Here is a 57,671-nt window from a genome sequence, read left to right as displayed (position 1 = left end):
CTTTTTTTCTTATATTTCTCGCTGAAACGGCTGCCGTCCTTGATGAAGGACGGCAATGTCGTTTCTACTTGATAGGAGGTAGAAACTTTATGCTGAGTGATACTATAGCTGCCATTGCAACGGCTGTCGGCGAGGGCGGCATTGCGGTTGTACGAGTCAGCGGTCCAGAAGCGGTCACAGAAGTGGAGGCTTTGTTCCGTAGTAAAACACCTCTAAGCAAGGCTCCAACTCACACAGTACATTATGGACATATTATAGATCCTCAAAGCCAGGAAAAGGTGGAGGAAGTTTTAGTTACAGTGATGCGGGCGCCACGCTCTTTTACGACAGAAGATGTCGTAGAAATCAGCACTCATGGCGGGGTCGTAGCCGTCAAACGGGTGATGGATTTACTATTGCTGCAAAATATACGTCTGGCTGAGCCAGGTGAATTTACGAAACGTGCTTTTCTGAATGGTCGTATTGATCTGAGTCAGGCGGAGGGTGTCATTGACTTAATCCGCTCCAAATCAGATAAAGCTTTTTCGGTGGCTTTGAAGCAGGTAGATGGACAACTGTCCCAGAATATTCGTCGTCTGCGTCATGTCTTGGTGGAGACACTTGCTCATATTGAAGTGAACATTGATTATCCTGAGCATGATGTTGAATCTTTTACATCTGACTTAATCAAGGATAAAAGCAGTCAGGTTATGACGGAAATTGATCGGCTGCTGCATACGGCGGAGCAGGGAAAGATTTTGCGCGAAGGGCTGACTACAGCGATTGTTGGAAGGCCAAATGTGGGCAAATCGTCACTGCTGAACACATTGGCTCAGGGCGAGCGGGCCATTGTGACCGATATTCCGGGCACAACTCGTGACGTTATTGAGGAATATGTGACGATTAATAGTATTCCGCTCAAGCTGCTGGACACAGCTGGGATTCGTGAAACGATGGATGTAGTGGAACGGATCGGAGTAGAACGTTCGAGAACGGCGGTTAGTGAAGCGGATCTGCTGCTCATCGTTATTAACGCCAACGAACCACTGCATGAGGATGAAATGGCATTAATGGAACAAATCCGCGGTAGACAAGCGATTGTCATTATGAATAAAATGGACTTACCGGCCCAAGTAGACCGGGATTTGTTGCTGCGTTATGTTCCCGAAGAGCTTATCGTACCGATGTCTGTGAAGGAAAATGAGGGAGCGGACCGACTGGAGCAGGCGATATCCAAGTTATTCTTTAGTGGCAAGCTGGAATCAGCGGATATGACATATGTCAGCAACGTACGGCATATTGCTTTGTTGAAGAAGGCGCGCCAATCGCTGGTAGATGCCTATGAAGCAGCTGATCAATTTGTACCGATCGACATGATCCAGATTGATGTAAGGCTGGCATGGGAGCATTTGGGCGAGATTGTAGGCGATACTGCGCATGATGCGTTGATAGATCAAATATTTTCACAATTTTGTCTGGGCAAATAGAACATTCAAGTATGGCTGGAATAAGCCTGCTATCGTTATAGATATACAAGAGCATATTCGGTGTGAAGACCGGAATGTATAAGGAGGTAAGAAAGGTATGGGTTACCAAGGAGGCGACTATGACGTAATTGTCGTAGGCGCGGGCCATGCGGGCGTAGAATCAGCCTTGGCAGCAGCACGGATGGGCTGTCGCACGTTGATGATTACAATTAACCTGGATATGGTCGCGTTCATGCCCTGCAACCCGTCTATTGGCGGTCCTGCAAAAGGGCATGTGGTGCGAGAAATTGATGCACTGGGCGGCGAAATGGGTCGGAATATCGATAAGACATTTATCCAAATGAGAATGTTAAATACTGGTAAAGGTCCGGCGGTTCATGCATTGCGTGCACAAGCAGACAAGTTTTCTTATCAGCATGCGATGAAGGAAACGATGGAAAAGGAACCGAATCTGACCTTACGCCAAGGTATGGTGGAAGAGCTGATTATGGAAAACGGCCATTGCGTAGGTGTAATTACGAAGACGGGCACAGAGTATCGAAGTAAAGCAGTTGTCCTGACCACAGGCACTTATCTGCGCGGAAAAATCATTATGGGCGAGCTGATGTATGAGAGTGGTCCGAACAATCAACAGCCTTCGTTGAGATTGTCTGAGCATTTGAGAGAACTGGGTTTTGATCTGGTTCGATTTAAGACAGGAACGCCACCACGTGTACACAAGGACACGATTGATTTTAGCAAAACGGAAATACAACCGGGTGATGATCAACCGAAGTTCTTTTCCTATGAAACGAAGTCTTCGGATAATGAACAGCTTCCTTGCTGGCTGACATATACTTCAGTAGAAACGCATCAGATTATTAATGATAACTTGCACCGTGCACCCATGTTCTCTGGTCTGATTGAAGGAACGGGACCACGTTATTGCCCATCTATTGAAGATAAAGTGGTACGTTTCAGTGATAAGCCTAAGCACCAAATCTTTTTGGAGCCTGAAGGTAAAAACACATCTGAATACTATGTTCAAGGCTTGTCGACCAGCTTACCAGAGGATGTGCAATTAGCTGTGCTGCGTTCGATTCCGGGGATGGAAAAGGTAGAGATGATGCGCAATGGCTATGCTATTGAATATGATGCGATGGTACCTACGCAGTTATGGCCTACTTTGGAAACGAAGAAAATTCCTGGCTTGTTCACAGCAGGTCAGATTAACGGTACCTCTGGTTATGAAGAAGCTGCGGGCCAAGGAATTATGGCAGGGATTAATGCAGCTCGTAAGGTGCAGGGCAAAGAGCCCGTCGTATTGGACCGTTCGCAAGGCTACATTGGGGTTCTGATCGATGATTTGGTGACGAAGGGGACGAATGAGCCTTATCGTCTGCTGACGTCGCGTGCAGAATACCGTCTGTTATTGCGTCATGATAACGCGGACCTGCGATTGACTCCGATCGGGCATGATATTGGCCTAATTACGGATGAACGATACGAGCGCTTTTTGGATAAAAAGCAAAAGGTAGAGCAAGAGATTGAACGTCTGCGCTTGGCGAAGGTTCGTCCGGTTGATATAAATGAGATGCTGGAGCAAGGCGGATCTGCACCTATACAGGATGGCAGTAATTTGTTAACGGTGCTACGTCGACCAGAGATCAGTTATGCGCAAGTAGCACAAATCTCACCTTCACCTATAGCTCTTACTGAGGAAGAACAGGAGCAGGTGGAAATCCAGATTAAGTATGCGGGCTACATTGAAAAGCAATTGATGCATGTGGAGCGTCTGCAAAAGATGGAGAAGAAGAAGCTCCCAGAGGATATTGTATACAATGAAGTTCAAGGACTGGCCATTGAAGCCAAGCAGAAGCTTGAAAAGATCCGTCCGATGTCGATTGGCCAAGCATCCCGTATTTCGGGTGTAACTCCTGCGGATATTTCCATTTTGCTGGTTTATCTGGAGCATTATAACCGCGTAACGGCAGCAAGGGGATCATAATGGACGCGATACAACAGCAATTTAAGCAGCGGCTGGCAGAGCATAGTATTGTGATTAATGACAGTCAGTTAGAGCAGTTTGAAACATATTACCGTGTGCTGGTTGAGTGGAATGAAAAAATGAACCTGACGGGTATTACTGAGCGCGATGCAGTGTACACCAAGCATTTTTATGATTCTCTTTCCCTGGCCTTTTATGTTCCGTTAAATGATGTGGGAAGCTTGGCTGATATTGGATCAGGTGCAGGTTTTCCAGGCATTCCTTTGAAAATATGCTTTCCGCAGATTCAGTTGACTATTGTAGATTCATTGAACAAACGTATACAATTCTTGGCCCATGTAGTAGAGCAGTTGGGTTTGGAAAATGTTGAACTGATTCATAGCAGGGCAGAGGAATTGGGGCGTAAACCAGGATACCGCGATAGTTATGATCTAGTGACAGCCAGAGCGGTTGCTCGTCTCGCCGTATTGAATGAATTTTGTTTGCCGTTTGTCCGTGAAGGGGGACACTTTGCCGCGATGAAGGGTAGTGATCCTACGGAGGAAATCAAGGAAGCTTCCTACAGTTTGAAAGAGCTAAAGGGAAAAATCAAACATGTTCAGGCTTTCCAGCTACCTGTTGAAGATGCAGCCAGACATATGATTATTATTGAGAAAAGAGCGGCTACACCACGGAAATATCCACGTAAGCCGGGTACTCCTTTGAAGACGCCGTTAGTGTAATTGTTTGAAAAAAAGTGAATGTTTCACGTGAAACATTCACTTTTTTTATGGCTGACAGACTCTTTACATAAAAGACACTTTGCTAACATGCGTTCTTGTTTACATGGGGGAAGAAGATGGATAGATAGTTGTCAAAGAGGATGCATAATTTATTATCTGATCCTTCCGAAAAGCTGATAGAGACGATAGGATTATGGCTGGAAAAGTGATAGAATAGAGATAATCGTTTTAATGTAAGTTGACTGCTCCCGTACCCATGAATTCAGATATACATATAGGGCAGTAGGACAACAAATGTCAGGGGTGTACGTGGAGTGTACCTGCTTACGGCGCTGTTTCATATAAAAGGGTCTACGATCCGCGTAAGGAACTGTTTTTCACGAAGCGCTGTTAGTATGGTGCTATTATGAAATTAGGTGGTATTATACGGAATGAAAGAACAATTTTCCAAGCTATTTGGTTTGACGGAGCGATCTACTGGGGACGAAATAAAACAAATTCCAGTTCGGGATATTGTCAGCAGTCCTTATCAGCCCCGTACCATATTTGACGACGAGAAGATTGATGAGCTATGCCAGACCATTAAGACGCATGGTGTAATTCAACCGATTGTCGTTCGTTTCCGTAATGGACAATATGAGATTATAGCAGGGGAACGTCGTTGGAGAGCTGTCACCAAGCTGGGTATGGAAACTATTCCAGCCATTGTTCGTGAGTTTAATGATTCACAAGCTGCATCCATCGCGTTGATTGAAAATCTTCAACGGGAAGGGTTAACTGCGATTGAAGAGGCTGTAGCTTACCAAAAGCTGATTGATCTACATCAGCTCACCCAGGAAAGCCTCGCTCAACGACTTGGCAAAAGTCAATCCACTATTGCTAACAAGATACGGCTGCTTCATCTGCCGGAGAGAGTGAAAGAGGCTCTAATGGAACGGAAGGTGTCCGAGCGTCATGCTCGTGCATTATTGTCATTAGAGACTGAAGAACTACAGTACAAGGTTTTAGATGAAGTCATTGCCAAGGAACTCAATGTGAAGCAGACAGAGGCACGAGTTGCCTTTTATAAACAAGTATCCACCAATAAGAAATCGAAGCGGATTTCCTTTACCAAGGATGTCCGGCTTGCGCTGAATACGATTCGTCAATCCATTGATATGGTGTCTGGCTCAGGCTTGGATATCAAGACCAAGGAATCTGATCATGAGGATCACTATGAGATTGTCATTCAAATTCCCAAACGTAAGTAAGGGATGAAGCGTACAGGCGGCAGCAATTGCCGCTTTTTCTGTCTAACGCCGAATAAAACCGCAGCATACTCAATTCTATTCTGAAATTGCCGTTATCCGTAAGTTAAGGACTAAGTAACGTCTCCATAGAGCGTTTTGTAGTTATGGAGTGTAGCAGGATTCCGATTAAATTATGAGGTGAATGAAGTGTCAAAAATAATAGCCGTAGCCAATCAAAAGGGCGGAGTAGGCAAAACAACTACTTCCGTTAATTTGGGCGCCGGACTTGCTTCCCTCGGCAAAAGGGTATTGCTCGTGGATATCGACCCGCAAGGTAATACAACCAGCGGTGTGGGTATCAATAAGGCGGACGTGGCAAATTGCATTTATGATGTACTCATTAACGAGGTTGATCCTAGCGAAGCTATTATGAGTACACAGGTTGAGGGATTAGATATTATTCCGGCAACCATTCAGTTAGCAGGCGCGGAAATTGAACTGGTGCCGACCATTTCTCGCGAATTGAGATTAAAAAGATCGCTTCAACTCGTTAAGCATAATTATGATTATATATTAATTGATTGCCCGCCATCGCTGGGTATTTTGACGCTTAATTCATTGACGGCTTCCGATTCAGTCATTATTCCAATCCAGTGTGAATATTACGCATTAGAAGGATTAAGTCAATTGTTGAATACCGTGCGATTAGTGCAAAAACATCTGAACACCTCACTGCAAATTGAAGGTGTGTTGTTAACCATGTTTGATGCCCGCACGAACTTGGGTATTCAGGTGATTGAAGAAGTGAAAAAGTATTTTCAAAGCAAGGTTTATCAGACGATTATTCCACGCAATGTGAGACTCAGCGAAGCACCATCACATGGCCAGTCCATTATTACGTATGATCCCCGTTCCCGTGGGGCAGAGGTATATATTGAGTTGGCAAAGGAAGTGGTATCTTATGAGTAAACGGTTGGGAAAAGGACTTGATGCACTCATTCCCTCCCTTATGGTCAATGAAGAAGATAAGGTTGTTGACATTCCACTCAGCCAGTTGCGTGCAAACCCGTACCAGCCTCGAAAAACGTTTGATGAAGAGTCCATTAAAGAATTAGCCGAATCCATTCGTCAACACGGTGTTATCCAACCTATTATTGCACGTAGTGTATTGCGAGGATATGAAATCATAGCCGGGGAAAGGCGGTTTAGGGCGTCTCAATTTTGTGGGAATCCGACTATACCTGTAGTTGTTCGCAATTTTACGGATCAGCAAGTGATGGAGATTGCCCTGATTGAGAATTTGCAGCGTGAGAATTTGAATGCAATGGAAGTGGCAGTGGCTTATCAGGGATTGATGGATCAATTTTCTTTAACTCAGGAAGAGTTGTCCATGAAAGTGGGAAAATCACGTTCTCATATTGCCAATTTCCTTCGTTTGCTCGCATTGCCTGAAGAAGTTAAAGATCATGTTTCACGTGGAACATTGTCTATGGGACACGCTAGAGCTATTGTTGGGCTCAAAGATCCAGACATGGTAAAACAGTTAGCACAGCAATGTATTGAACAGCAGTGGAGTGTTCGCGAACTGGAGGAAGCTGTACAGCAGTTGGATCATAAACCTGGTGAGGCGAAAGCCAAAGCAAAGGTACGAAAAAAGGACCCCTATATTGACCATATGGAAGAGTCCCTGCGTGAACGCTTTAAAACAACTGTAAAGATCAAGCACAATAAGGATAAAGGCAAAATTGAATTGAATTATTACAGCCAGCAGGATTTGGAAAGATTACTGGAGCTATTACAGTAGTTTGTTGAAATATGGACATGTCTCCTTGAGCAAAATGGAAAGTGAGATATGTCTTTGCTTTGTCTGGAATTGCAGGAATTAGAATGGTTTTGATGGATAAACTAATAGCCTTGTGTTATTTGTTTCGCTGTTCTCAAACGTATAAAATATAAGTATGCAGGTACATGATTTTTGAGGTAGAGGAGTAGAAGCAAGCATATGGCTGAATTGAATGGACTAATCATGGAACAGCTTGCCGGAATCGTTGCAGGGATCGTGCTTATTTTGCTCATCCTGTTGATTGTTATTATCGTGCAGGGTGCAAAGCTGAAGAAGATGCGGCGAAAGTATGAAACCATGATGGCAGGCAGCGGTGTCGAGAATTTGGAAACGCTGCTGATTGATTTGAAGGTACAGATGGATTCGATTGAGGATGAGCAGGAAACCCATCGTGCAAGTATGAAATCACTACGCAGCAAACTGACTGGCTTGAAGGGACATATAGGCATTAAACGCTATAATGCCTTTGGTGAGAGAGGAAGTGATTTAAGCTTCTCTCTGGCTATTGTAGACGACAATCAGGATGGTATGGTATTAACCGGCATTTATAACCGAGATGGTTCATATGTGTATGCCAAGCCTCTAGAAGCGGGACAATCCACCTATTCCTTATCACCTGAAGAAAAAGAAGCCGTTACTCTTGCGCAGCAAGCAGGACAGAACGGTAATGCCACTCCTTAATCGCGGAGTATAGGCTACCAGCAATGATATCTGATAATTTCATTACCAAATTTAGTCTTGTATTTTGTAGCACGAAGTATTCCATGAAGCCGCCGACGTTAACGATACCAGTCAAATGGATATCGCCGACCGGCGGTAATTCTTTATTTACACCTGCTCCCGGCTTGAGAGGGCCTTCTGAAACCTGAATGCATCCAACACTGGAGGTTTGTCCAAGACATGCATCTATACCAATGATATAAGGCTGTTCATACCGGTCTTGTATACTGTTTAGCGTCGTTTGCAGGTTCATGGCATGTACAGGCTCCTCTAATGTACCGTATAGGTTAAACAGAGGGCTTTTGTAGCGTGCTAAATGCGTACCTACGAGCGGACCCAGGCAATCTCCAGTGGAACGGTCGGTGCCGATGCAAATAATGACGATATTTTGCAGACTCGGCGCCTGGTGCAGATGAAACAGCAGACGATGGATGATGGCTGATTGGATCCCGGGGTCTGTGTGTGATATTTTTAAGCTTAGGGGTTCTTGCCCCGGAATGAAGTCAGATGGATGAGTCATGGAATCTTCCTTTCGCTCTGTAATGGAGTGTGTGGGTTACGCTCGCTGTACCTTGGAGAATAACAATTAGCCTGCGGGTAACATTTATGCTCAAGATAGTAGCTAGTATATGGATAAACTTGTGCTTTTATACTCGAAGAAAGTAGATTATTCATAGCCATATGTTTGAAGTCAGTAGATAAGCTTATATAGTAGGAAATAGAATTCGGGAAGCAGGAAGAGTAGTTCCCTTGTTTAAGGAGGAGTACAGCATGACCTTAATACATTGGTTGGCCGGTAATGTAGGTACGGATGACGTAGTGAAAGATGCGATTCAATGGAAGGATGCTGTATGGAAATGGCTCACTGATAGTACGATGTGGTCGACCCTTTTGTTTGTGATTTTGAAAATAGCGATTATTTTTATCATCACACGTATCTTTATTCGAGTTATTAATAAAATTATAGATAAGTCGATGCAACAAAAGGGAGATAACGGCAGGTTCCGATTGAATACAAGGCGCTTAACGACTGTTGGGGAACTGCTGAAAAATGTAACCAATATTGTATTTAATTTCATTTTGATTATGCTGGTGCTATCGCAAATGGGTATTAATCTCGGCCCTCTGATTGCTGGAGCTGGAGTGCTTGGATTGGCTGTTGGTTTTGGGGCACAGAGTTTGGTTAAGGATGTAATTACCGGATTCTTTATTATTTTTGAAGATCAATTTGCCGTAGGAGATGTCATTCAGACAGGTACTTTCAAGGGTACAGTAGAAATGATCGGGCTGCGTACAACCAGACTGGTGAGCTGGAAAGGTGAGGTGTACATTTTACCAAACGGCTCAATTACAACGGTAACGAACTTCTCCATGTCCAACGCGTTAGCGGTAGTGGATGTGCCAATGAAGGCCGAGCGTAGCCTAGAGGAAGCAGTTGGTTTGGTAAAACAGGCAATCCAAGGTATTGAAGAGTCCAATGTACAGATACTTAATATACCGGATGTGTTAGGGGTTCAGTCCATGACTACCTCAGAGTATATTGTGCGTGTTGTGGCAGAATGTATGCCGAATACAGGGGCCGTGGTAGAGCGTGATATTCAGAATAACATCAAGAAGGCCCTAGAGGATGAGGAACATCGTCAGGCCGCCTTGGAGACAGCGATAACCCTAGAAAAAGAAGATGAACAAGGAAGAAAAGGGGGAGAGAAGGGTGGAGCGTAAGTCATTTGAACTAGGGGACATTGTACAGATGAAGAAGCCTCATCCGTGTGGAACGAATGAAATGGAAATTATCCGCATGGGGATGGATATTCGAATCAAATGTGTCGGTTGCCAGCATAGTGTGCTGATTCCACGTGCCAAGTTCGAAAAGAATATGAAGAAAGTGCTGCGATCAAAGGCTAATGCCGACGAGCAAAACACAGAAGCAAATTGAGCTAAGAAAGATGAATGGCGATGAACCAGAATCAGCTTGCGTCACAGTTGCAATGATGATATAATTATCCTTGCTGCGGAAAGGTACCCAAGAGGTCTAAGGGGGCTGACTCGAAATCAGTTAGGCGTCGCAAGGCGTGCGTGGGTTCGACTCCCACTCTTTCCGCCACTAACTTCATTAAATAAACCAATCTCTTACGTCTGTGACGTAGGGGATTTTTTGTTTGTGGAATAAAAGGTCAACAGAGTGTGATAAAGTGAAAAGCACTAAGATAAACCATGAGGGTAAGATGGAAGAAACGATTACAAATCTATTGGGGAATGAATAAGGCGTTATAGCAAAAAAATGCTCCTGACAGCAGAGAAACATTGCCGTTAGGAGCACTTTTTTTGTTATAGCTGGTTAGGCGGGTAATGATAGCGTTTTGTTTTTTTTGAGCCAGAGATCATCAGAAGGATCGCTGCAATCAAATGGAGAGCCCAGCCTACAAAGGGTATCCAGGCCAGCAAAGAAGTGAGTACTCCCCATACGGAGCCGTAGATCGCTTCCTGATTGCGTAACGACAGGATAAGTGTTACTGCGTGTAGGACAAGCATAAATCCCAGAGCCGAGTAGCCGGTCCCCATGACAATAGCTCCCCCCACAATCGGTACGGCAAGCACCAATTCGAATATACCTGATATCCACTTTAATATTCGAGAATAGCTCATCTTTAAACCTCCGTAGATAGTAGGTCTTTGTACTTGGATATATTCTAGCAGAAGGAGCTGAATTAATCTGCATTTTACCAGGATATGCAAAAAGTCCGATAATGCAACAAAGGAGGACCACAAAGGTCCTCCATCGTAGGCGATACATTTTTAACAGGATACGATCTGTCCAATCACATCATGAAACTCGGTGTACTGACAAGCAATACCGTGTTGAAAAGACAGTGTCCTTTTACACAAACCTAACGCTTCTAATGCCCGGAATGGATCTCCTAACAGTTTGTCCGGCTACGTCGTCCAACGGAACCACACCTCTCTGTTGTATCGCCTAATCATAATATGGCCAGGATTCCGAGGAAATATACATTAGTGGACACGAGCTTTCGTTTTTTTCTTCCATTTGCGATTATGGTTGGCGGTCTCGGGAAAAGAATCGCCTCTTTCCAGCGTTACTTGCTGTGGGTTTTGGATTTCAGTATGGAAGCTCTTTTCTCCGACCTCCATGTATACGCCGTCGTTTGGGACCTTATCCCCTGGTTCGAACTCAGTCTTTTCACCCATACGGTGGTGCCTCCTTAGATAAATGAATTTGAACTGCAACGGTTATTGTGCGCTGTCTTGAACAGAAACATGCGAAATCGGGTATACAGATAGTGAGTGAATCAAATGATTTCCTTTATATATGCGAAATTTTTGATGTTCTATAAAATTGTATAAAGCTAATGATATACAGTGTATTTAGCCGTATTAGGCTTGTGTATTGAATTTGTAGGTTGCATTCAGTTGCTCGATTTGGTAAACTGTTTTAGTGCGAGCTTAGGCTCGTTCCTTGCTCTCAACTGAGATTGAGGGCCTTATGTCCATAAGGAGGTGTAAAGAATGCGCAAATATGAAGCGATGTATATTATTCGTCCTGACATTGAACAAGAAGCTGTTCAAGCGACAGTCGATAAATTCCAAGGTATCATCTCTAACGGCGGTGGCGAAATTACGAGTCACGATGTAACTAAACGCCGTCTTGCGTATGAGATCAAGAAATTCCGTGATGGTTCTTTCGTTCTGGTAAACTTCACAGCAGAACCTGCTGTTGTTACTGAGCTTGAGCGTATCATGAAAATTTCTGACGAAGTAATTCGTTATCTCATTACGAACGACGTAGCTTAATTATTGTACGTGATTATGTAATGAACAACGCTCAAAGGAGGGGATTGGATTGTTGAACCGTGTCATTCTGATCGGTCGTTTGACCAAAGATCCAGAGCTGCGCTATACACCGTCTGGTGTAGCAGTAACCCAGTTCACCCTGGCTGTAGACCGTCCGTTTACGAGTCAAGGCGGCGAACGGGAAGCGGATTTCTTACCGATCGTAACCTGGCGTCAGCTTGCTGAAACATGCGCTAACTATCTTCGCAAAGGTCGTTTAACGGCTGTTGAAGGCCGTGTTCAGGTGCGTAATTATGAGAACAATGAAGGAAAACGTGTATACGTGACTGAAATTGTAGCTGATAATGTGCGTTTCTTGGAATCTAACCGCGATGGCGGTAACGGTGGCGGCAATAGCGGTGGAGCTGCGCGTGAGGAGTCTCCTTTCGGAGGCGGTAACAGCAATAGTGGACGCGGGAATAATAACTCGCGAAACAATCAGGATCCTTTTTCCGATGACGGAAAACCGATCGATATTTCGGATGATGATTTACCATTTTAATTGGGAAAGGACTGACAAAGAATGGGCTTCAGACAAAGAGAAGGCGGAGACGATAACAAAAGACCAGCTCGTCGTGGTGGTCGCAACAAACGTCGTAAAGTATGTTTCTTCACTGTGAACAAAATTACTCACATTGACTATAAAGATACAGACCTGCTTAAAAAATTCATCAGCGAACGTGGAAAAATTCTTCCTCGTCGTGTGACTGGAACAAGCGCGAAATATCAACGTATGTTGACAATCGCTGTTAAACGTTCCCGTCAAATCGCATTGCTTCCTTACACTACTGAATAGTAGTGGGTGGAAAAAAGAGACGTTCCCGATCCCGGGAATGTCTTTTTTTGTGATCTTTTATATTGACAACAAGTGCCATCTATTGTAACTTACTAATAATACAATCCATGTTTACCCATAAACCATAGTATACCTTTTAATGGCTTGTGAAATTGCAAGCTCCTCGACTCGCCAGAGTAAACATTTCGGCCTTCCAGAATGTTATTTTATATTACATGTAATCTTATTTTTTGTCATTTTCCACAAGTAAAATTCATAAAGTTTACATAAATAGATATTTTGCATTTTTATATTACATAAAAAAAGATATTGACGTGATATTATTTTACACTTAAGATAAACCTTAATAAAAATGTAATGGTTGTTAACGCACAAAATTGACCAGAGGTCTAAAACACGTGTTTACGCTATTAAAGACAGTAAGGAGGATGTGCAAACTTCATTTTCAAACCTCAAGCTTTAACGAATCACCGCAGGAATGAGACAGGCTGTTAAATAAAGAACCGACTAAGGGGGATTAACAGGATGATGCAGACGAAGAAATGGGTTTCTTTGCTTATGATGCTTACGATCGTTGGTGTTCTGTTTGCAGGATGTAGCGGAGGTGCTAATGAGGCACAGCCACAGCAAGGCAATGCGGGCAATAAAACAGAGGGAAATGAAGCAAGTGCACCTGTTACGGAGGGCGTTATTAAAGCAACTGATCTGTCACAAAACCCTCCGGGAGCGACTAATCGGAAAGATAATATTGTAGTAGGTATGACATCACCAAAAGGGGTATTCAACCCGCTATTCTGGCAAACGACTTACGATTTATATGTAGTCAGAACAGTATTTGATTCCTTCTTACAGGTGAAGGCGGATGGTACATATGAAAATAGTTTGGCTGAAAAGGTTGATGTATCGCCGGATGGTCTAAAATACACATTCCATCTGAAACCAGGTGTGAAGTATAGTGACGGTACTCCAGTAACCGTGAAGGATTATGCTTTTGTTCTTAAGGTGCTGCATGATCCGAATTATGATGGAGAAACCGATGTATTGTCTTTTAAGATTAAAGGCGGTAAAGAATATCACGATGGCAAAGCAAATGATATCTCGGGGATCAAGGTCATTGATGATAATACAGTAGAGGTCACCGTTACAGAAGCAACAGCGTATACGAAGGATTTTCTGGGTGAGCAATACTTCATGCCAGAAGCTTATTACGGAAAAGGATTTAAAAAAGGTAGCCTGGACAGCATCAAGGCGCTTAATAATAAGCCGATCGGCTCTGGTCAGTATGTACTGAAGAGCTTCTCCCCAGGTCAACAAGTCGTATTGGATGCGAATCCAAACTACTTTAAAGGCGCACCTAAGGTGAAATCGGTTATTTTCAAAACAACAACAGAAGAAACGAACCTGTCTATGCTGCAAACAGGCGAAACGGACATGGACAACATCACAGTTACGGAAGACAATGTAGAGGAATTAAAGGCTCTAGGCTTCTTGGACGTGAATATTATGCCGACAAATGGCTATGGATATATAGCGTTTAATCACAAGGAAAAGAAATTTCAGGACCCTAAAGTACGTCAGGCTCTAACGATTGGCTTAAACCGCAAGGAGATTGTGCAGGGTGTATATGGTCCATATGCGAATGTTATTAACATTCCACAATCTACAGAATCTTGGTCTTATACGGATGAAGGTATCAACAAATATGAATTTGATACAGCTAAGGCGAAGGCTTTGCTGGATGAGGCAGGCTGGAAGGTTGGTACTGACGGAATCCGTGAAAAGGACGGCGAAAAGCTGACCATTAACTTCTCTGCGACTGCTGATAATCCAGTAGTAGAGGCCTTGCTACCGATCATGTCCAATAACTATAAGGAGCTAGGCATCAAGCTGACTTCCGAAACTTTAGATTTTAACGCCATTATGGATAAAAAGGACACAGGCAAGTTTGATATGTTCTTCGCGGCTTGGGGCTTAACTCCAGACCCGGATACAACGACTTTTATTACGAATGGTGCACAAAATGATATCGGCTATTCCAATAAGAAGGTCGATGAACTAACGCTTGCTGGTAAGCATGAGCTGGATCAAGAGAAACGCAAACAGATTTACAAACAGCTCTACCAGGAGCTAAACAAAGACCTGCCAACTATTTTTATGTACCAACGCAGAGATATGTGGCCAGTTAATGGACGTGTAACCGGCTTGGAAATTACACCATACAAAGATTTTGAGTTCACTCTGCATAACGCTCAGATCGCTCAATAAGGGTTGCCAATCGTATGCTCAGCTCTCACGAGCTGGGCATATCACTTTATTCGTCTGGAGGAATGAATATGAAGCAGTACATTATTCGAAGACTGCTGCAACTCATCCCCACACTTATTGGCATATCCATTATCGTATTTGCGATTTCAGCCATGGTGCCGGGTGATTATATTACAGCCAAGCAGAACCCGAATATGACGGCCGAAAAGGCGCAGCAGCTACGACATATCTACGGGCTGGATAAACCGGAATACCAACGCTATTTTATATGGGCCGGTAATATGTTAAAGGGGAATATGGGGGATTCATTACAGCATAAGCAGCCGGTAACGAAGGTCATTGGCAATTATGTATGGAACTCATTTATTATCGCTTTTTTTAGTCTTATTTTTAGCTGGTTGATTGCGGTTATTGCAGGGGTATTTTCAGCCAAGTTCCAATATTCGTTATTCGATAAGTTTGTCACATTATTCATTTTCTTATGTATGTCGCTGCCTTCATTTTTTATTGGTCTATTGGTCATCAAAATATTTGCCCTGGAGTGGGGGATTCTCCCGGTTGGGGGCATGACCACAGCAGGGATGGAGCCAGGCTCATGGGCTTATATGGTGGATGTTCTCAAGCATATGTTCCTGCCGACACTCGTACTTACGATGCTGAGCACAGGAAGTCTGACCCGGTATTTCCGTACAGGCATGTTGGAGGTCATTCGTCAGGATTACATTCGTACCGCACGCGCCAAAGGCCTGAAGGAACGTACGGTTATTTTCAAGCACGCACTGCGCAATGCACTGATTCCAGCCATCACACTACTCGGCTTCGAGCTTCCGGCCTTATTTGGTGGAGCGATGATTCTGGAGAAGGTATTTGTGTGGCCGGGTGTGGGTCAGGTCTATCTGGAGTCGATCAGTATGCGGGATTATCCGTTTATGTTGGGCTTCACGATTTTCCTAGCGGTACTTACGCTTATCGGTAATTTGCTCTCTGATGTATTGTATGGCATGGCAGATCCAAGAATTCGCTTGAAGTAGGAGGGATACTATTGTCCGCAGAAACAGTCACGATTGAAACGAATCAAAAGGCGGCGATCCGTCCTGAAGCGTCTCCATGGAGAATCGCCGTTCGCCGTTTTAACCAAAACCGTCTGGCTTTGGCTGGTCTCGTTATATTAATTCTGATGGTTACCATTTGTAGTTTTGGACCGATGATTTCACCTTATCATTTAGATGATTACAAGCTAGCTGACAAAAATTTATCGCCTAATGCTAAGTACTGGCTTGGTACGGATAAGTTTGGTAGAGATATTTTGCTGCGTACGATGCTGGCCGGCCGTATTTCCTTGACGGTGGGGCTAGTTGCCACGTTTATTTCGGTCATGATCGGAGCGACGTTGGGTGCGTTGGCAGGATTTTATCGTAAAGGCGTGGATACGGTTATTATGCGGATTGCCGATATTTTCATGGCACTCCCTACATTACCGCTGCTTATTATTTTAGGTGCTGTTCTGTCGGATTTGAAGGTCGATCCGTCGAATCGCATTTATTTTCTGATGCTCATTATCGGGATTCTGAGCTGGACGAGCTTGTCCCGTCTGGTCAGGGGGCAGATTCTTACGCTGCGTGAACAGGAGTTCATGCAGGCGACGGAAGCGCTAGGTTTGAGAGACCGCCGCAAAATATTCCGACATTTGCTGCCGAACACGATTCCCACCATTATTGTTACGGCTACGCTTGGAGTAGCGGGTGCGATTATTACAGAATCTGCGCTCAGTTACTTGGGGATTGGCGTTGTGCCGCCCACACCTTCGTGGGGAAACATGATATCAGCTGCGAATAACCTGATTGACTTCCGCAAACGGCCCTGGATATGGGTCCCACCGGGAATGTGTATTCTCATTACAGTTGTAGCGATTAACCTGATTGGCGACGGTTTGCGTGACGCGCTGGACCCTAAAATGAAGAAGTAGGAGACGAACGTTTATGGAGAATGCTTTGATTGAATTTCGTAACCTGAAAACCCACTTTCATACCTCTAACGGAACTGTCAAAGCGGTCAATGACGTCAGTTTTAAAATTCGTGAGGGTGAAACGCTCTGTGTGGTAGGAGAATCAGGCTGCGGTAAGAGTGTAACAGCGATGACGATGATGCGGTTGATTGATTCTCCCCACACCTCAGACGGACAAATCTGGTTTGAGGGCAAGGACCTCCTAAAACTCAATAAAGGTCAAATGCAGCAGATTCGCGGCAATGACATCTCGATTATTTTTCAGGAGCCCATGTCTTCTCTGAATCCCGTGCTTACGATTGGGGAACAGATCACGGAGCCATTGCTGATGCACACATTAATGAGTAAAAAAGAAGCACATGCTCGGGCAATTGAGCTGATTAATTTGGTGGGGATTTCACGTTCAGAGGAAATATTTCATTCCTATCCTCATGAATTGAGTGGCGGTATGCGCCAGCGGATTATGATTGCCATCGCATTAAGCTGTAATCCGAAGCTATTGATTGCGGATGAACCAACAACGGCACTGGATGTTACGATTCAGGCACAGATTCTGGATTTAATGCGGGATTTGAAGGATAAGCTTAAAACGTCCATTATGCTCATCACGCACGACTTGGGCGTCGTGGCAGAAATGGCTGATTATGTGGTTGTTATGTATGCTGGAAACGTCATTGAAGAGGCGCCTGTCATTGAGCTGTTTAAAAATCCGCAACATCCATATACTCAAGGCTTATTAAAGGCGAAGCCCGTCATTAATCAGAAAATGGATCGACTCTATTCCATCCCAGGACAGGTTCCAAACCCGATTGAGCTGGGGGAAAATTGCCATTTTCATGATCGGTGCGCCCATTGTATGCAAATTTGCAAGGATCAGGCTCCTCCCTTGAATGAAAAGGAGAATGGTCATAAGGTTGCCTGCTGGCTATATGAGAAAGAAGGAGGGCAACGGATATGAGCGAGCCTTTGATTCAAGTGGAAGGGCTGAAAAAGTATTTCCCGATCACAGGCGGAATTTTTCAGCGTACTGTCGGACATGTGAAAGCAGTCGATGACGTATCCTTTAACATTCATAAGGGTGAATCCTTCGGTCTGGTAGGAGAATCGGGTTGCGGCAAAAGTACGATTGGACGTACGATTCTCAGATTGATGGATAAGACAGAGGGATCGGTACGATATAAAGGCGAAGACTTGCACGCGTTAAACAAAGAGCAGATCCGTGCGCTTCGTCCGAAGTTGCAAATCGTCTTTCAGGACCCTTTTAGCTCACTGAATCCGAGAATTAAGGTCGGTGAAGCCATTGGAGAGGCATTGCTGGATCACGGGTTGATTGATCGTAGTGAGCTGCGGAAGAAGGTCAATGAAACGCTGAACATTTGCGGGCTGTCCTCGTATCATTATGATCGGTATCCGCATGAGTTCTCTGGCGGTCAGCGCCAGCGGATCGGGATTGCACGGGCTTTGATTTTGAATCCTGATTTTATTGTGGCTGACGAGCCGGTATCTGCTCTGGATGTGTCTATTCAGGCCCAGATCATTAACTTGTTAAGTGATTTGCAGCAGGAACGCCAATTGACCTATCTGTTCATCTCGCATGATCTAAGTGTAGTCGAGCATCTGTGTAGCCGGATAGGTGTGATGTATCTGGGTTCAATGGTAGAGCTTTCCTCCAAGGAGGAACTGTTCAGTAATCCGCTTCATCCGTACACGAAGGCGCTGCTATCGGCAGTACCGATTCCCGATCCCACGATCAAGAGACAACGAATTGTGTTGAAAGGAGACATCCCATCTCCGGCCAATCCGCCTTCAGGATGCAAGTTTCATACACGTTGTCCTATGGCAGAAGCACGTTGTAAAACAGAGACTCCGGTATACCGCGATGCGGGCGATCAGCATTTTGTAGCCTGTCACTTTGCCTAAAATATAATAATTAGGAAGCAAAATATCCGTCATTCTGAAAGGAGCATTGACGGATATTTTGGCGTGGAATAAAAAAGGTAAAAAAATTGTATCTTTTTTTCGAAAAATTGCAGACAAAATGGATTTTTCATCGTCTAATAAAGTATGGAGGTTATTACGATGATGAAAAAACATTGGTTACGTTGGGCTATTGTCGTCCCGGTACTTATTATATTGATTTTTATTACGCTTGGGCCCCGCCTGTTGATCGGAAAGCCGAATGTGGATGCAGAGGCTGCGGTGCTGATGGACATGCATACTGGGGAATTGCTGATGGATGTGAATGGTGATACGCCTATGCCTTCCGCAAATATGTCCAAGCTCATGACTGAGCTATTGGTGCTGGAGGATATACGGGCCGGACGGTTAGGCTGGAATGATGAAGTGCGAATTAGCCGTTACGCCAGTACAGTAGGCGGTGTGAATTTGTCCCTCCGGTATGGTGAAAGGATGACCGTATCCGAATTGTTCCAGAGTATGGTTGTGTATTCAGCGAATGATGCCGCTGTCGCGTTAGCGGAGCGTTCGGCAGGGAACGAATCAGCTTTTGTGAAGCGTATGAATGGGAAAGCTGCCCAAATCGGGTTGTCATCCGATAGTCGCTTTAGCAATGCGTCTGGGGCAGGTCAGAGTGAACTGGGACCGAATCACCCTGAGGATATTCAGGGTGAAACGAAAATGACAGCAAGCGACACGGCAAAGTTGGCCTCCTATTTGATTACGTCACACCCGGAGATTTTGAGAACGTCCAGTCGTACGCAGATGGAGTTGAAGGATAAAGGCATCTACATTAGTAATACGAACTGGATGCTGCCTTCCTTGGCTGGACCGTACTCTTACGCGGGAACAGACGGACTGAAAGCAGGGTACACAAGCGATGCTGGATACTGCTTCACGGGCACAGCTGAGCAGCATGGAAGACGGCTAGTTGCTGTGGTGCTGGGTGCACCGAGCAAGGAAGAGCGTTTTGAGCAGACACGGAAGTTGTTCGATTATGGTTTTTCCCTGTCGACTTCTTTCCCGGTGAGACTGCAAAATTTGGTGAAACTGGCTCCACATTAAGGCAAAAAGTGACTTTGAAAGCTACATAGGATACGGATATAAACATGAATTGGGGCTTTGACCGTGAGGTCGAAGCCTTTTTTGGTATGAATTCGAGGAGCTGACCACGCCATGACACTTTTGACAACAAGGTAGTAGACCTTTTATGCTTTGAGGGGAAGTTTCAGCTTCATGTGGGACCAATTTGGTTTAATGAAGAGATGGGATTTGTGACGGAAAGAAGGAAGGTACCTGTTATGGAGAGAAGACATAAGAGAAGGACCAGTGGAAAGCCCAAAAAGAAAAAGAGGTTTACCGCTCTATATATTTCATGTATTGTTTTATTTTTGATTGCAGTGGGAGGCTACCTGTTCCGCAAACAGCTGACACTGGTGGCTTTTGATTGGTTTGTATCACCGACGTTGGAAAGCAAGCTGGAGAAATCCTATCAGCCGCGACAATCCGGGGAACAGCAGCAAGAGACAGTAGCTTACCGTAAGGAACCCTTTTCGGTGCTGTTACTGGGTACGGATCAAAGGCCAAATGAAAAGGCGCGTGGTCGCTCGGATACGGTTATGTATGCGGTAGTACGGCCCGCAGAATCGCGTGTGCTTTTAGTTTCCATTCCAAGGGATACGTACGTACAGATTGCCGGACATGATCCGAATCGCGATGGCGAGGATGATTTTGATAAGTTGGGGCATGCTTATGCGTTCGGAGGCGAAGATATGTCCATGGCTACAGTAGAGAAGTTGATGGAGCATAAGGCCGATTATTATGCTACGATTAATTTCCAGGGTATTCAGGAGGCGGTGAATGCAGTGGGTGGAGTTGTGCTTCCAATCGACAAGCCCATTGAGAATAAGAACCCGCTGCATATCAAGTTCCGTATTGAGGCGGGCAAGCCGCTTTATAATGGTGAAGAAGCCATGTATTATGTTAGATATCGGGAAGATAGTGACTTCAACCGTACAAAACGGCAGCAAATATTTTTGAACGCTATGGCGGATAAGCTGCTGAATATCAACGGAATTACCAAGATCCCGGAGCTGCTCGATATTATGGGAGCCAATTTTAAAACCGATATGGAACCTACTTTTATTACTGGGCTTGGCAAGCAAGCTATTTCGCAGGGGAATCCACAAATTTCAAGTTTTACGATTACGGGGGAAGGGTTCAAGAAGAAGGGCCTGTATTATGACCGGGCTAATGAACAGGAACTTGAATATGCCAGACTCATGATTGCCAACTGGCTAGATTCCGATACAACCCCGCAGACGCTGAGGCTTCCCGACAAGCAGGACATTCAGTGAATAATCAATGGATTTATATTTGATTTTGAGGGGGATTCGTTTCTCATGAATATCGCTTTTTTCTTGCTTCCCAAACAGGAAGTTGCTTGTGTAACGGCGGATGCTACTTTACGGCAAACGTTGGAACGGATGGAATATCACCGTTTTACAGCGGTTCCTATTTTGGATAAAGAAGGTAGATATACAGGTACGGTTACAGAAGGTGATCTGTTGTGGCATATGAAAGAGTCCGAGGGGAAAATCACCTTTGAAAACGCTTCTAAGTTCATGCTTAAGGACGTTCCGTTGCGGGTTACGATGAAGCCCGTATCCATTGACGCGAACATGGAGGATTTAATTAATTTGGCGAAGGTACAGAATTTTGTACCCGTCGTAGATGATATGGAACGGTTTATTGGCATTGTACGTCGCAGCCAGATTATTGAGTATTGTGAAAAATTTGTGTCCAGGGAATCGCTCAATACTTCAAGCTAAAATAAGCAGCAAAGCTGGTCCGAAAATAACGATTTATCCTATGGGGTAACAGTTATTTTCAGAATAGGATATGCTATAATGGAGAATAAAGCTTTTTCAGAGGGGTGTGACTCTTCATCATATGCCTAAAGAAATGGATGTAGTTAAACGAGCCAAGGTTATTGAATGGCTTAAAACAGAGGTGCTTGACCAAGTCTCCCGTCTGTTTAAGGCGATGTGGGAAGGCAGTACAGCCCGCATCGGTGATTGTTTGGCGAGTTTGGTGATGAGCAGTTATATTTTGGGGAGGCGCCTTGGAGTGTCTTACCGTGAATTGGATGATCTACTCATCGACAAGCTAAGAAAGCACAGAAAAGAAGGACACCAGCTGGAGGATTGGTATCAGGACATTTCCGCACTGGAAGAACATATGCGTAAGAGGTGAAAACGTTGAAATTCCGCTTGGCAACTGTAGCATGGAGCGTCATTTATTTGCTTCTGCTGCTGACTCTATTGACACCATTAAGAATCATTACCGTATTTTTGCTGATTGTGCCTGGCGCTGTATTGTTTTCATCGCTGCCTTTCAAAGGATTTCTGGTCCACGTCATACCGGTGCTGTTAATTATAGCGCTACTCGATGTGTATTCGCTGCTCCCCGCGATTTATTTTCTGATTCCTTCAATAATGATGGGACGGATTTATAAAAAGGGAGGACCTGCTTTTCAAGCGTTGATGACCGGGATGGGCGTTATTTTAGCCGAGTTGTTGGTTGTTCTGTTTATCGCTACGTATTCCTTTGGATTTGATCTTTCGCAGTACCTTCGTGATCAGGCTGCGATATCGGCAAGTATTGTACAGCAGGTTTTGAGTGCTAATCCGATGTTTTCAAACATGAATTGGACGGCAGAGGATACGCAGAAACTCGGCACAATGCTGATTGGAAAAATTCCGTATGTGCTGATCGTGACCTCGTTCATATTGGCGGTGATTACGCATGCTTTGGCACGTCCGGCATTGAGCAGTCTCGATGTACCGGTACGCAAAATGAAGCCTGCCCGCGAGTGGAGGCTACCGCGCGCGCTGATCTGGTATTATCTGCTGGCAATTGTAATTGAATGGATAGCAGGGTCTTCCGATAGCAGCTGGATTCAAATGGTTTCCATTAGTATGCTACCGCTGATTCATGCATGTTTTATTATCCAGACGATTGGTTTTGTATACTTCTGGACGCATAGCCGTAAAATGAGCCCGGTGATTGCGTTGCTGCTGTCGCTCGTCGTTCTGGTGTTCCAGCCGCTCCGCATTATAGGTATTATTGATTTGGCCTTTCCGCTGCGTGAAGCTATTACAAGATCAAAGAAATAGGGTGAACAGTCATGCCTAAATTTCTACAAAAACGCTGGCACGGCTATCAGACGGTCTGGGCGTTTTTACTGCTGCTGGTGCTTGTCATATGTATTTCCATGTACAACTGGGAACTGGGTGTGATAGGACTGCTGCTGTCATTCTTGCTCGGCGGGCTGATGCTGAAGACGGAATTGGATTTTCGTCGGGAACTGAATCAATATATCAGCGGTCTTTCCTTCCGGATCAAGCGGGTGGAAGGGGAAGCGATTAGTGCATTGCCGTTCGGCATCATTTTATACAGTGAAAATCGAACGGTAGAATGGCACAATCGGTTTGCCGGGGAGATGTTCGAAGAGCAATCACTGATTGGTGAGTCTCTTCAGGATTTGTTTCCTCAACTCGCAGGTGCTCTAAGCACCAAGAAGGAAACAAAGGAGCCTGCTCGTGAGCTGAAGGTGGAGCAACAGCATGATGAGCGTCATTATCAGTTTCTGATCGTGCCTGATGAGCGTCTGATATATTTGTATGAAGTCACGGAGTTGGCGGTGCTACGCAAGCAGTATGAAAACGAGCGGTTGGCGCTCGGTATCGTCATGCTCGATAATATGGACGAGGCTGCTCAGGGGATGGACGATCAGCAGCGCACCGCGCTTATTGCGAAGGTGTCAAGCGAGATTACATCCTGGGCTAATCAGTACAATATTTATTTGCGTCGATTATCTTCTGAGCGTTATCTCATTATGCTAAATCATAAAGCGCTTCAGGAGCTGGAGCAAAGTCGATTCGTCATTCTGGATACCGTAAGGGAAATGACGGCGGATTTGAAAGTACCGATGACACTGAGTATTGGCTTGTCCTTCGGTGCAGAGAGCATCAAGGAGCTAGGCGAGCTGGCCCAGTCCAGTCTGGATATGGCACTTGGACGTGGAGGCGATCAGGCAGCAGTGAAGGCGGGACAACGCCTGTCCTTTTACGGAGGCAAGTCCAATGCTGTCGAGAAGCGGACCAGGGTACGTGCCCGAGTCATTGCACATGCATTGCGTGATCTGATGCAGGAGAGCGACCGCGTGCTGATCATGGGACATAAAATACCGGACATGGATGCAGTGGGAGCGGCCATCGGTGTGTGGAAGGCTGCGGCGCTTTACAATGTAGAGGCACATATCGTGCTGGATAAATCCAATCCGTCTATCGACCGAATGATGGAGCAGGTAAACAAGGATGAGAAGTTATCGCAAGCGCTCCTGACGCCAGAGCAGTCGCTCCAGCTGATGACTGAGCACAGTCTGCTGGTCGTGGTGGACACGCACAAGGCCTCCATGACGATTGAGCCGCGTCTAGTGCAGACGGCCAGTCGGGTGGTGGTTGTCGACCATCATCGTCGGGGCGAGGAATTTATTAACGATTCGGTTCTGATCTACTTGGAGCCCTATGCGTCATCGGCCTGTGAGCTGGTGACCGAGCTGCTGCAATATATCCATGAGAAGGTCCAACTGACACCGCTGGAGGCAACATCACTGCTGGCAGGGATTACGGTAGATACCAAGCATTTTTCCCTGCATACAGGCTCGCGTACATTCGAGGCAGCCGGCTTTTTACGACGTAGCGGGGCAGATACAGTTATGATCCAGCGCATGTTAAAAGAGGACCTGGATGAATATATTGCTAAGGCGGAAATTATTAAGCATGCTAAAATGATATATGGGCATATCGCAATTGCGGTAACTGAGCCCGGACAGAAAATACCGCAGCTCCTGATTGCTCAGGTGGCGGATTCATTACTCAATATGACGGATGTACTGGCCTCCTTTGTGGTCAGTGAACGTCCTGACGGCCTGGTGGGGATCAGTGCCCGTTCACTCGGACGCATGAACGTACAGGTCGTCATGGAACGGCTAGGCGGCGGAGGACATCTGACGAATGCGGCGGTTCAGCTGGATTGCCCGCTGGAGGAAGCTAAGCGCAGAGTGGTCGACGTGCTGGCCGAAATTGATGGGGAAGAGGGGTTATTTGAATGAAAGTGATATTCATTAAAGATATGAAGGGCCAAGGCAAGAAGGGGCAAATTAAGGAAGTTTCGGACGGTTATGCAGCGAATTTCCTGTTGCCGCGTGGTGTTGCCCGTCCAGCGACAGAAGGAAATATGAAGACGCTGGAAAATCAGAATGCTGCGGAGGAAAAGCGTAAGCAAGAGGAAAAGGAAGAGGCGCAAGCACTCGGCAAAAAGCTGGAAGAGACAACGGTTCAGCTCAAGGCGAAGGCTGGTGAAGGTGGACGGCTGTTCGGCGCGATTACAAGCAAGCAAATCGCGGAGGCAGTAGCTAAAACTGGCATCAAGCTGGACAAACGCAAAATTGAGCTGGAAGAACCGATTCGTACGTTGGGCGTGACTCAAATGACCGTTAAGCTTCATCCTGAGGTCAAAGCTACGCTGAAAGTACAGGTGACTGAAGAATAATTATGGGCGGCGAATTTTTTGATCGGATTCCTCCGCAAAATCTGGAGGCTGAACAGGCGGTTATCGGGTCTATTTTGCTCCAGTCTGAAGCACTGATTACCGCAATGGAGCGGGTGCAGACCGAGGACTTTTATGATAAGGCTCATCAGATGATTTACGAAGCAATGATTGAGCTGGGTGAATCCGGACAGCCGATTGACTTGGTTACGCTGACCTCGAAAATTCAGGACAAGGGACAGCTAGAGGATATCGGCGGTGTCAGTTATCTGGCGAAGCTGGCTCACGGGGTGCCAACAGCGGCTAACGTGGATTACTATGCCCAGATCATTGAAGAAAAAGCGATGCTTCGTCGCTTGATTCGTGCAGCTACGCAGATTGTGAGCGAAGGCTATAGCAGTGGCGAGGATGTCGCTGGTATGCTGAGCGATGCTGAGCGCAAGATTATGGAGATATCCAACGGGCGCTCAGGTAGTGGCTTTATTGCCATCCGCGATGTCGTGATGGAAGTGTTTGACCGCGTTGAATTGCTGCATCAGAATAAGGGCAATACGACCGGAATTCCGTCTGGATTTGTTGATTTGGACAAGATGACGGCGGGTTTCCAGCGCAATGACTTGATCATTGTGGCCGCCCGTCCATCCGTAGGTAAAACAGCGTTCGCTCTGAATATTGCGCAAAACGTTGCAGTTCGGGCAAAAGAGACGGTAGCCATCTTCAGTCTGGAGATGTCGGCCGCTCAGCTCGTGCAGCGGATGATTTGCGCCGAGGCCAATCTGGACGCGAACGTCATGCGGACAGGTGAATTTAAAGGCGACGACGATTGGGCGAAGCTGACGATGGGCATTGCAGCCTTGTCAGAGGCGGAAATCTATATCGATGATACGCCCGGCATCACTGTGGCTGATATCCGTGCCAAATGCCGCCGTCTTAAGGCGGAAAAGGGACTGGGTATGATCGTAATCGACTACTTGCAGCTTATTCACGGACGAGGCAAAGCAGGCGAGAACCGGCAGCAGGAGGTATCGGAAATTTCACGGACATTGAAACAAATTGCTCGTGAGCTTGAAGTGCCTGTAATTGCCCTCTCCCAGCTGAGTCGGGGTGTGGAGCAGCGTCAAGACAAGCGGCCGATGATGAGTGACTTGCGGGAATCGGGTTCTATCGAGCAGGATGCTGATATCGTGGCGTTTCTGTACCGGGATGATTACTATAATCAGGAAACAGAAAAGAAGAATATTATTGAGATTATCATTGCCAAGCAGCGTAACGGCCCGGTCGGTACGGTAGAGTTGGTCTTTCTCAAAAATTATAATAAATTCGCTAATTACGAGCGTGCCCATTCGGATGCGTTCGCCGGATAACATATTAGTATCATTAGAAAAGGCTCTTTCGACGCGGATTTCGCGATCTCGAAAGGGTCTTTTTTATAGAATTCACGTATTTTCATATAAGGAATGAAACTCTCAATTACGAACAATACTATTTTCATGTAATATAATGTTCGCTTTTTATTTGACTTTAAAAAATGGTGCTGTTACACTTATAGTGCTGCTTCAACGCAGTGGGGAGATCATTACGCCCGGGGCTTTCCGAACCTACGGAATGTCTGCGACGGACGTTTTTTCCTGCTGTCCGAGAACGCTCCATATCTGCTCGCTCAGGCGGTTGAAGTCGGATATGCGTAGTGTGTCAGCTCAAAATCAGAGTGTCTGTGGGCACTCCACGGAGGAATGAAACATGTCAACTGTAGTCGTTGTGGGAACACAATGGGGAGACGAAGGCAAAGGTAAAATCACGGACTATCTGGCGGAAAGCGCTGAAGTGGTGGCCCGTTACCAAGGCGGAAACAATGCTGGTCATACGATTCTCATTGACGGTAAAAAGTACAAGCTGAGCCTGATTCCATCCGGCGTTTTTTATGAAGATAAAAAGTGTGTTATTGGCAACGGCATGGTAGTCAATCCAGCCGCTCTTATTGAAGAAATTACTTACATTCATGATAATGGATTTTCCACGAAAAATCTGGTCATTAGTGACCGTGCACATGTGATTATGCCGTACCATATGACGCTGGATGTGCTGGAAGAAGACCGCAAAGGTCCTAACAAAATTGGTACTACCCGTAAAGGGATTGGCCCTGCTTATATGGATAAGGCTGCACGTAACGGTATTCGTATTGCTGATTTGCTGGATGCAGAGGAATTCGAAAAGAAGCTGCGGCACCAAACGAAAGAGAAAAATCAAGTGATTGAACAAGTATATGGCGGCGAGCCATTGGATGTAGAAGCAATACTGAAACAGTATCTGGAATATGCTGAATTTATCCGTCCTTATGTAGGCGATACGTCTGTCGTGTTGAATGATGCGATTGACGCAAATCAAAAGGTACTGTTTGAAGGTGCGCAAGGCGTTATGCTCGATATCGACCAAGGTACGTATCCATACGTTACGTCCTCTAACCCGTCGGCTGGCGGCGTATGTATTGGTTCCGGTGTGGGACCATCCAAGATTCAACAAGTCATCGGTGTAGCTAAATCGTACACAACTCGTGTAGGTGATGGCCCCTTCCCAACTGAGCTGAACGATGAAGTCGGCGATTACATTCGTGAAACAGGTCATGAGTACGGTACGGTTACAGGTCGTGCTCGTCGTGTGGGCTGGTTTGACAGCGTCGTTGTGCGTCATGCCCGTCGTGTCAGTGGGTTAACGGGTCTTTCCCTGAACTCGCTGGACGTATTGACTGGCCTGAAAACGGTGAAAATTTGCACAGGTTACAAGTACCGCGGCGAGGTGATTACGCATTATCCGGCTAGCCTGAAAATGCTGGCGGAATGCGAAGCGGTATATGAAGAAATGCCAGGTTGGAGCGAAGACATCACTGGTGTGAAAACGCTGGAGGAACTGCCTGAGACTACACGCAATTACGTACAACGTGTGTCTGATCTGACAGGTATCCCAATCGCTATTTTCTCGGTTGGGCGTAATCGCGATCAAACGAATCAGGTGCTTCCGATTTATTTGTAGGACAAGAATGATATAGCTATTGATACACATTCAAAGAGAGAGGCTGTTAGCAGCCTCTCTCTTTTTTTATTCTGTGAAGTGTTAAATGGTATCTTCCCCTTTACATAATCTTATCTTCCTTGTCGATTTGTGATAACAAACCCTCTCTATAATCCAAATAGAAAAGAGATTCGGACGTCTAGACGTCTTGAGAGGGATGAATTATGAACTGGTATCTTCGCTCACTCGGCACACGCAAAATTGTAGAATTCATCGTGCTTATCATTTTCGTCATTTTTTTCCTGGGGCCTCTGACCAATCTTCTCCTTTTGGCGGTTTCGGGAAAATGGCAGTATCCTGCACCGCTCCCGCAGAGCTTGTCACTGGAATGGTGGAAGTTTGTACTTACCCAGGATGATGTTCTCAGCTCGATTTCTCTATCCTTCCTGATTGCGATTACCGTTACGGTCTGCTCCATTATCGTATGTATTCCTGCTGCTTATGCCTTTGCACGAATTTCTTTCCCGTTCAGTAAGTGGTTCCTTTTCTCATTCCTACTTACGCATGCTTTTCCGAAAATGGGTTTGTATGTGTCTATTGCCGTACTATTCTACCAATTCGGGTTGATGAACACCTTTGCAGGCATTGTGCTTATCCATATGGTAAACACGCTCATGTATATGACCTGGATTCCATCCTCTGCCTTCCGCAGCGTACATCGTGCACAGGAGGAGTCAGCGCGGGATGCTGGAGCCGGACCATTTCGGGTGTTTTGGAAAATCACCTTTCCTATGGCGCTGCCCGGCATTGTGGTCGCCTCCATTTTTACCTTTCTTGCTTCACTAGATGAAGCACAGGGGACACTCCTTGTCGGAACGCCAGACTATAAAACAATGCCGGTCATTATGTATTCCATCATTGCTGATTATCCAAGCACAACGGGCGCTGTTTTCTCGGTCATTCTTACCCTACCAACGATCATTCTGCTATTGGCAGCCAAGCGTTTTGTAAGTGCGGATGTACTGGCAGGCGGATTTCAGGTGAAATAACGTAATTGGTCAAAAGAGGAGTTTGTAAAATCCTGAAAAAGGAGCCTAAGCTAATGCCCATTCAATTATCCATTCAAGAGTTAACCAAGCGCTTCAAGACAGGAGACGGAGTCAAAGGCATTTCACTTGACGTGATGAAGGGAGAGCTGGTGACACTGCTGGGACCTTCCGGCTGTGGTAAAACAACCGTGCTTCGCTCCATTGGCGGTTTTTTGGACCCGGACAGTGGCGACATTCAGATGCAGGGTAAAAGCGTACTCAAGCTGCCGCCCGAAAAGCGTCCGACAGCTATGGTGTTCCAAAGCTATAATTTGTGGCCGCATATGACCGTGTATGACAACCTGGCTTTCGGGTTGAAGATTCGAAAGGTGAAGAAGACAGAGATTGACCTTCAGGTGAAGGAAGCGCTAGCGCTGGTTCGGCTAGAGAGCGCAGAGCGTAAAACGCCGGGACAGCTCTCGGGCGGTCAGCAGCAGCGGGTAGCACTCGCTCGGGCTCTGCTGCTAAAGCCTGATGTATTGCTGCTGGACGAGCCCTTTTCCGCGCTTGATGCCAAATTGCGTATGGAGATGAGAGAGGAGCTGCGCGATATCCAGACCCAGACGGGGATGACGATGGTGTTCGTCACCCATGATCAGGAGGAGGCGTTGTCCATTTCCGACCGCATCGTCGTTATGAATGCGGGCCGGATTGAGCAGCTCTCTTCACCGCAGGAGATCTATGACAAGCCACAGTCACTTTTTGTAGCAGGTTTTATTGGCCGGATCAATTTATTAAAGGGGGTGAGTACAGGTCGCAGTGTCTCTGTGAGCGGAATACCGTTTGCACAAGAGCATGAATACACGGGTGAATCCATGGTTGGTGTAAGGCCAGAGGATATTGTTCTGACGACGGAAGAAAAAGGTTCTCTAGCCGGAACGATCAGACAAGTGATGATTCTCGGGCATTATGCGGAAGTTTCGCTGGATAGCGGTACCCATCATCTGAAAATGTTTGTGCCACGTGAACGAGCGACCGAGCTGCGCAGTGGAGAGCATATCAGATTCAGCTTCAGTAAAATTGTTACTTTTCCAGCAGCACAGTGAAGATTCACGATCAACCTCTATATCGCATCAATGTCCATCACGAACGCATCATCTGGTGATGCTGCGAACTTGTGCAACTATCTAAAGGAGGCAACAACGTGTTTGGGAAAAAGAATATGGGTCTGGTTTTGGCAGGGGTACTTAGTTTATCGTTGTTGGCTGGCTGTGGAAACGGCGGTAATGCCGCCACGGCTACAGGGGAAGCCAAGTCTACAAAAGCGGGAGCCGCTACCGGAACGACGGAAATCTCCCTGTACACTGGAGGGTCTCTGAACGTCAAAGAGCTGTGGGAAACGTTAATCAAGGACTTTGAAGCTAAAAATGATCATGTTAAGGTCAAACTGGTGTATTTGCCAGCAGGAACCGGAGGTGCATCTACACTGGACCGTCTGATCGCAGCCAAGAAAAGCGGACAAACCGATACAGATATCGACCTGTACGAAGGCAGTCTGGATGACATCACTAAAGGGGTAGGCGAAAAACTGTGGGAAACGGTGGACGCTGCCAAGGTTCCAAATTTGAAGAATGTGGATGAAACGTATCTCAAGCAAGTCAACAATCAGGCCATTCCATACCGTGCCTCTTCGGTTGTCCTTGCCTATAATAGTGCAAAAGTAGCGACACCTCCGAAAACAGCCGACGAGCTGTACACGTGGATTCGCCAGCATCCGGGCAAGTTTGCCTATAATGATCCGTCCACAGGTGGGTCAGGCAGTTCATTTGTGAACACGGTTATCTATAATTTCCTTCCGCCAGAGGCGATGAACAGTGATGATCCGGCAAATATGAAGAAATGGGATCAAGGTTTCTCACTGCTCAAGGAACTGGGCCCTTCAATGTACCAAAAAGGAGTCTATCCTAAGAAGAACCAAGGTACGCTTGATATTTTAGCAAGTGGAGAGGTAGACATGGTTCCAGCCTGGTCTGATATGGCGCTCGAACAACTGGCTAAAGGGCTGCTTCCAGACACGGTGAAGCTGACACAGATCGACCCTGCTTTTACAGGTGGCCCCTCTTATCTGATGGTTCCTTCACTTTCCTCCAAAAAAGAAGCAACCCAGGAATTCTTGAATTATATACTGACGCCTGAAGCGCAAACGGTGGTTATTAATAAAATGTACGGCTATCCGGGGATTAAGTGGAATCTGATGCCAACAGAACTGCAAGAGAAATTCAACAGTGTATCTTCTGGATACCGCAGCTTTAACAGCGGAGAGCTTCAGCAGGAAATCTACAAACGCTGGCAAAGTGAAGTAGCGGGCGGTTGAGCATGAGTTCATTGTCCAAAAGGGGGATGCTGGGGCTTGCTCTGGTCATCCCGTCTTTTCTCATTTTGCTGGTCGTCGTTATTATTCCGATTCTTTATGCAGTGAAGGAAAGCTTGATTGATCAATATGGAACGGGCTACGGTCTGGCCAATTATATTCGGCTGTTCACGGAACCTGCCATGCGTAGAAATATCATGTATACGATTAATGTCACGTTAGTCTCGACGGCCCTTACTCTGGTCATCAGCTATGCTTTGGCGATTTATCTGAGATTCGGCAAAGGAGTTGTCGTGAAGTGGATAGGCCGCTTGTATTTTATTCCGATGTTTGTTCCCGGTGTAATTGCAACGTATGCGATCATTACCATGTATGGCAATCACGGTTGGGCTGCACGTCTTTTGCTGCCGCTCGGCATTGAGACGATTCCGAGGATTATTTATGACTACAAAGGGCTGGTGCTGGCTAATTTGTGGTTCAACATTCCGTTCGCAACCATGCTGCTCAGCTCGGCACTTGCCAGCATTCCAAACGCCGTCGTCGAAAGCGCCAGAGATGCCGGAGCCAGCACGATGCAGCTGTTTGGGCGCTTTATTTTACCCCTTTCCTACAAAACGATGTGGGTTGCGGTGACCTTCATTTTTATGGGAATCATGGGCAGCTTTACGGCTCCCTTCCTGATTGGTGCCAACTCGCCGCAGGTGCTGGGTGTTGCGATGCAGCAGGTGTTTTCCAGCTATCAGGAGACGCATACGGCCAGCGCAATGGCAGTGTTTATGTTTTTACTGTGTTCTTTTATGGGCTACTTTTATATTCGGACAATGGTGAAGGATGCGGATGCTAGCTAGACCGCCGTTATAACTAAGGAGGTTACAGGGATGAACAGCCAAGCAGAGGTGCAAATTACCGGGTTTAGTGGGCGAGTGTGGGAAAAGGATCTGCTGGATTGCGGTTATCGGATTGCCTTACACAAGGCGGAGGTTGAGCTCAGCCCGGGAAACGGGTTCCGGTTTAGGTTCTCCATGCCAGAAGACGGATACGCGGAGCTTGATCTGTTCGCCAGATCAGACAGTGACTGGGCTGCGACAGATCGAGAATCTGCCTTCGTACGCCTCTACCTGAATGAAGCCTATAATCAAGATGTCATTTTGTACTATGGCAGCAGTCAGGGAGTGTATACCCGTTTGTTGGGACATCTAAAAGAAGGCGATTATGAGGTCTATGCTGAATTTCGCGAACTGGAATCGGCTCCGCTTGTATCTCGAGCATGGATCGATGGGGTTGAACTGCGCTGCGTGGCTGATTCCTCTCCAAGATCGCTGATTTATCGCCATACCCCGCTTTTATATGGCCGCAATCTCTCACATCCCTATGAGAATCGCTTTACGGATACACCGCTTGTTTTGTTCTATTCCGTGGAAGGGAATGAGGAGAAGACAGTCATCGAATATCAGATGATGTTCAGCCATGAAGATGAGGGAACGCCCGCGCCGCTGCTTATGAGCAAATGGGGAAGAACGACCGATATCGAATGGATGTACCGCGTCGAGCTGGATGCGGAAGGCAATGTTCTGGAAGCTGTTTTCCAGGGGGCACATCATATTACGACTGCGTTTAATGGCAATTATGATCTGGGTGGGCATCCTGTTCTCCAATCCGCAACAACTAACGGAAACTTTAAGGATGACATCACATCGGACTATCGTTTTATGCTGCCGCCTGCTTTCCAGTGGAAACCAGAGGAAGAGCCACGTGAGGCGGTCATGAGCCGTTTTCCTTTTGCCTATCAGGTCACTGGGTGGGAGATGGAACGTCAGCAGGAGCTGGAAATACCGTCACAAGCGTCTTCCATTGCACTTGCACACCAGCGTAGCTATGTGTTTATCCAGACTTCCAAACGCCCCTTACGGGGTTCAGACAGAGAATCGACTCCAGGGTCCAAGCCGGGCTTCAATCGGCGTGAGGAAGATGCCTGTGTCGATGTCCAGCTTCGTCTTCACGGCTCGGAGCAGTGGTATTCATCGTGCCATTATGATCTGAGACTCGGGGATTTTAGAGCCGCTTATGAGGGGGCAGAGTCACATTTTTCCACCACGATCAAGCTGTCTGGAGAGGCTGTGCTTGAGGATATAGCTGAAATCAGAGCCGTATTGCTGGAAGGCGGTGCGGACAGCATGGAAGTAGCCGGACTGTGTGCCTTTACGTTAAACGAGGATAATCTCCCGCAGTTTCCAGGTATTCGTACAGACCGGGTAATTGAGCTGACGCGGCTTCAACCCGTGGGTGTTTTATGGGCGGCAGACAAAGACATGTCGGGTGATGAAGAACATCCTGTGAATGATATGGTAAAGCATGTTGTGGATGAACTGTCTAGCCAGGATGGGGAGTCATGAGCAGACTACTGTATGTGGAAGGAACGGTTGACAGAACCTGCACTCAGAGCCATATTACGTACTCTTTTCATATTCCACAGCCGACTGAAACGATCCGTATTCACTTCTCTTACACGCCCAAGTTATTGGAGGATCAAGAGCAAGCACGAGGAATCATTGAGGAAAGCATGAGCAAATACGGATACGACGAGCCGGGGCATTCATCCGATCTATGGAAGAAGTATGTCCCGCTGCAAAATTTATTAACGCTGTCTGTCGATGATCCTCTCCGTCACCGTGGAAATGCGCACCGTCCCGAGATGCAGCAGGAGCATTGGCTCGGTTCGCCTGCGGCTTCGCCGGGATTCCTCGCAGGAGATAATCCGGCGGGCATGTGGCGGATTACGGTCAGTCTGCATGCCGTTGTAACCGAGACGCTTGCCTACCAAATTCATGTATTGGGGGAGGAAGCAGCATATGCTTAAATGGATTCCAGCTGAGCTTCACACCCATACGCTTCACAGCGACGGAAAGCAAACGCTGGAGGAGCTTGTTCAAAGCGCAGTGGATCTGGGACTTGAGTGCATCGCTATGACGGATCACAACACGCAATCGGCACTCACGGATCAGGAACAGGTTCAGCGGCAGTTTGGTCTCCCGATCATTTCAGGGATGGAGTGGACGACCTTTTACGGGCATATGCTGACGCTTGGGGTTGACCGCTTTATCGATTGGCGTGTGCTGGGACCAGATGACATCCATGAGGGGATTCGGCAGGTGCATGAGCAGGGAGGCATTGCAGGGATTGCCCATCCGTTCAGGATCGGAAGTCCGATCTGTACGGGGTGCTTTTGGGAATACACGATTCAGGATTGGCATGAGGTGGATTATATAGAAGTCTGGTCAACGCTTATGCCATCTATTAAGCGGGATAGCCAGCGGGCGTTTGCCATGTGGACCGATTTGTTGAATCAGGGGTATCGCATCACTGCGGTAAGCGGTCGGGACTGGCATGTATCTAAACCGGATGATGCGCTTCCGGCTGTTACGTATCTGGGGGTTTATGATGAAGCAGAAGAGCGAGAAGGCTTAGCAGACCGGGCAGTTGAGGCGATTCGCCACGGTTCAGTGTCAGTTACGATGGGACCGTTACTGACGATGTGGGCACAGATTAAGGGCAGAGAACATCGTTATCACATCGGCGAATGCATAGAGCTGACTGTAGAAGATTCACTATCTGTGACGGTTCAATTGGATGTGGAAGCAAGAGCAGCCCATTACAACCTCAAGCCTCAGAATCTTCGTCTTCTGCTGACAAGTAGTCACGGAATATGCTCCGAGATTCAGATCCCTGCTCACACAGGTGAATATACGCTATCATTGCAAGATCCGCTAGGTAAGGGCTGGATACGAGCGGAGCTTTACGGCTGCATGGAAGACTGCGTGATGATGATTGCTTTTACGAATCCGATTTATATGGCTTAACACAATAGAAAGGCTGGGCTTCGGACGGTGTCAACAAAACAAGAGAACATAAAGCAGCGTATAGAAGAATATATGAAGGCTAATCAAATGGGTCCGGGGGATCGGCTGCCGTCGGAAACTGCACTTTCCCAAACGTTTCGTGTCTCGCGTACAACGCTACGGGGAGCTATTCGCCAACTGGAATCAGAAGGTAAGCTGCTTGTAAAACACGGGAGTGGCACGTTTGCGACTTGCCCGCTGCCGAGTATTCCAAGCTCCCTCGACCGCCTGTACAGCATCGGGGACATGATTCGTTCGGCAGGGTTACGGGAAGACGAGCAGCTGGAATCCATTCAGAGAATCTCGGTTTGTCCTCCTGATATTGCCGAACAGATGAGATTTTCCGAGAATGAGCCCATGATTGCTCTAGAGCGTACACGCACTGCCAACGGAGAGGCTGTAGCCCACTCTATCAACTGGATGCCAGAGAAATTAGCCGGACCCATTCTAGAAGGTGACTCTTTTTCAGGCTCGCTTTTTCAGAGTCTTGAGTTCAAGGCGGGGGTGCGAATCGTCGGAGCGTATTCCGAGCTTACCGTTCCCAACTATGACGATGCACATATGACGCGTCTGTTGAAGCATCCACAGGCCACGGTATTACTATTAAAGCAGCTTCACTATGATGAAATGAACAGGCAGGTGCTGTATTCTCTGGATTATGTCCGCAGTGACATTTTCCGTTTCTGGGTGCGTCGTACACGCTAATTCAATCAGAAGGTGGCATCTCCTATTGAATTGTGCTAGTTTTACATATTCCATGGGTTAAAAATCGTCATATCTCGTCAATACTGATCTATATGCACTTCATGATGATACACACATGGCAGGATGCGTATAAGGAGGTAACGGGATATGAGGTGGCTTGGATGGCTGCTCAAAAAAGGAATGACAGTCGTGTTGGTTAGCGCACTAACGCTGGCAGTGACAGGTGTAGTCGTTAATGCTTATGTTCAATCGCTGCTGCGGCAGTTTAACATTCAGCTTGATCATCAGCCCATATGGGGATTGGGTTGGCTAAAAGGCAGTGCGGGTACGGACCAAAGCACAGACACGGGGAAGAACAAGACGACGGGAAGTGACTCGGGAAGTGTAACACCGCCTGATGATGCGTTGCCTGTCATGGGACAGGGCTTAGAAGAAAGCGGAAGTGAGGCTGGTGGCGCAGCCAATGGCAAGGTATCTCAGGAGGGAGCCACGTCGGCGGGAACATCAGGCAATGAGTCTCAGAAGCAGGCAGAAGGTACAACAGCTACACCTGAAACAAGTATTGAAGGCCATGATTTGGTTATTACGCCCGACCATTTGACGGAGAAGAAGAACAATTTACCGGCGGCACAGAAGCAGGAGATTTTTGCGATTCTGATGAATAAGCTACCGCCGGAGGAGATGCAGAAAATTTCAGCTGCGATGGAAGGCGGTCTCACCGAGCAGGAGCTTCAGGATATTCAGCAGGTGCTAGCGAAGTATTTGACCAAAGAGGAATACAACAAGCTGATGGATTTGCTTAAATGAGTATTTTGCAAAATCCTGAATAAATAACGATGAATTCAGGGGCAATGTGTATGCTCAAAATAGGACTGTAGAATCCGCGCCATGCGCGGATTTTTTTGCGTGCCAGGAAGGAATTGGAGTGTAGTTGAATTCTTTGTAAAGGCTATGTTAAAGTAAACAGTGTTGTGAAAAGGTTAAATTTTTGAAACCTTTTACGCAACTATGCAATGGTAGATAGCGACTAATATCATAGATGCTTGTGAATACAGGCTAAATTCATAGTGTGAAAGACCAATAACGAACGCATTTATATAGAGATAAGATATGCTGAAAAGGAGAGAGTCATGAAGGTTTTGAAGGAGCAGGATTCACCAGACAGCAGGAATGCAGATTCAAACGTTGCAGACAAGCCTGCTGTGGAAGCGGGGAAAATAGCAAAGTGGTGGAGCGGTCGGAGAAAATGGTTGAGCTGGACGGCAGGCGGTGTGGTGATTGCAGGCAGTCTTATTTTTGCGAGTAATCAGTATGTCGGAGCTAACACAGTTCCTTATTATAAAGTGTATGTAAAAGGCGTCGAGGTCGGAAATATCTTGAATGAGCAACAACTTAAACAGCTGTACGCAACGAAGAGCAAACAGTATAAGGATAAGTATCCCGGCGTCAATATGGTGCTCAATACGAGCGCGGTAACGACAGACATTGAGAAGGCATATAAAGCGGATATCGACAGCGCAGCCACGCTGAAGAAGCTGGATGGTATGCTGACAGCGTATGCCAAAGGGGTAGAAGTGAAGGTCAACGGACAGACGGTTGGCATTGTAAAGGATAAAGCGACTGCACAGGCGGCTTTAAAGCAAGTACAGAAGAAGTATACACCTGTGGGTGAGGGTACATCTACAGGCATCAAGGGGCTGGTTCGCAAAACATCTGTGGGCAGTAGTCATGCGAGTGCTAGTACTAAAACCCCTAAGGCATGGCTGGAGTCTGCCAGTATCCGTGAGAAAGTCGCGTACGAGCCTGTGAAAGCAGACCCGAACAAGGTACTGACGGAGGCTGAAGCAGTCAAAGTGTTGACTGAGGGGCGTGAGGCTCCTATCACGTATACAGTGCAAGAAGGCGATTCTTTGTCGTCGATTGCAACTAAATTTAATATGACCGCTTGGGAGATTAAGCAGAACAATCCCGGCTCGCGTGAGCTGTATTTGCAAATTGGAGATGAATTGAAGCTTACTGCTCCAAAGGCTCCGGTTACGGTGCGAACAGTAGAGAAGGTCGTCGAACAGATTGCCATCGAGCCTGAGGTTGAGATTCGCCAGAGCGATGAACTGAAGGCAGGGGTTACCAAAGTAGTCAGACCAGGACAAGTAGGTCTTAAAGAGATGGACTATCGTTTGACCAAGGAGAACGGTGAGGTCGTGCAAGAGGAATGGCTCGGTCAAAAGGTGCTGCAGCCGTCTGTTACTGAGGTGGTTCTTAGAGGAACGAAGGTCGTGGGAGAAGGCTCAGGACAGTTCGCTTGGCCGGTGTCCGGCGCATCGATGTCAAGTAGCTTTGGCGCACGCTGGGGACGTATGCATGAGGGTGTCGATTTGGTCGGTAGTGCTGACATTCGCGCATCAGATGAAGGCGTGGTAACATTTGCAGGTCAGCAGAATGGATACGGCAATGTCATTATGATCGATCATCGCAACGGCTACCAAACCGTGTACGGGCATTTGAGCAGCATTGGCGTTCATGTAGGACAGGTGGTTCAGCAAGGCGAGTCGATCGGGGTCATGGGGAACACAGGACGCTCCACAGGAACGCATCTGCATTTTGAAATTCGTAAAGATAATACGCCACGCAATCCAATGACGTATTTAAGATAGAATGGATGTTTATATCGAAAGTTACATGATCTATGAGGATCAAGGGGAAAGGCCATGTTTTTCTGCATGCTTAACAGTAGGTGCAGGCATGGTTTTTTTCTGCGTAAAGAAAAGGGTCTGGAGAAGTAAGGGAATGGCGCACGGGTATGATAGAATAGAATAAACATCTTATAGGTACTGACAAACGAAAGTTAATTATAGATTATGATCCGTGAAAAGAGGTGAACGCTGTATGCAGGGAACGATTCTAGTAGTGGATGATGAACAGCCCATCGCTGATATTTTGAAATTTAATTTGGAAAAAGAGGGCTACCAGGTGATTTGCGCCTTCGATGGAATCAGCGCAGTGGATATCGCGGTCAAGCAGCAGCCTGACCTGATTCTGCTGGATCTGATGCTGCCGGGCATGGATGGCATGGACGTATGCCGCGAGGTGCGCGGGCATCAGCTCCAGACGCCGATTATTATGCTGACCGCCAAGGACGGCGAAATCGACAAAGTGCTGGGGCTGGAGCTGGGTGCGGACGATTATGTGACAAAGCCGTTCAGCACACGGGAATTGCTGGCACGAGTGAAGGCACAGATGCGCAGACAGCAACGTGGCGGGGCAGGCACGTCGGAAAGCCGACCGCAGGAGGATAAGCAGGGGCTGCGCGTGGGCGACCTCTTTTTTGATACAGATATGTATACAGCTTACAAAAACGGAACACCGCTTGACCTGACGCACCGCGAATATGAGCTATTGCACTATATGGCGAAGAATGCTGGAAAAGTCATGACGCGGGAGCATTTGCTCCAGGCAGTATGGGGCTTCGAATACTACGGGGATGTACGGACAGTAGATGTGACCATTCGGAGGTTGCGCGAGAAGATTGAGGAGAACCCGAGCAAGCCGGAGACCATCCTGACGCGCCGTGGTCTTGGATATATCGTGAGCGGGGGCAAAGGTGGCCTGCGGGCATGAGATGGCTGTCTTTCTTTCGTACCATTCATGCAAAGCTGATTATTATCTATGTGTTGCTTATCTTGGTGGCTATGCAGCTGATTGGGGTCTATTTTGTCAGCTCGATGAAGAACTCTCTCACGAGTAATTTTACGCAGGATTTGCAAGCACGGGCGGAGATGCTGTCCGTGCTGGCGGAGCAGGATCTGAGTGGCAGTGACGGCAAAATGGAAGAAGACAGCGTGGAAAGCCTGCGTGCACGCGTAAATAATTTGTTTGATTTCAGCGGCGCGGAAATTCAGGTGCTGGATGCCAGCGGCAAAGTGTTAATTACTTCCCAAGGTTCACACGCCGATTATGTTGGACGCAAAAATACGCAGACAGTGGTCAGCCGCGCACTCCAAGGTATCCGTGATAACGAGGAATACATGGTGGACGAGGATAATGTCCGCAAGAAGGTCGTCGCCAAGCCCGTCATCAGCCAAGGCAAGATTGTCGGCGCGGTGTACATCGCCGCTTCGATGACCGAGCTCTACGATACGATGAAACGCATTAACAATGTGTTTCTCTCAGGTATGCTCATTGCGCTGGCGCTAACGGCTGTGCTGGGCGTGGTATTGGCCCACACGATTACGCATCCGATTAAGGTGATGACACGTCATGCAACAGAGGTTGCCGAAGGAAAATTTGACCAGCAGATGCCTGTATTTGGGGATGATGAGATCGGCAGGCTCAGCGTGGCCTTTAACTATATGACAGGCCGTCTGCGTGAGGCACTGTCTCAAAATGAAGAGGAGAAGGAGAAGCTCTCCTCCATCTTGACCAATATGAGCGACGGTGTGGTCGCTACTGATGACAACGGCCGGGTCATTCTGGTCAACCGTCGGGCCAGCGCCATGCTGGGCGTGAACGAAAACGAAATGACCGGCAGGCATATCGCGGTACTGCTGGGGATCGACCCGGAGGAAACCGAGGCCCTGTATAGCGGATCTTCGGCCTCCACGCTCTTGCAGCTGGAGCCAGCCGGTCAGGATGAACCTATCGTCATCCGTGTGACATTCACGCCGATTCATCGGCGGGAAATTGGCATTACGGGGACGATTGCCGTGCTCCAGGACGTGACGGAGCAGGAGGAAATGGAGACGACACGGCGGGAATTCGTAGCGAATGTATCACATGAGCTGCGCACTCCGTTGACGACCATCCGCAGCTATGCTGAGGCGCTGGATGACGGCGCGATGGCTGAACCGCAGCTCGCGGAGCGTTTTGTAGGCGTGATCCGCAATGAGACAGAGCGTATGATCCGGTTGGTTACGGATTTGCTGCATCTGTCACGGCTTGATTCCAATGAGGCGCCTTTGCGGATGCAGCCTGCGGATGTGATGGAGATGCTGGACGAAGTCGCAGATCGGTTTTCTTTTCAAATGAAGCAAAAGCACATTCGCTCAGGGATGTTCGTAGAGCAGGGAATCGGTAAGGTCGTGATCGACCGGGACCAAATTGAGCAGGTGTTGGACAACTTGATGTCCAATGCGTTGAAATATACGCCAGATGGCGGGAGTATTCGGATTGAAGCTCGCCGCAACAGTGAGGGAATGCTGTCCATTTCGGTACAAGACACCGGAATTGGTATTCCCAAAAAAGATCTGGACCGGATTTTTGAACGGTTTTATCGTGTAGACAAGGCGAGATCGCGCAATATGGGTGGTACGGGACTGGGACTGTCGATTGCCCGGGAAATTGTAAAGGCGCATGGGGGCCAGATTTTTCTGGAATCGGAATACGGTCAGGGAACCTGTACGACCTTTACGCTACCCATGTCGAGTGAAGGGAGGGAAGCACAGTGAAGGAACGTTTGAAGTCCTGGACGCTTATTTTGCTGGTTGCTTCCAGCCTGGTACAGACTTATTTTTTGATTTACCGCCTTCCAGGCAGTGATTCTGTACTCACTTCAGAAACGAACTATGTCAAAACCGAAAGCATGGGACAGGAGAAAAAGATTGAGAACCTCGTGTTTCCTGATAAAATGCTCATTCACCAAGGCGAGAAGAAGCATACCATTTTTTATCCGGGTGTTACTTTTTACGATTTAATTTATACACGGCTGGAAAGCCGGAGCTTTAACAACTTTCAACGTCGAAGTATTCAATCAGCGGACTGGGCCCAGATTCGCAGCGAAAACGAAGGCATCGAATTATCCTTTTCAGGCGGAGTCCCGGTTTCATTACTGGAGCGGGTCATGCGTCTGACGCCGGATTCGGTGTTTCAGGGAGAGACGATTAACCGCATTTGGATCTATATAGACGAAAGGAATGCCAAGCCGCATGCGCTCTTTTTCAGTGCCAGAGGCGATGTGGTGTATGAGGCAAACCAGTTCGACATGACGGTAGAGGACATTCGGCAGCATGTGAATTTCGGTGAAAATGCCCCGTTGTACGAGCTGGTGGATAATCAGTACTACATTCCCGTGAATGACCTGGAAACTGTGCAGCCTGTGGTGTATGCCGGGTTGTTTACGACGGAGCAAATGCAGCGGAACTTGTTCTTCGATCCAGGGATTACGCGCAATATTCAGGAGAAGGACGGCTCCCAAATTTACACGGACAGCAAGCGCAGTCTGCAAATTAAGCAGGAGCAACGATGGATGAGCTATACCGATCCCAGTGCCCCAGGGGCAAGTGGAAGCAGTCCAATTAGGGATGTACTGGCCGCAGTTGATTTTGTGAATCAGCATGGCGGTTGGGATGCTTCGTACCAAATGAAATTAAGAAGCAGCGATGAAAATCGTACGACTGTGATGTTTCAGCAGTATTATGGTGCTTATCCGGTGCTGGACACACCATCATTCCGCTTTGGTACGATTTCGCTGCAAATCCAGCAAGAAACGGCATCTGTCTATGAACGTTCGCTGCTGTACCTCAAGGGAGGAGAGCAATCCTCGAAGAAGGTTATGCTGCCGGGTGGCGAGCCCTTGAAGAAGCAACTGGAGTCTGTAGCAAAAGGGAAGACAATTCGTGAGCTGACTCCTGTATATCAGCCGGAGCTGACCAATGATGGATTGAAGCTTGCTCCTGAGTGGCACGTTACGCTCAGTGACGGTTCTGTTGCAGAAATTCATGCTGTTCCTGTAACGACAGCATCCAACACAACACAAACGAAGCCAGACCGGGAGACAAAGAGGTGACAGGAAGGGGGAACGGGAATGGATTGGAGCCGCGCCAAAAACGTATTGATCTGTACATTTTTGCTGCTCAATGTGGTATTGGGTTACCAATTGTGGCATGATGCGCAGGAAACGGCAGGGCCGAATCTGGATTTTACTTCATTGGATGAAAATACGCAGCGTTTAATGGAAGAGAAAAGCATTCAGGTGCTGGCTCCGATTCCCGGGGATACCCCGCAGCTGCCTAAACTTTCTTACACATACGTTCATAGTGGAGAAAAGGATGATCGTGTGCAGCTGGTGAAGCCGGTGGACAGCAAACTGGTATTTACCCATGACGCGCTCGTTGAGGCATTGGAGCCACAAATCAAGGATATCGATAACTTTCAGTATGATCCGCTGGATGTTCAGGAGGAATTGGCATCCGGACAAGCAGATGCTTTTGTACTTCATCCGCTGGTTCAGGGCAAATGGCCGCTATTTAATGTGAAGCTGGCTCTGTTTTACAGCAATCAGAAGATTACAGGGTATCGCAAAATTAAGGTCGATCTCCAGCCTTCGGATGAGGCAAAGAAAATGCTGCCTGCGTCCAAAGCACTGGCAAGGCTGATCGATGGCTATTTGCCGCGTGATACGATTGTGAAGGATATTCGGCTCGGTTATTACGGACAGACCTTTAACTCCGATAGCCAGGTGGCTGCCCCCGTGTGGCGGTTTATGCTGGACAACGGGAAAGGTGTGTATTATGTGCAGATGAACGGAGATGTCATTAGTCCAAAGACAGAACATACAGAAGGGTCTTGAACAGATATGGGGATTTCATTTACCGTGCTGTCGAGCGGTTCGACCGGCAACGCTACCGTTGTGCGGAACGAAGACACGACATTGCTCATCGACGCAGGTCTCAGCGCGAAGCGTATTGACGAATTGCTGAAAGAACGCGATCTGAGCGGAGAAGAGTTGGATGGTATTTTGGTCACGCATGAGCATTCTGATCATGTTAAAGGACTAGGCGCCATGGCGCGTAAATATAATTTACCTATATATGCTAACGAGAAGACATGGTTTGCCATCAGCAATGCTGTTGGGCAAATCGCAGACGATAACCGCAGAATATTGGAGACAGGCGCAACGCGGGAATTTGAGTCATTACGCGTGGAGTCTTTTGGCATATCCCATGATGCGGCTGAGCCTGTAGGGTATAGCTTTTATGATGGGGCAGAGAAGCTCAGTGTAGCGACCGATCTCGGCTATGTCAGCGACAAAGTGAAACAGGCGATATCAGACGCGGACGTATTGGTACTGGAGTCTAATCATGATGTGGAAATGCTGCGTATGGGGCGTTATCCGTGGAACATCAAGCGCCGTATTCTCAGTGATATCGGTCATTTATCCAATGAGATGGCGGGTGCGATTCTTAGCGAGCTGCTGACAGGTCGTACGAAGCGAACGTATTTGGCACATTTGAGCCGCGACCACAATATGATGGAACTTGCGAAGTTGACTGTACGTGGGGCGATGGAAGACCGCGGCTGTTTTTACAAGGACAGTGAATTTCGATTGTGCGATACGTACTATGATCGTCCTACACCTTGGGATAAGGTAAGTGAGCCATAAAGCTGTTCAGCTCGGCGGCTTTGCGTTCTACCTCTTCACGGGTCACTACGCCTTTGTCCACCAGTAGTTCAATCAATGTACTTAGCGCCAGTGTATTGCGGTAATGCTCGTCTTTCAAATCCGCAAGCTTGGCAGCCATACGAACTTCATCCATAGCCGAACGATGTGAATTCATCATATATTCCTCCTGTAAAAATATTTTAGAAATGGCGTGCAATGAGCTTGGTTCTGCCTGTGGTTTTGCTGGGTGCTGTGATACAATAAAGCTAACAACGGAAAGCTTTCTGAAGGAAGGCTCTCATCGAAAGTATAGGCAGCTTTAAGCGGACGGGAACAGGCCAGAACGTCTCTATGAGACGATCATTTTGTAATAGAATAGAAGACTTGTTACTATTGTAGTCCATTGGTTTGGAAATCATTCCTCTTTTTTCCTCTATTCGGAGTCAGATTCGGCGTGTATGCTAATTTATGAGATTCGGTTGCTTAGGAAGGCACCATTTGTGGTGATTAATAAGTAGGCCGGAACGATTGGTTGCTGGATTCCGATGATAAGGGATATTCAATCCATTTGAGATGTTCAACGGAGCAGGTTCTCTGTAGCATAGGTTGGCGCAAGCCCGAATAGCCCTAATTTTTTAGTGAGTGTCGGTGCATGACAACGAAGGGGAGAGGATTAGCATGGGCTTGTTTGAGGACGATTTTTATTCAACGAAGGTATCCACACGTGCGGCTAAAAAAATGGCATTTAAGGCGCGCCGTGGAGGACGGGGACGTTGGCCACACAGGAAGCGTGGAGTAAGTCCGGTGCAAGCTGCTGTCATTAGCGGTGCAGTCAGTGCAGTGGTTGCTGTGCTTCTGTTCAGCTTTATTACAGGTCTGCCCTCCACTACAGCGGTAACCGGAGCCAGTCACTATCCCTTGCGGCAAGCAGCGGGTGATCCGTATGACCGGATTGTGCAGGCGGCTGCCAAGGTGCGCCCAGCCGTCGTCAGCATCGTAAACCTGAAAGGGGAAGACGGTAACAGCACGGAACAATCCGCGCTTGGATCGGGTGTCATTTTCCGAGTGAGTTCGGGCAAAGCCTTCATTATGACGAACAACCATGTGATCGAAGGATCGGATGATCTGGATATTGTAACGGTGGACGGTGTCAGAAAAGAGGCAAAGCTGGTCGGAAAGGATCGCATTAGTGATATCGCTGTGCTGGCAGTTGACGATAAAGGCATTAGCACGGTAGCGGATATCGGCGACTCCAGCAAACTTCGTCTAGGCGAGACTGTCATTGCTATTGGCAACCCGCTCGGCTTGGGAGACACACTTACCTCTGGTATTGTGAGCTATACGAATCGAATCATTCCGATTTCCATTAACCAGGATGGCGTGTATGACTGGGAGCAGCATGTCATCCAGACCGATGCGGCGATTAATGAGGGAAACAGCGGCGGCGCGCTGGTCGATCTGGACGGACGTGTGATTGGCATCAATACGATGAAAATCGCTGATACAGGTGTTGAGGGACTTGGTTTCGCCATTCCCGCCAATGAGGTGATGAAGACGGTGGATGAACTGGTTGAGGACGGCAAGATCACCCGCCCTTATCTGGGGGTATACACGGTCGATCTCAATAATGAATATGCACCGCTGGATGAAACTCAGCGCAAGGAGCTCAAGCTGCCGGACAGCGTGAAGAATGGAGCAGTCGTTCTGGAAGCCCACGGTCCTGCCAAGGAAGCTGGCTTGAAGCTGAACGATGTCATTACTGCGTTTGATAGCGAACCGATTAACTCTACGCTTGATTTGCGTCGCTACTTGTACGATAACAAGAAGATTGGCGATGAGCTGAAAGTTACTTTTTACCGGGCAGGCAAGGAAGAATCGGTGACGTTAAAATTAACAGATAAGCCGGAAGGCTAAGGTTTAACTTATAGGCTTAACTATAAAAAGGCGTTCTCCGGCTCATTTCCGGGAACGCCTTTTTCGATTTTTTGCTGCGCCTTAGATTAAGATGTCGTTCCCGTCACACGGGTTCCGCTCTTGGTGATCTTGTATGTCACCACATCGCCGCTCCAGAAGTGGAACTTCAGCGTGACGTCGCCATCTTTTACACTATTAAAAAATTCAGGTAACAGCTTGATACCGTTGGCATCATAGGCAGGGGCAAAGGTATTGCCAAATTCTTTATACGGTGTCCAATCCTGTGGACCGGCATTGCCACCATTCGTATACACGGCTTCCATCGTGGCAAGCTGGCTACCACGGAAGTCCGTTGGAATGGTAAAGGCTTGTGTAGTCCCTTCGACAGCACTTAATTTTGGAGTATCATACACGACTACTTTGAAATTCCAGTCTGCCCCCTTGTTAAACTTAGCGGTAATGACGGCATTCTCCCCATACTTACCGGAGGTGGTCAGGCTGGTGAGCAAGCTGGATTTTAGTGTTAATGTGTCTCCGCTCAGCGTATAGTCGGTGTCCTGTTTCAGTTGCTTACTGCCGGTATGGAGTGATTTCAACTGATTGCCGTTCAGGTTTAGAGTGACCTTGGTGTCCTGAGCAGAGGTGCCTTTCTTCAAGTGAATGAGATCACTAGCTGCATTGGAGGAACGTCCTTTTAGGCTGGACTTAATGACATTAAAGAGTTCAGGGTCAGACCATTTGTACGTTGTCCGGTTCAAGTGCTGGCCGTTATCCCAGAGCATACCTGTTATTTTCTTCTCCTTCATATAATAGGTCAGGAACTCGAAGAATTTCAGCTTTTCGCCCTGTTCAATAACGCCTGTATTTTTATCGAAGCCGAGTAGGCCGTATTCACCGATAATGACCGGGATACCTTTGGCTACAAAGGTGTTATAGACGTTATCAAAGGTTTGAACAATATCGTTCTTGGTATCTTTCTCAAATGTAGTATATCCGGCAATGTTCACACTGAAAGGCCAGAAGCCATAATAGTGGACGGTTGCAATCAGGTTGGGATCGTTCAGCTTGGTTATCGTGTTGTACAGCTCGTTGATTTTGGCCTGAGCAGGTGATGTATCCAAGCCAGGCAGAACAAGGGGGCGAGTGGCATTTTTACCGCCGGAGGCGCGGACGATTTTGTGGAAGGATACATTCAGTTCATGGAGCATCTGATTCATTTTTGCTTCATCCGTAGTCCCTCCTTCGGAGAAACGGGGTTCGTTAATACTTTCAAACATCAGCTTGTTAGGTTGATCTTTAAAGCGCTGGGCAATTTGTGTCCATAACGCGTTATAGCGAGCCAGCACCTCATCATGTTTGGGCTCCATACTGCTTATCCACGTCCATGAATCATGATGGATATTGATCATGACGTACAGATTGGCATCCAGTGCCCAGCGAACAACCTCTTCCACACGGTTCATGTAGGCAGACTCAACGGTATAGTTGGGTGCGCCTCCCATGTGCTTATCCCAGGTGACGGGAATACGAATACTTTTGTATCCTTGGGCAGCAATTTGCTGGATCAACGCCTGGGTAATGCGCGGATTGCCCCAGGCTGTCTCATCCGCCCCGACAGCATCCAGAGAATTTCCTAAATTCCATCCAGGCTGCATGGCTTCTACATACGATTGCATGCTGCTCGCAGCCGCAGTTTGCGGTGCTTGTCCGTCAGATTCGGCAGCAGCGGCAACGGATGCGAACGTAGATAACAATAGGGTGATGGCAAGCGTCAACGACAGCAATGAAACGGGTCTTCGTTTTAACATAACAGGCCCCTTTACAAAGTTATTTTTGAAAGCGCTTTCCAATAAAACACTACCACACTATTTGAATATGGAATACCTGTATAATTCATGTAAAAATCATGTGTTAATTAGATATTTTAATTTTGTAAGCGTTATTATTGAAAAAATACAGAAATGAGTGTAGAATCTATGGCCCTACGTGGATTGTAGTATAGCATCGGATTTGTAAATACAAAAGAAAGAAGGAGATGAATATGAATAAGTGGGACACGGAAGAGGCCATTCGACGCTGGGATATGCATGCAGAAAACTTTACTGCCAAGTACACTGAGGAAGGAGATCGATCTCGTGAAGTACTGCTGAATCCGGCATTGCAAGCTTGTATGGGAACCCTCGGGGGCAAAAAAGTGCTGGATGCCGGCTGTGGCGAAGGTTATCTGAGCCGGAAAATGGTCAAGGCGGGTGCATCGGTGGAAGCCGTCGATTACTCGACAGAGATGCTGAAGCTTGCAAGAGAGCGAACGCCGTCAGCGTTGGGAATTACATACCACCACGGTAATCTGGAGAAGCTGGAGATGTTCGGGAACCAGAGCTTTGATCTGATCGTGTCCAATATGGTCATCCAGGACTTGGCCCATTATGAGCAGGCGATTGCCGAAATGCAGCGGTTATTAGTTCCAGGGGGCCGCTTTATTTTTTCTATTCTGCATCCATGCTTTCAGACACCGCAGAGTGGTTGGGTGAAGGATGAGACAGGAAAAAAGCTGTATTGGAAAGTGGATCAATATTTCAACGAAGGCCCATTGGAGCAAGATATGCCTTATGATCAGGAAGAAAAGTTTTTGTACTTTCACCGTACGCTGGGCAGCTATGTACAGACCATTATTGAGGCAGGCTTACTGTTGGAAGGGATGATCGAACCCAAGCCGTCTGCCGAAATGTTGGAGAAATATCCCCATTTTCACGAAGACCTGAACGTCAGTAATTTCCTCATTTTTAAGACCAAACGTCAGGGATAGTGGGCAAGCACTTTCCTTTCCGCGTCAAGTGTGGTAGAACAAAAGAAGGCAGTTTTGACACACTTACAACAGGAAGAGCTTCAAACGGAAAGGGATGCAACTGGAATGTACGTGGTATGTAAAGAGCATGTGGAACTGGCAATTGATATGTTCGTCGATGAATACGAGGATGCACCGGATGTCGTCGATCTCAAGGAAACGAAATTTTCGGATTGGGACCCTCCAGTGAAGTGCAAGGAATGTGAGAAGAAAGCAGAGTTTTTGGTCGTCTAAAAAACAAGCACGGGCGTTTCGGCAGAAACGTCCTTTTTGTATACCAGGATTTATTACATACATAGAGCTATATTTATTCCCATCACGTGCTGAGACAGGAGTGAACGATGGATGGACCCTTTGCTACATTCCCTATTTCGTCCGCTTCAAGTCAATGGAAGTGATCCCTCCACGTATTATATCGAACAAAAGCCGTCTGCTGCGCTGAAAGCTTACGTGGCCTGTTATTGGGAGTCCGGTCCGGCTAATAGGGTGGTAGAAGAGAATCTAGCAGCTTCGTGCGAAGACACCGCTTTGTTAAGCTTGCCGCAGGAAGAAACCATGGAGCGGGTATTACCTGACGGCTGTACGGATATTCTATTAGAATACGATCCGGTGAGTAAGCGTCAGGAACTCTCGTACTGTGGGACATTTACGCAACCGTTTGTGTCTGCCAGACAAGCAGGGTCCGAGACACGTATTTTTGCCGTTCGATTTTTTCCGGGCGGGGCACATTATTTTCACGGGATGCCGACTCACTTGTTTACAGGCGGTAATTACCGCTTGGAAGATCTCTGGCCCGAAAGCATCGCCGTCATAGGTGAGCGCATTTTGGAAGCACAGAATTTCAATGAACGGGTGCGCATAATGGATGAGTATCTTAACCAGCTTCTGCTGCGCCAACGTACGAACGATTGTGACCTGATGAAAAACCTGCTGCATCGCATCTTTGTGAGCGGTGGGAGTGTGGGGATTAAGGAGCTTGCGGACTGTGAGGCGATCAGTGAAAGGCAGATCAATCGTAAGTTTGGACAATGGATCGGAATCAGCCCTAAAAAGTTCAGTGAAGTCGTCCGCTTCCAGAGCGTTCTTCACAGTATCCAAAGCGGCGGGGGTCTGGATTGGACGGAGCTGGCATTGAAGCACAGCTTTTTCGACCAAGCGCATTTAATCCGTGATTTTCGCAGGTTTTATGGAGATTCTCCGCTTACTGCGGCTAAGGATTTACGGAAGTTGTCCGATTTTTACAATACACGCCTAGAGGCATCGACTATACTCAAAATATAAAGAAGAATGGCAAAGGAGAGATGTGAATATGAGTGGAACGCTGCAAGTTCGAGATCATCTGCTAAATGAGCTGGAGACGGGAGTACGGACGGGGGAAGCATTGATCCGTAAAATACGCCCAGAGGATTGGAACTTTCGTCCGCAAGAAAATTTCCGCTCACTACTGGAGTTAGTACATCACTTTGTACTTATTCCAGCTTCGGATCTTGCGATAATGCAGGAGAAGTCTGAGGGTGAAGTGGGAAGCATTGAAACCAGCCTATCCGGGGTGGAAGATCCCGAGCGCTTGGCTGCGACTTTCAGGCAGAATTTTGAGGCCTATAAGGCTTACATTCTTTCGCTTAGCGAAGACGATTATCTGAACCGTTCGACGAAAGCCTTTTATATGGAGCATGGACATTTGCAGGTTCAATGGCAGATTGAGACTGTGACCCATGTGTTCCATCATCGTTCGCAGATTTATAATTATCTGAAGCAACTGGGACATGAAGTGAGCTTTTTTATGTTGTACGCTTGAGTATGTTTGTGAAGATTTATGGAGGGCACCTGTGCGGTGCTCTTTTTTGGTTTTATTTAAGGCTTTTTAGGATGGCATGACTTACTTGAACGCTCGTGAAACTTCTTTACTAACTCGTCTGAGAATGCCGATTTGCTCCTCATTCAATCTGCTGGTCAACGCAACAAACTCATCTACCGCCTCTTGCCGAATAGTTTCGTCTTTAGTCATATGTTCTTTGGAAAACATTAATTCACTGATAGACACGTTTAAGGCAGTTAACACTTTCTCCAAGGTATCAATCGAAAAGTTTCTTTCGCCACGCTCTACCGATCCAATATATGCATCATCTAATCCTGAAAGTTCCGCAAGTTGTTGCTGTGTTAATCCCTTAGCCTTCCGAATCGTTCTAATTCTTTCTCCAACCGAATTCCGTAATTTTGTCATATTAACCACCTCATAACAAGCTTATGGAAGATGAAGTGTAAAAGTCAGGTAGAAGAGAACTGTTCAATTCTTTTTTTGTTGTAATTCAACTAAACTAACAATATTTTTAGTTATAGTAGTAAGAATTTCGAGCTCTGTTGTTTCTCTTGAATTTATGAGTAACATAAGCTCATTTATGATTTGTTTTCGATCTGTATTTTCATCGAATTGAAAAAGTTCAAAGGGTGGAACTTTTAATGCTAGAATTATTTTTTCCAACGTCTCCAATGAAATATTTCGATCTCCACGTTCTACTCCACCAATATAACTGTAATGAAGTCCTGCTGCTTCTGCTAGTTGTTCCTGTGTCCATCCTTTAGCTTTTCTTAGTTCTCGTATTCGGTTTCCGACACTTTCTGGTAAACTCATGTAATCACCTCCACTTAAGGTTAGAAGAGGAGAGAATATCGTTACAGACCATCTTATACAAAATAAATACACATAAAACTGTACTTTTAAGTACTTTTTATATTGACCTCCTTTTTCTCTTTCTATACAATTGGCTGTAAATGGAAATATAAGGAGGGGCTACTCTTGAGAACTTCTATCCTGGAATCACTCAAACCGGACATCATTGTTGAAATGTTAGAGATGGCTGTGGCTTTTGAAAATTGGAAAAAGGTGATGGAGACGGCGGATATTTTGTACCAATGTGTACAGCGTATTTATGAAGAACGGCAGTATCATAAAGCAATGAAATTATCCATCCCGCATGTCAATTTAGAACGTCCGTTGGTATATTATTTTGGATTCAGTCACCTGATGTGTGGAATGGCTCACCAGAACCAGGGTGCATATGAGCAGGCAAGGGAGTGCATCTATAAGTATGTTGAGCTAGGGTGGATGGAGGATTTAGAGGAAGAAGACAATCAGGTTGTCGAGGAGTTCAAGTTTTTAGCTAAGACTAATTTATATGCAGTAGATATTTTATCTGGAAATATAGAGCTTGTCGAGGAATACGTAGCCTTTTTGCAGGATAATCTAGAGGAAATATTACCGGGGCTGAATACCATATTACAGGCAGCGCTTATGTATCATTTGGATGTGGGGGATATTTTACATACGTTTGCAGAGCAGATTGATGAATTCGGGAGTTATGAAGACGCAGAGAACATATCTTACTATTATAGCTACTGCTATCACTTGGCTTTGTACTATCGGAATTGTGGCAGATTACAGGATGCAGTGGGACTTACTGTGCGGGCGATGCAACTAGCAGATCAGTCGGGCAATGATGGTCAATTTAAGAAATGTACAGCATTGTTCGAATCATTGCGTGAGTCAGCGACAGCGGAACAAATCAGCCAATATCGGCAGCTACTAATGCAGTGTCTTGATGAATACGAAACGGATAGACATTTCACTGTGAAGAGCATAAATGAATGATCCGCTATAATCTGAACAGGGAATAGGCTCGTAGTGGAGAGGAAATAGATAGGTAAGAGACGTTTCAGGTGCTAAAATAACTATGTTAAAGGTATCTTTTCGTGTTAGGGATCGTAAATACGATTTTACATTATCATTCGACATAGATAGGGGTTTGGAAATTGTTTATTCAACTTATAGGTGTTGGCAAGTTAAAAGAGAAGTATTTGGTCATGGGCATTCAGGAATACGCTAAACGGCTGGGGCCATACATCAAGTTCCAAATGATCGAGGTAGCCGATGAAAAGGCTCCCGATACACTGAGCGAGGCGGAGGTTCGACAGGTCAAGGAACGAGAGGGCGAGCGTATTCTTGCTCATGTGAAAAGTGAGGCACATGTGATTGTACTCGCCATCGACGGCAAATTGTGGAGCTCGGAAGAACTCGCAGAGGAACTGGACAAGCTCGGCACCTACGGTACAAGCCATGTTGTCTTCGTCATTGGCGGCAGTCATGGTCTCTCTGACGAAGTCCTTCGCCGTGCTCAGCAGAAGCTGAGCTTCGGAAGGATGACCTTGCCACATCAGCTGATGCGATTGGTGCTGGTGGAACAGATTTATCGGGCAGTGAAGATTAATCGAGGGGAGCCGTATCATAAGTAGGGCGAATTTATGCTAAATTGAATGTAGTCTATATTTGGTATGAAATAACTCCCAAAATACAAACAGACAACCTGTTTATTGTTTTTCTATTTGTGTTACCCAAATGCTAAGTGATACTAATTGGTGTTTGTTAATTCCTGTGTGTAACAATAGAACGCTACGGTCACTCTTGGCTGACATTCGCCCTACAGATGATACGAAGAACCGTATCATCTGTAAAGGCAAGTTTATTTGGCAGGGTAAAACATCTGGAAAGTCGGCGATGCCAAAGTTTACCCCACTTATTCTCTGATGGATTTTATAGTGTTAAAGCTTCTGGCTTGGTTGGTGTACCTGATGAACTTTTCTTGGTGATACTAAACTTTGTGATTCCGGATAACAGTAATTGGAAACCCTCTGAAAGGCACTCGTTGAAGTCTGGAAAATTAAAATAGCTAGTGTCTACGTGGGCTAAATCTTCCTCGCTGAACTCAGTGATCTCACAGATGATATCAATAATTTTCTTGCTTTCATCCTGCACAGACATAATCATGGAGTATGTACCGATGAGTTCGTTAGATAAAACATCATTAACTTCCCAAAGAACTGGTCTGTCAGTAGATTTTTTTGATAACAATTTAAGTATTACACTAGATAAATCATCGGAAATAATGTTGTTCAGCAGTTTCGGCGATTTAGGCTCTGTATGTAGGTGACAATTCATTTGAGCAAGCGCTGGAACATTAAACGGGACTTCTCCAGTAAATAGTTCAAATAGAGTTGCACCTAATTGATATTTATCAATACCACTTGAATGTTTTTTACCAGTCCATTGTTCTGGTGACGCATAAGGTGCAGATTTAAAATGATTTACACTATGAGCTCTGGTAGCAGCATCAATAAACCTTGCTAGCCCAAAATCGCCTACTTTGGTTATTCCATATTTAGATAGAAAAACATTAGATGGTTTTATGTCTCTATGTAGAATATTTTTATCATGGGAATACTTAATAGCTCTACAAAGTTCCCATGCAATTAGTAGACATAGGCGATAATATGTCTCGGAGTCTAATTTTGATTTATAATTACCAATAAATTCGCTTGCTGTCATACCTTCAACATACTCCATAACAATAAAATCATATGGAATGAGGTTGCCTGACATTTTCCCGAAGTCTAAGATTGTTACCACATTAGGATGCCCAATTAAACTAGCACCAAGTTTAGCTTCATCTTGAAATATAGTTGAAGCTTGAGGATTATCTCGAATAAATCGTTCCTTTACTGTCTTAATTGCTACTTTCCGATCAAGCCTAAGATCAATTGCCTCCCAAACCTGTCCCATTCCCCCGTCGGTATCAATTATTCTAGTAATCTGATACCGTTCATTAATAATTTCTCCTACGTTTAACATAATTCTAGCTCCTCTGTTTTTTAGTAGCATCATACCAGAATTTTCTACAAGATTATAGTGTTAGTGGAGCGATAACATAAACCAAAGTATTTGTGCAAAGCCGTCTATTCAGAATTTCAAATGGACATTTAAACGTTGCTTCAAGAGGATTACAATTATCCTTTTGGTTTTGCTCTATAGAAGATACGCTGAACCTTCACAAATGACGCAAATTGTTCATCTTAACTGCGTACAGGGTTGTGGAAGCTACTGCTGTATATATAGTTAGTCCTGAAATGTTAAGCGAGTGAGTACGTTCTGAAGAATGGTTTCCGGCTGTGTGGAAGCACCATGTGCACGCCAAGCCATGAATCCGTCCGGCTGATAGTATTTTCGAAGATGAAGTGTAATCAGATAACAGTGTATTTATGCATCGTACCTGCCAGCCTCCTTTCCTGGTCTGCCACAATATAAAGTGTTAATATGTTCCGTTTTGTCCATCAATCCAAACCAAAGGGGAAATTCCAACACAGCGTTCCCCTTCTCGTTACGCATGATCTTGCAACATACAACGAAAGTTCGATAAACTCCATCATGGTCAGATATGGGCACATCATACAATAGGTAGGATAGGAACAACGTTATAATTTTCGTGAACGCTACTTCCATGATATGATCGAATTGTTATAAGGCATCAATTAAGGAGGAAGTATGAAACGGAAGAACTTGATGATATGTGCCATTATTGTATTAATCGTTGTTAGTTATCTAATTAGAAACTCAAAGGAAACGGAAGTTTCCTCTGCTAGCTCACAGTTTGAAAATGACACCCAACTTATTGTGAATTCTACAGTTCCTTCAGATCAGCCTGCAAAAGTATTGAACCAATCACAATCGGTAACCAAACCGGCGAAATCTACAGCTGATCTTAAGCCTCTATTTGCCGGGCCTCTTCAAGCATTTAAGGACAAGTATGGAACACCTGACTCGAAATACATGTTTTCCATCTCGTATAATCAAGATGATCTATTAATCGACAGTGACAATGAAATTGGAATGGTCAACTCAATATCAATGTCCTTTTCAAACGAGACGTTTATTAATAAGGAAGATGCACTTGCTAAAATCCTTCTCTATCTGCCTGAGGATGCGAGGAAGATAAAATCCCGCGTTGATGGCGAGTCTATCTTTGTGTTATATCAAAGCCCTTCCACTGCCGAAGCTTTCTCAGATTGGTATGAAGCATGGGGGACCGAAGCCTTGAAAAAACATGGTGGAGGAATGATCCTAGTAAAAGTTATTGGAGGAGACCCAAATAGTAAGGAACGCCGAGGGAATGTTACGACTGCCCGTATGGAGCTTTGCAATTTAAGTGTTCAAGATATTAAGGATATAGATGTCGATTGGTAATGACAAGAAGGCGTCTATGTTGAGAGGGCTCTTTTTGAACTAACTAACGGATAATGATTAATAAAAGGTTTTCTATATAAACGATCAAAGGAGCTGGTCACTGCCAGCTCCTTTCCGCATTTCGCCGATAGCCCAGTTAAGCTGAACCGTATACACAAGTAACAGCGAGTTTTTTCGAAAAAACTCGCAGCAGGCTTAGAAAGGCGCTTTGGCAGGCATGAGTTTGTGAAGGGCAACGTTTGGCGGCAAAGTCGGCGTAAACGGACTTCTGCGAGCTTTTTAGGGTCACAATGCCATGCCAATCGTTCTGAATCGGGCAGTAGAACGAGGAGAAATTAGGCAAGAGAAAATTACACAGGTTTTTGAGCTTGTAAACCTAGCTATTTACAGGTAGAAGTATAGGATCACAGCAGCGAAAACACATTGAATAGTTTGTGGCGAAGTATTGCCACCCTGTAAATGCGTTTCTTTAATATTTTTGAATTATTATATAACTGAGTAGCCGCAGGGCAAGCAGAAGAAATAAAGGAACTAGGCAAGCTACGAGGCAATAGTATAAGCGGCGGCCTTTCATGGGACCACCGCTTATGCTTGGTGCATCGGCTCCTTACCTTTCAACTAAGGACAATAGCTTATTTCTTAGTTTAGGGTCTGTAGCGTAAATATAGAGTCCACGGATACCGCGCTTCATCAACACATTAATTGAATTTAAAATGATCTCTTGTCTAGCCTGTTGTATTTCCTGCGCAGAGAGATCACTTCGTGAGTTAAAGGCGCCGACATCCTTATATTTAGTTGTATCAATAAGGATTTGGTTCGTATGTTCATCATACCCGACTGAGGGACCTAGTATGACACCTACATATTTTAATCAAAGCCTTGAATGTTATAGATAGAACCTACTTCATGAATCGTATCCTCTTTCTCCGCCCAGGTCGTGCCGCTAACTGGAATATTCCAAGGCATTTTCAATCCGTCTGCCTTAACGTAGTATATCTGTCCAT

57 protein-coding genes, 1 tRNA gene and 1 pseudogene (1 of these 59 running past the window's edge) are annotated in these 57,671 nt (G+C 46.3%); 50 read left to right on the top strand and 9 right to left on the bottom strand.

The features are described from left to right. Positions 1 to 89: 89 nt before the first annotated feature. The 7 genes from mnmE to ACWGXJ_RS25210 all read left to right on the top strand — a co-directional run bounded on the left by mnmE (position 90) and on the right by ACWGXJ_RS25210 (position 7,928). On the top strand, positions 90 to 1,466 hold the full coding sequence (gene mnmE, locus ACWGXJ_RS25240; RefSeq protein WP_039272137.1) for a tRNA uridine-5-carboxymethylaminomethyl(34) synthesis GTPase MnmE: 1,377 nt from the start codon (positions 90 to 92) through the stop codon (positions 1,464 to 1,466). Between the two features lie 97 nt (positions 1,467 to 1,563). Beyond that, positions 1,564 to 3,453, top strand: coding sequence for a tRNA uridine-5-carboxymethylaminomethyl(34) synthesis enzyme MnmG (gene mnmG, locus ACWGXJ_RS25235; RefSeq protein WP_452567842.1), 1,890 nt, complete (start codon positions 1,564 to 1,566; stop codon positions 3,451 to 3,453). Then, positions 3,453 to 4,175, top strand: coding sequence for a 16S rRNA (guanine(527)-N(7))-methyltransferase RsmG (gene rsmG, locus ACWGXJ_RS25230; RefSeq protein ID WP_322159131.1), 723 nt, complete (start codon positions 3,453 to 3,455; stop codon positions 4,173 to 4,175). The genes mnmG and rsmG overlap by 1 nt, the downstream gene beginning before the upstream one ends. A 431-nt stretch (positions 4,176 to 4,606) precedes the next feature. Beyond that, positions 4,607 to 5,425 carry a nucleoid occlusion protein gene (gene noc, locus ACWGXJ_RS25225; RefSeq protein WP_013312811.1) on the top strand — a complete coding sequence of 273 codons (819 nt, stop codon included), beginning with the start codon at positions 4,607 to 4,609 and terminating at the stop codon, positions 5,423 to 5,425. Positions 5,426 to 5,611: 186 nt separating this feature from the next. Further along, positions 5,612 to 6,373 carry a ParA family protein gene (locus ACWGXJ_RS25220; protein WP_013312810.1) on the top strand — a complete coding sequence of 254 codons (762 nt, stop codon included), beginning with the start codon at positions 5,612 to 5,614 and terminating at the stop codon, positions 6,371 to 6,373. Then, on the top strand, positions 6,366 to 7,208 hold the full coding sequence (locus ACWGXJ_RS25215) for a ParB/RepB/Spo0J family partition protein (RefSeq protein ID WP_039272130.1): 843 nt from the start codon (positions 6,366 to 6,368) through the stop codon (positions 7,206 to 7,208). The genes ACWGXJ_RS25220 and ACWGXJ_RS25215 overlap by 8 nt, the downstream gene beginning before the upstream one ends. A gap of 198 nt (positions 7,209 to 7,406) precedes the next feature. After that, the gene (locus ACWGXJ_RS25210) at positions 7,407 to 7,928 is read left to right on the top strand and encodes a DUF4446 family protein (RefSeq protein ID WP_061830444.1); all 522 of its coding nucleotides are present in this window, start codon (positions 7,407 to 7,409) and stop codon (positions 7,926 to 7,928) included. Here ACWGXJ_RS25210 and yyaC read toward each other — a convergent pair. Beyond that, the gene (yyaC, locus tag ACWGXJ_RS25205; protein ID WP_254327999.1) at positions 7,882 to 8,487 is read right to left on the bottom strand and encodes a spore protease YyaC; all 606 of its coding nucleotides are present in this window, start codon (positions 8,485 to 8,487) and stop codon (positions 7,882 to 7,884) included. The genes ACWGXJ_RS25210 and yyaC overlap by 47 nt on opposite strands. Before the next feature lie 251 nt (positions 8,488 to 8,738). Here yyaC and ACWGXJ_RS25200 point away from each other — a divergent pair, with 251 nt between their 5' ends. The 3 genes from ACWGXJ_RS25200 (at position 8,739) to ACWGXJ_RS25190 (ending at position 10,071) form a co-directional block, all read left to right on the top strand. Next, positions 8,739 to 9,689 carry a mechanosensitive ion channel family protein gene (locus ACWGXJ_RS25200; RefSeq protein WP_235306825.1) on the top strand — a complete coding sequence of 317 codons (951 nt, stop codon included), beginning with the start codon at positions 8,739 to 8,741 and terminating at the stop codon, positions 9,687 to 9,689. Further along, positions 9,679 to 9,903 carry a DUF951 domain-containing protein gene (locus ACWGXJ_RS25195; RefSeq protein ID WP_025723137.1) on the top strand — a complete coding sequence of 75 codons (225 nt, stop codon included), beginning with the start codon at positions 9,679 to 9,681 and terminating at the stop codon, positions 9,901 to 9,903. The genes ACWGXJ_RS25200 and ACWGXJ_RS25195 overlap by 11 nt, the downstream gene beginning before the upstream one ends. A 77-nt stretch (positions 9,904 to 9,980) precedes the next feature. After that, positions 9,981 to 10,071, top strand: a tRNA-Ser gene (locus tag ACWGXJ_RS25190). 224 nt (positions 10,072 to 10,295) lie between these two features. Here the strand turns inward: ACWGXJ_RS25190 and ACWGXJ_RS25185 are convergent. Next, complete coding sequence (locus ACWGXJ_RS25185; protein WP_013312804.1) at positions 10,296 to 10,613, bottom strand: hypothetical protein; 318 nt, start codon at positions 10,611 to 10,613, stop codon at positions 10,296 to 10,298. Positions 10,614 to 10,979: 366 nt separating this feature from the next. Continuing rightward, positions 10,980 to 11,174, bottom strand: coding sequence for a YjzC family protein (locus tag ACWGXJ_RS25180; RefSeq protein WP_013312803.1), 195 nt, complete (start codon positions 11,172 to 11,174; stop codon positions 10,980 to 10,982). A 318-nt stretch (positions 11,175 to 11,492) separates the two neighbouring features. Between ACWGXJ_RS25180 and rpsF the strand changes: the two genes are divergently transcribed. The 32 genes from rpsF (at position 11,493) to ACWGXJ_RS25020 (ending at position 44,836) form a co-directional block, all read left to right on the top strand. Beyond that, a complete protein-coding gene (gene rpsF / locus ACWGXJ_RS25175; RefSeq protein WP_013312802.1) occupies positions 11,493 to 11,777 on the top strand; it encodes a 30S ribosomal protein S6 in 285 nt (94 codons plus the stop codon). 49 nt (positions 11,778 to 11,826) lie between these two features. Further along, on the top strand, positions 11,827 to 12,318 hold the full coding sequence (gene ssb / locus ACWGXJ_RS25170; protein ID WP_013312801.1) for a single-stranded DNA-binding protein: 492 nt from the start codon (positions 11,827 to 11,829) through the stop codon (positions 12,316 to 12,318). Positions 12,319 to 12,339: 21 nt separating this feature from the next. Further along, the gene (rpsR, locus tag ACWGXJ_RS25165; protein ID WP_013312800.1) at positions 12,340 to 12,612 is read left to right on the top strand and encodes a 30S ribosomal protein S18; all 273 of its coding nucleotides are present in this window, start codon (positions 12,340 to 12,342) and stop codon (positions 12,610 to 12,612) included. Positions 12,613 to 13,137: 525 nt separating this feature from the next. Continuing rightward, positions 13,138 to 14,877, top strand: a complete 1,740-nt coding sequence (locus ACWGXJ_RS25160) for an ABC transporter substrate-binding protein (protein WP_250259980.1) — start codon at positions 13,138 to 13,140, stop codon at positions 14,875 to 14,877. Between the two features lie 68 nt (positions 14,878 to 14,945). Further along, entirely contained in the window at positions 14,946 to 15,908 is a 963-nt protein-coding gene (locus ACWGXJ_RS25155; RefSeq protein WP_061830440.1) for an ABC transporter permease, read from the top strand. A gap of 11 nt (positions 15,909 to 15,919) precedes the next feature. Then, the gene (gene opp4C / locus ACWGXJ_RS25150) at positions 15,920 to 16,843 is read left to right on the top strand and encodes an oligopeptide ABC transporter permease (RefSeq protein WP_039272121.1); all 924 of its coding nucleotides are present in this window, start codon (positions 15,920 to 15,922) and stop codon (positions 16,841 to 16,843) included. 13 nt (positions 16,844 to 16,856) lie between these two features. After that, a complete protein-coding gene (locus ACWGXJ_RS25145; protein WP_149034876.1) occupies positions 16,857 to 17,840 on the top strand; it encodes an ABC transporter ATP-binding protein in 984 nt (327 codons plus the stop codon). Beyond that, positions 17,837 to 18,802, top strand: a complete 966-nt coding sequence (locus tag ACWGXJ_RS25140) for an ABC transporter ATP-binding protein (RefSeq protein ID WP_039272116.1) — start codon at positions 17,837 to 17,839, stop codon at positions 18,800 to 18,802. Before ACWGXJ_RS25145 ends, ACWGXJ_RS25140 begins: the two co-directional genes overlap by 4 nt. Before the next feature lie 159 nt (positions 18,803 to 18,961). Beyond that, complete coding sequence (locus ACWGXJ_RS25135) at positions 18,962 to 19,903, top strand: D-alanyl-D-alanine carboxypeptidase family protein (RefSeq protein ID WP_061830438.1); 942 nt, start codon at positions 18,962 to 18,964, stop codon at positions 19,901 to 19,903. Between the two features lie 236 nt (positions 19,904 to 20,139). Beyond that, positions 20,140 to 21,195 (top strand): LCP family protein, encoded by a 1,056-nt coding sequence (locus tag ACWGXJ_RS25130; protein ID WP_452567841.1) that lies wholly within the window; start codon positions 20,140 to 20,142, stop codon positions 21,193 to 21,195. Positions 21,196 to 21,240: 45 nt separating this feature from the next. Next, positions 21,241 to 21,669 (top strand): CBS domain-containing protein, encoded by a 429-nt coding sequence (locus tag ACWGXJ_RS25125; protein ID WP_013312792.1) that lies wholly within the window; start codon positions 21,241 to 21,243, stop codon positions 21,667 to 21,669. Between the two features lie 121 nt (positions 21,670 to 21,790). Beyond that, complete coding sequence (locus ACWGXJ_RS25120) at positions 21,791 to 22,093, top strand: MazG-like family protein (protein ID WP_013312791.1); 303 nt, start codon at positions 21,791 to 21,793, stop codon at positions 22,091 to 22,093. Positions 22,094 to 22,098: 5 nt separating this feature from the next. Then, positions 22,099 to 23,016, top strand: coding sequence for a DUF2232 domain-containing protein (locus ACWGXJ_RS25115; protein WP_165178320.1), 918 nt, complete (start codon positions 22,099 to 22,101; stop codon positions 23,014 to 23,016). An 11-nt stretch (positions 23,017 to 23,027) separates the two neighbouring features. Further along, on the top strand, positions 23,028 to 25,016 hold the full coding sequence (locus tag ACWGXJ_RS25110; protein WP_452567840.1) for a DHH family phosphoesterase: 1,989 nt from the start codon (positions 23,028 to 23,030) through the stop codon (positions 25,014 to 25,016). Continuing rightward, positions 25,013 to 25,456, top strand: a complete 444-nt coding sequence (gene rplI, locus ACWGXJ_RS25105) for a 50S ribosomal protein L9 (RefSeq protein WP_013312788.1) — start codon at positions 25,013 to 25,015, stop codon at positions 25,454 to 25,456. The genes ACWGXJ_RS25110 and rplI overlap by 4 nt, the downstream gene beginning before the upstream one ends. A gap of 2 nt (positions 25,457 to 25,458) precedes the next feature. Beyond that, positions 25,459 to 26,817, top strand: a complete 1,359-nt coding sequence (gene dnaB, locus ACWGXJ_RS25100) for a replicative DNA helicase (RefSeq protein ID WP_013373892.1) — start codon at positions 25,459 to 25,461, stop codon at positions 26,815 to 26,817. A gap of 376 nt (positions 26,818 to 27,193) precedes the next feature. Beyond that, a complete protein-coding gene (locus ACWGXJ_RS25095; protein WP_029518946.1) occupies positions 27,194 to 28,480 on the top strand; it encodes an adenylosuccinate synthase in 1,287 nt (428 codons plus the stop codon). A 203-nt stretch (positions 28,481 to 28,683) separates the two neighbouring features. Then, the gene (locus tag ACWGXJ_RS25090) at positions 28,684 to 29,508 is read left to right on the top strand and encodes an ABC transporter permease (protein WP_039272106.1); all 825 of its coding nucleotides are present in this window, start codon (positions 28,684 to 28,686) and stop codon (positions 29,506 to 29,508) included. A 53-nt stretch (positions 29,509 to 29,561) separates the two neighbouring features. Continuing rightward, complete coding sequence (locus tag ACWGXJ_RS25085; RefSeq protein ID WP_039272104.1) at positions 29,562 to 30,593, top strand: ABC transporter ATP-binding protein; 1,032 nt, start codon at positions 29,562 to 29,564, stop codon at positions 30,591 to 30,593. A 98-nt stretch (positions 30,594 to 30,691) separates the two neighbouring features. Continuing rightward, entirely contained in the window at positions 30,692 to 31,861 is a 1,170-nt protein-coding gene (locus tag ACWGXJ_RS25080) for an extracellular solute-binding protein (RefSeq protein ID WP_025723151.1), read from the top strand. Positions 31,862 to 31,863: 2 nt separating this feature from the next. After that, entirely contained in the window at positions 31,864 to 32,706 is an 843-nt protein-coding gene (locus ACWGXJ_RS25075; RefSeq protein WP_165178318.1) for an ABC transporter permease, read from the top strand. 30 nt (positions 32,707 to 32,736) lie between these two features. Continuing rightward, complete coding sequence (locus ACWGXJ_RS25070; protein ID WP_452567839.1) at positions 32,737 to 34,251, top strand: hypothetical protein; 1,515 nt, start codon at positions 32,737 to 32,739, stop codon at positions 34,249 to 34,251. Then, the gene (locus ACWGXJ_RS25065; RefSeq protein WP_414125926.1) at positions 34,248 to 34,715 is read left to right on the top strand and encodes a hypothetical protein; all 468 of its coding nucleotides are present in this window, start codon (positions 34,248 to 34,250) and stop codon (positions 34,713 to 34,715) included. Before ACWGXJ_RS25070 ends, ACWGXJ_RS25065 begins: the two co-directional genes overlap by 4 nt. After that, a complete protein-coding gene (locus ACWGXJ_RS25060) occupies positions 34,708 to 35,715 on the top strand; it encodes a CehA/McbA family metallohydrolase (protein WP_452567838.1) in 1,008 nt (335 codons plus the stop codon). The genes ACWGXJ_RS25065 and ACWGXJ_RS25060 overlap by 8 nt, the downstream gene beginning before the upstream one ends. 27 nt (positions 35,716 to 35,742) lie before the next feature. Beyond that, positions 35,743 to 36,459: a GntR family transcriptional regulator gene (locus ACWGXJ_RS25055; protein ID WP_452567837.1), complete on the top strand. Its 717-nt coding sequence runs from the start codon at positions 35,743 to 35,745 to the stop codon at positions 36,457 to 36,459. A 147-nt stretch (positions 36,460 to 36,606) separates the two neighbouring features. Next, the gene (locus ACWGXJ_RS25050; protein ID WP_452567836.1) at positions 36,607 to 37,266 is read left to right on the top strand and encodes a hypothetical protein; all 660 of its coding nucleotides are present in this window, start codon (positions 36,607 to 36,609) and stop codon (positions 37,264 to 37,266) included. Positions 37,267 to 37,589: 323 nt separating this feature from the next. Then, a complete protein-coding gene (locus ACWGXJ_RS25045) occupies positions 37,590 to 39,113 on the top strand; it encodes a peptidoglycan DD-metalloendopeptidase family protein (RefSeq protein ID WP_452567835.1) in 1,524 nt (507 codons plus the stop codon). Between the two features lie 232 nt (positions 39,114 to 39,345). Further along, on the top strand, positions 39,346 to 40,077 hold the full coding sequence (gene yycF / locus ACWGXJ_RS25040) for a response regulator YycF (protein WP_023991124.1): 732 nt from the start codon (positions 39,346 to 39,348) through the stop codon (positions 40,075 to 40,077). Then, positions 40,074 to 41,903 carry a cell wall metabolism sensor histidine kinase WalK gene (gene walK / locus ACWGXJ_RS25035; protein WP_039272088.1) on the top strand — a complete coding sequence of 610 codons (1,830 nt, stop codon included), beginning with the start codon at positions 40,074 to 40,076 and terminating at the stop codon, positions 41,901 to 41,903. The genes yycF and walK overlap by 4 nt, the downstream gene beginning before the upstream one ends. Continuing rightward, a complete protein-coding gene (locus tag ACWGXJ_RS25030) occupies positions 41,900 to 43,240 on the top strand; it encodes a YycH family regulatory protein (protein ID WP_452567834.1) in 1,341 nt (446 codons plus the stop codon). Before walK ends, ACWGXJ_RS25030 begins: the two co-directional genes overlap by 4 nt. Before the next feature lie 18 nt (positions 43,241 to 43,258). Beyond that, complete coding sequence (yycI, locus tag ACWGXJ_RS25025; RefSeq protein WP_028540969.1) at positions 43,259 to 44,023, top strand: two-component system regulatory protein YycI; 765 nt, start codon at positions 43,259 to 43,261, stop codon at positions 44,021 to 44,023. 6 nt (positions 44,024 to 44,029) lie between these two features. Further along, positions 44,030 to 44,836, top strand: a complete 807-nt coding sequence (locus ACWGXJ_RS25020) for an MBL fold metallo-hydrolase (RefSeq protein ID WP_023991120.1) — start codon at positions 44,030 to 44,032, stop codon at positions 44,834 to 44,836. Here the strand turns inward: ACWGXJ_RS25020 and ACWGXJ_RS25015 are convergent. Further along, positions 44,805 to 45,011 carry a hypothetical protein gene (locus ACWGXJ_RS25015; protein ID WP_452567956.1) on the bottom strand — a complete coding sequence of 69 codons (207 nt, stop codon included), beginning with the start codon at positions 45,009 to 45,011 and terminating at the stop codon, positions 44,805 to 44,807. The two genes, ACWGXJ_RS25020 and ACWGXJ_RS25015, sit on opposite strands and share 32 nt — an antisense overlap. A 503-nt stretch (positions 45,012 to 45,514) precedes the next feature. On the opposite strand from ACWGXJ_RS25015, the gene ACWGXJ_RS25010 reads away from it, so the two are divergent. Continuing rightward, positions 45,515 to 46,750: a S1C family serine protease gene (locus ACWGXJ_RS25010; protein ID WP_452567833.1), complete on the top strand. Its 1,236-nt coding sequence runs from the start codon at positions 45,515 to 45,517 to the stop codon at positions 46,748 to 46,750. An 86-nt stretch (positions 46,751 to 46,836) separates the two neighbouring features. On the opposite strand, the gene ACWGXJ_RS25005 is transcribed toward ACWGXJ_RS25010, so the two are convergent. After that, positions 46,837 to 48,558, bottom strand: a complete 1,722-nt coding sequence (locus tag ACWGXJ_RS25005) for a cellulase family glycosylhydrolase (protein WP_452567832.1) — start codon at positions 48,556 to 48,558, stop codon at positions 46,837 to 46,839. Positions 48,559 to 48,791: 233 nt separating this feature from the next. On the opposite strand from ACWGXJ_RS25005, the gene ACWGXJ_RS25000 reads away from it, so the two are divergent. From ACWGXJ_RS25000 to ACWGXJ_RS24985, 4 genes are all read left to right on the top strand, one after another. Next, complete coding sequence (locus tag ACWGXJ_RS25000) at positions 48,792 to 49,556, top strand: class I SAM-dependent methyltransferase (protein ID WP_452567831.1); 765 nt, start codon at positions 48,792 to 48,794, stop codon at positions 49,554 to 49,556. A gap of 105 nt (positions 49,557 to 49,661) precedes the next feature. Continuing rightward, entirely contained in the window at positions 49,662 to 49,829 is a 168-nt protein-coding gene (locus ACWGXJ_RS24995) for a CxxH/CxxC protein (protein WP_013373879.1), read from the top strand. Positions 49,830 to 49,940: 111 nt separating this feature from the next. Then, on the top strand, positions 49,941 to 50,876 hold the full coding sequence (locus ACWGXJ_RS24990; RefSeq protein WP_452567830.1) for an AraC family transcriptional regulator: 936 nt from the start codon (positions 49,941 to 49,943) through the stop codon (positions 50,874 to 50,876). 28 nt (positions 50,877 to 50,904) lie between these two features. Next, the gene (locus tag ACWGXJ_RS24985) at positions 50,905 to 51,393 is read left to right on the top strand and encodes a DinB family protein (RefSeq protein WP_452567829.1); all 489 of its coding nucleotides are present in this window, start codon (positions 50,905 to 50,907) and stop codon (positions 51,391 to 51,393) included. Positions 51,394 to 51,474: 81 nt separating this feature from the next. On the opposite strand, the gene ACWGXJ_RS24980 is transcribed toward ACWGXJ_RS24985, so the two are convergent. Beyond that, complete coding sequence (locus ACWGXJ_RS24980) at positions 51,475 to 51,819, bottom strand: helix-turn-helix domain-containing protein (protein ID WP_250267064.1); 345 nt, start codon at positions 51,817 to 51,819, stop codon at positions 51,475 to 51,477. 63 nt (positions 51,820 to 51,882) lie between these two features. After that, positions 51,883 to 52,227 (bottom strand): helix-turn-helix domain-containing protein, encoded by a 345-nt coding sequence (locus ACWGXJ_RS24975; RefSeq protein ID WP_452567828.1) that lies wholly within the window; start codon positions 52,225 to 52,227, stop codon positions 51,883 to 51,885. Between the two features lie 165 nt (positions 52,228 to 52,392). On the opposite strand from ACWGXJ_RS24975, the gene ACWGXJ_RS24970 reads away from it, so the two are divergent. Together ACWGXJ_RS24970 and rlmH are read left to right on the top strand one after the other, a co-directional pair. After that, entirely contained in the window at positions 52,393 to 53,244 is an 852-nt protein-coding gene (locus tag ACWGXJ_RS24970; protein WP_452567827.1) for a DNA-binding protein, read from the top strand. A 161-nt stretch (positions 53,245 to 53,405) separates the two neighbouring features. Then, on the top strand, positions 53,406 to 53,885 hold the full coding sequence (gene rlmH, locus ACWGXJ_RS24965; protein WP_013312768.1) for a 23S rRNA (pseudouridine(1915)-N(3))-methyltransferase RlmH: 480 nt from the start codon (positions 53,406 to 53,408) through the stop codon (positions 53,883 to 53,885). A 298-nt stretch (positions 53,886 to 54,183) separates the two neighbouring features. On the opposite strand, the gene ACWGXJ_RS24960 is transcribed toward rlmH, so the two are convergent. Beyond that, complete coding sequence (locus ACWGXJ_RS24960) at positions 54,184 to 55,278, bottom strand: serine/threonine protein kinase (RefSeq protein WP_452567826.1); 1,095 nt, start codon at positions 55,276 to 55,278, stop codon at positions 54,184 to 54,186. Between the two features lie 690 nt (positions 55,279 to 55,968). On the opposite strand from ACWGXJ_RS24960, the gene ACWGXJ_RS24955 reads away from it, so the two are divergent. Then, positions 55,969 to 56,667 carry a hypothetical protein gene (locus ACWGXJ_RS24955; protein WP_452567825.1) on the top strand — a complete coding sequence of 233 codons (699 nt, stop codon included), beginning with the start codon at positions 55,969 to 55,971 and terminating at the stop codon, positions 56,665 to 56,667. A gap of 607 nt (positions 56,668 to 57,274) precedes the next feature. Here ACWGXJ_RS24955 and ACWGXJ_RS24950 read toward each other — a convergent pair. Further along, positions 57,275 to 57,671 (bottom strand): annotated as a pseudogene (locus ACWGXJ_RS24950) (DUF2075 domain-containing protein) (it continues 1,207 nt past the right edge of the window).

This window comes from Paenibacillus sp. S33 (genome assembly GCF_053615415.1).
Note: the sequence above shows the minus strand (reverse complement) of the source record. Positions and strands in the feature narration are given on the sequence as shown.

Excerpts from the sequence above, each read along its gene's own strand:
- ACWGXJ_RS24980 (WP_250267064.1), bottom strand. The coding sequence starts at position 51,819 with ATGACAAAATTACGGAATTCGGTTGGAGAAAGAATTAGAACGATTCGG.
- rpsR (WP_013312800.1), top strand. The coding sequence starts at position 12,340 with ATGGGCTTCAGACAAAGAGAAGGCGGAGACGATAACAAAAGACCAGCT.
- ACWGXJ_RS25010 (WP_452567833.1), top strand. The coding sequence starts at position 45,515 with ATGGGCTTGTTTGAGGACGATTTTTATTCAACGAAGGTATCCACACGT.
- ACWGXJ_RS25045 (WP_452567835.1), top strand. The coding sequence starts at position 37,590 with ATGAAGGTTTTGAAGGAGCAGGATTCACCAGACAGCAGGAATGCAGAT.
- ACWGXJ_RS25120 (WP_013312791.1), top strand. The coding sequence starts at position 21,791 with ATGCCTAAAGAAATGGATGTAGTTAAACGAGCCAAGGTTATTGAATGG.
- ACWGXJ_RS25140 (WP_039272116.1), top strand. The coding sequence starts at position 17,837 with ATGAGCGAGCCTTTGATTCAAGTGGAAGGGCTGAAAAAGTATTTCCCG.
- ACWGXJ_RS25180 (WP_013312803.1), bottom strand. The coding sequence starts at position 11,174 with ATGGGTGAAAAGACTGAGTTCGAACCAGGGGATAAGGTCCCAAACGAC.
- ACWGXJ_RS25185 (WP_013312804.1), bottom strand. The coding sequence starts at position 10,613 with ATGAGCTATTCTCGAATATTAAAGTGGATATCAGGTATATTCGAATTG.
- ACWGXJ_RS25130 (WP_452567841.1), top strand. The coding sequence starts at position 20,140 with ATGGAGAGAAGACATAAGAGAAGGACCAGTGGAAAGCCCAAAAAGAAA.
- walK (WP_039272088.1), top strand. The coding sequence starts at position 40,074 with ATGAGATGGCTGTCTTTCTTTCGTACCATTCATGCAAAGCTGATTATT.
- ACWGXJ_RS25070 (WP_452567839.1), top strand. The coding sequence starts at position 32,737 with ATGAACAGCCAAGCAGAGGTGCAAATTACCGGGTTTAGTGGGCGAGTG.
- ACWGXJ_RS25145 (WP_149034876.1), top strand. The coding sequence starts at position 16,857 with ATGGAGAATGCTTTGATTGAATTTCGTAACCTGAAAACCCACTTTCAT.
- ACWGXJ_RS25155 (WP_061830440.1), top strand. The coding sequence starts at position 14,946 with ATGAAGCAGTACATTATTCGAAGACTGCTGCAACTCATCCCCACACTT.
- ACWGXJ_RS25015 (WP_452567956.1), bottom strand. The coding sequence starts at position 45,011 with ATGAATTCACATCGTTCGGCTATGGATGAAGTTCGTATGGCTGCCAAG.
- ACWGXJ_RS24955 (WP_452567825.1), top strand. The coding sequence starts at position 55,969 with ATGAAACGGAAGAACTTGATGATATGTGCCATTATTGTATTAATCGTT.
- rpsF (WP_013312802.1), top strand. The coding sequence starts at position 11,493 with ATGCGCAAATATGAAGCGATGTATATTATTCGTCCTGACATTGAACAA.
- ACWGXJ_RS25050 (WP_452567836.1), top strand. The coding sequence starts at position 36,607 with ATGAGGTGGCTTGGATGGCTGCTCAAAAAAGGAATGACAGTCGTGTTG.
- ACWGXJ_RS25090 (WP_039272106.1), top strand. The coding sequence starts at position 28,684 with ATGAACTGGTATCTTCGCTCACTCGGCACACGCAAAATTGTAGAATTC.
- yycI (WP_028540969.1), top strand. The coding sequence starts at position 43,259 with ATGGATTGGAGCCGCGCCAAAAACGTATTGATCTGTACATTTTTGCTG.
- ACWGXJ_RS25085 (WP_039272104.1), top strand. The coding sequence starts at position 29,562 with ATGCCCATTCAATTATCCATTCAAGAGTTAACCAAGCGCTTCAAGACA.
- ACWGXJ_RS25005 (WP_452567832.1), bottom strand. The coding sequence starts at position 48,558 with ATGTTAAAACGAAGACCCGTTTCATTGCTGTCGTTGACGCTTGCCATC.
- rsmG (WP_322159131.1), top strand. The coding sequence starts at position 3,453 with ATGGACGCGATACAACAGCAATTTAAGCAGCGGCTGGCAGAGCATAGT.
- ACWGXJ_RS24990 (WP_452567830.1), top strand. The coding sequence starts at position 49,941 with ATGGACCCTTTGCTACATTCCCTATTTCGTCCGCTTCAAGTCAATGGA.
- ACWGXJ_RS25125 (WP_013312792.1), top strand. The coding sequence starts at position 21,241 with ATGAATATCGCTTTTTTCTTGCTTCCCAAACAGGAAGTTGCTTGTGTA.
- mnmE (WP_039272137.1), top strand. The coding sequence starts at position 90 with ATGCTGAGTGATACTATAGCTGCCATTGCAACGGCTGTCGGCGAGGGC.
- ACWGXJ_RS25075 (WP_165178318.1), top strand. The coding sequence starts at position 31,864 with ATGAGTTCATTGTCCAAAAGGGGGATGCTGGGGCTTGCTCTGGTCATC.
- yyaC (WP_254327999.1), bottom strand. The coding sequence starts at position 8,487 with ATGACTCATCCATCTGACTTCATTCCGGGGCAAGAACCCCTAAGCTTA.
- ACWGXJ_RS25200 (WP_235306825.1), top strand. The coding sequence starts at position 8,739 with ATGACCTTAATACATTGGTTGGCCGGTAATGTAGGTACGGATGACGTA.
- rplI (WP_013312788.1), top strand. The coding sequence starts at position 25,013 with ATGAAAGTGATATTCATTAAAGATATGAAGGGCCAAGGCAAGAAGGGG.
- ACWGXJ_RS24960 (WP_452567826.1), bottom strand. The coding sequence starts at position 55,278 with ATGTTAAACGTAGGAGAAATTATTAATGAACGGTATCAGATTACTAGA.
- mnmG (WP_452567842.1), top strand. The coding sequence starts at position 1,564 with ATGGGTTACCAAGGAGGCGACTATGACGTAATTGTCGTAGGCGCGGGC.
- ACWGXJ_RS25110 (WP_452567840.1), top strand. The coding sequence starts at position 23,028 with ATGCCTAAATTTCTACAAAAACGCTGGCACGGCTATCAGACGGTCTGG.
- ACWGXJ_RS24995 (WP_013373879.1), top strand. The coding sequence starts at position 49,662 with ATGTACGTGGTATGTAAAGAGCATGTGGAACTGGCAATTGATATGTTC.
- noc (WP_013312811.1), top strand. The coding sequence starts at position 4,607 with ATGAAAGAACAATTTTCCAAGCTATTTGGTTTGACGGAGCGATCTACT.
- ACWGXJ_RS25020 (WP_023991120.1), top strand. The coding sequence starts at position 44,030 with ATGGGGATTTCATTTACCGTGCTGTCGAGCGGTTCGACCGGCAACGCT.
- ACWGXJ_RS25135 (WP_061830438.1), top strand. The coding sequence starts at position 18,962 with ATGATGAAAAAACATTGGTTACGTTGGGCTATTGTCGTCCCGGTACTT.
- ACWGXJ_RS25210 (WP_061830444.1), top strand. The coding sequence starts at position 7,407 with ATGGCTGAATTGAATGGACTAATCATGGAACAGCTTGCCGGAATCGTT.
- ACWGXJ_RS25065 (WP_414125926.1), top strand. The coding sequence starts at position 34,248 with ATGAGCAGACTACTGTATGTGGAAGGAACGGTTGACAGAACCTGCACT.
- ACWGXJ_RS25000 (WP_452567831.1), top strand. The coding sequence starts at position 48,792 with ATGAATAAGTGGGACACGGAAGAGGCCATTCGACGCTGGGATATGCAT.
- ACWGXJ_RS25215 (WP_039272130.1), top strand. The coding sequence starts at position 6,366 with ATGAGTAAACGGTTGGGAAAAGGACTTGATGCACTCATTCCCTCCCTT.
- ACWGXJ_RS24975 (WP_452567828.1), bottom strand. The coding sequence starts at position 52,227 with ATGAGTTTACCAGAAAGTGTCGGAAACCGAATACGAGAACTAAGAAAA.
- ACWGXJ_RS25060 (WP_452567838.1), top strand. The coding sequence starts at position 34,708 with ATGCTTAAATGGATTCCAGCTGAGCTTCACACCCATACGCTTCACAGC.
- ACWGXJ_RS25160 (WP_250259980.1), top strand. The coding sequence starts at position 13,138 with ATGATGCAGACGAAGAAATGGGTTTCTTTGCTTATGATGCTTACGATC.
- ACWGXJ_RS25095 (WP_029518946.1), top strand. The coding sequence starts at position 27,194 with ATGTCAACTGTAGTCGTTGTGGGAACACAATGGGGAGACGAAGGCAAA.
- dnaB (WP_013373892.1), top strand. The coding sequence starts at position 25,459 with ATGGGCGGCGAATTTTTTGATCGGATTCCTCCGCAAAATCTGGAGGCT.
- yycF (WP_023991124.1), top strand. The coding sequence starts at position 39,346 with ATGCAGGGAACGATTCTAGTAGTGGATGATGAACAGCCCATCGCTGAT.
- ACWGXJ_RS24985 (WP_452567829.1), top strand. The coding sequence starts at position 50,905 with ATGAGTGGAACGCTGCAAGTTCGAGATCATCTGCTAAATGAGCTGGAG.